The organism is Mucilaginibacter psychrotolerans (genome assembly GCF_004519315.1).
Taxonomy (GTDB): Bacteria; Bacteroidota; Bacteroidia; order Sphingobacteriales; family Sphingobacteriaceae; genus Mucilaginibacter; species Mucilaginibacter psychrotolerans.
In genome coordinates this window covers 1-57,671 of record NZ_SOZE01000008.1, presented here as the reverse complement: position 1 = coordinate 57,671, position 57,671 = coordinate 1, and the positions used below count along the sequence as shown (strand labels likewise).

General features: G+C 45.2%; 52 protein-coding genes (1 of these 52 running past the window's edge). 30 read left to right on the top strand and 22 right to left on the bottom strand.

Features of this window, described 5'->3' with window-relative positions:
• Positions 1-957 carry the 5' portion of a type IV secretory system conjugative DNA transfer family protein gene (locus tag E2R66_RS10065; RefSeq protein WP_133229250.1) on the bottom strand. The gene continues 840 nt to the left of window position 1, outside the view, so the window shows 957 of its 1,797 coding nt (coding positions 1-957); it begins with the start codon at positions 955-957; its stop codon lies off the left edge, out of view.
• 254 nt (positions 958-1,211) lie between these two features.
• Here E2R66_RS10065 and E2R66_RS10060 point away from each other — a divergent pair, with 254 nt between their 5' ends.
• Genes E2R66_RS10060 through E2R66_RS10050 form a run of 3 tightly spaced genes read left to right on the top strand, consistent with a single transcriptional unit; the run spans position 1,212 to position 3,123 of the window.
• Positions 1,212-1,601 (top strand): plasmid mobilization protein, encoded by a 390-nt coding sequence (locus tag E2R66_RS10060; RefSeq protein WP_134737920.1) that lies wholly within the window; start codon positions 1,212-1,214, stop codon positions 1,599-1,601.
• Positions 1,573-2,679 carry a relaxase/mobilization nuclease domain-containing protein gene (locus tag E2R66_RS10055; protein WP_133229254.1) on the top strand — a complete coding sequence of 369 codons (1,107 nt, stop codon included), beginning with the start codon at positions 1,573-1,575 and terminating at the stop codon, positions 2,677-2,679. Before E2R66_RS10060 ends, E2R66_RS10055 begins: the two co-directional genes overlap by 29 nt.
• A gap of 27 nt (positions 2,680-2,706) precedes the next feature.
• Complete coding sequence (locus E2R66_RS10050; RefSeq protein ID WP_133229256.1) at positions 2,707-3,123, top strand: hypothetical protein; 417 nt, start codon at positions 2,707-2,709, stop codon at positions 3,121-3,123.
• On the opposite strand, the gene E2R66_RS10045 is transcribed toward E2R66_RS10050, so the two are convergent.
• Positions 3,120-3,551 carry a hypothetical protein gene (locus tag E2R66_RS10045; protein ID WP_133229258.1) on the bottom strand — a complete coding sequence of 144 codons (432 nt, stop codon included), beginning with the start codon at positions 3,549-3,551 and terminating at the stop codon, positions 3,120-3,122. The genes E2R66_RS10050 and E2R66_RS10045 overlap by 4 nt on opposite strands.
• A 60-nt stretch (positions 3,552-3,611) precedes the next feature.
• On the opposite strand from E2R66_RS10045, the gene E2R66_RS28305 reads away from it, so the two are divergent.
• On the top strand, positions 3,612-4,235 hold the full coding sequence (locus tag E2R66_RS28305) for a hypothetical protein (RefSeq protein WP_158288369.1): 624 nt from the start codon (positions 3,612-3,614) through the stop codon (positions 4,233-4,235).
• 195 nt (positions 4,236-4,430) lie between these two features.
• On the opposite strand, the gene E2R66_RS10035 is transcribed toward E2R66_RS28305, so the two are convergent.
• Positions 4,431-4,919 (bottom strand): hypothetical protein, encoded by a 489-nt coding sequence (locus E2R66_RS10035; protein WP_133229262.1) that lies wholly within the window; start codon positions 4,917-4,919, stop codon positions 4,431-4,433.
• 84 nt (positions 4,920-5,003) lie between these two features.
• Here E2R66_RS10035 and E2R66_RS28680 point away from each other — a divergent pair, with 84 nt between their 5' ends.
• From E2R66_RS28680 to E2R66_RS09995, 9 genes are all read left to right on the top strand, one after another.
• Entirely contained in the window at positions 5,004-5,237 is a 234-nt protein-coding gene (locus tag E2R66_RS28680; RefSeq protein WP_192901965.1) for a hypothetical protein, read from the top strand.
• Positions 5,134-5,778, top strand: a complete 645-nt coding sequence (locus E2R66_RS10030) for a recombinase family protein (RefSeq protein WP_317130765.1) — start codon at positions 5,134-5,136, stop codon at positions 5,776-5,778. Before E2R66_RS28680 ends, E2R66_RS10030 begins: the two co-directional genes overlap by 104 nt.
• A 22-nt stretch (positions 5,779-5,800) precedes the next feature.
• Positions 5,801-5,992 (top strand): hypothetical protein, encoded by a 192-nt coding sequence (locus tag E2R66_RS10025; protein ID WP_133229264.1) that lies wholly within the window; start codon positions 5,801-5,803, stop codon positions 5,990-5,992.
• Positions 5,958-7,298, top strand: coding sequence for a radical SAM/SPASM domain-containing protein (locus tag E2R66_RS10020; RefSeq protein ID WP_133229266.1), 1,341 nt, complete (start codon positions 5,958-5,960; stop codon positions 7,296-7,298). The genes E2R66_RS10025 and E2R66_RS10020 overlap by 35 nt, the downstream gene beginning before the upstream one ends.
• A 27-nt stretch (positions 7,299-7,325) precedes the next feature.
• Positions 7,326-7,517, top strand: coding sequence for a hypothetical protein (locus E2R66_RS10015; protein WP_133229268.1), 192 nt, complete (start codon positions 7,326-7,328; stop codon positions 7,515-7,517).
• A 195-nt stretch (positions 7,518-7,712) separates the two neighbouring features.
• Complete coding sequence (locus E2R66_RS10010) at positions 7,713-9,236, top strand: TlpA family protein disulfide reductase (protein WP_133229270.1); 1,524 nt, start codon at positions 7,713-7,715, stop codon at positions 9,234-9,236.
• A 147-nt stretch (positions 9,237-9,383) separates the two neighbouring features.
• Positions 9,384-9,731 carry a hypothetical protein gene (locus E2R66_RS10005; protein ID WP_133229272.1) on the top strand — a complete coding sequence of 116 codons (348 nt, stop codon included), beginning with the start codon at positions 9,384-9,386 and terminating at the stop codon, positions 9,729-9,731.
• Between the two features lie 5 nt (positions 9,732-9,736).
• Positions 9,737-10,873, top strand: a complete 1,137-nt coding sequence (locus E2R66_RS10000) for a DUF4221 family protein (RefSeq protein ID WP_133229274.1) — start codon at positions 9,737-9,739, stop codon at positions 10,871-10,873.
• A complete protein-coding gene (locus E2R66_RS09995) occupies positions 10,863-11,306 on the top strand; it encodes a hypothetical protein (RefSeq protein ID WP_133229276.1) in 444 nt (147 codons plus the stop codon). The genes E2R66_RS10000 and E2R66_RS09995 overlap by 11 nt, the downstream gene beginning before the upstream one ends.
• A 67-nt stretch (positions 11,307-11,373) precedes the next feature.
• Here E2R66_RS09995 and E2R66_RS09990 read toward each other — a convergent pair whose 3' ends face one another.
• Together E2R66_RS09990 and E2R66_RS09985 are read right to left on the bottom strand one after the other, a co-directional pair.
• Positions 11,374-12,432: a Fic family protein gene (locus tag E2R66_RS09990; RefSeq protein ID WP_240049278.1), complete on the bottom strand. Its 1,059-nt coding sequence runs from the start codon at positions 12,430-12,432 to the stop codon at positions 11,374-11,376.
• Positions 12,433-12,583: 151 nt separating this feature from the next.
• Positions 12,584-13,855, bottom strand: coding sequence for a site-specific integrase (locus E2R66_RS09985; protein ID WP_133229280.1), 1,272 nt, complete (start codon positions 13,853-13,855; stop codon positions 12,584-12,586).
• Positions 13,856-14,238: 383 nt separating this feature from the next.
• On the opposite strand from E2R66_RS09985, the gene E2R66_RS09980 reads away from it, so the two are divergent.
• From E2R66_RS09980 to E2R66_RS09970, 3 genes are all read left to right on the top strand, one after another.
• Positions 14,239-14,619 carry an START-like domain-containing protein gene (locus E2R66_RS09980; protein ID WP_133229282.1) on the top strand — a complete coding sequence of 127 codons (381 nt, stop codon included), beginning with the start codon at positions 14,239-14,241 and terminating at the stop codon, positions 14,617-14,619.
• A 98-nt stretch (positions 14,620-14,717) separates the two neighbouring features.
• Positions 14,718-16,142, top strand: coding sequence for an LptF/LptG family permease (locus E2R66_RS09975; protein ID WP_133229284.1), 1,425 nt, complete (start codon positions 14,718-14,720; stop codon positions 16,140-16,142).
• A gap of 92 nt (positions 16,143-16,234) precedes the next feature.
• Entirely contained in the window at positions 16,235-17,449 is a 1,215-nt protein-coding gene (locus E2R66_RS09970; protein WP_133229286.1) for a bifunctional 3,4-dihydroxy-2-butanone-4-phosphate synthase/GTP cyclohydrolase II, read from the top strand.
• Here E2R66_RS09970 and E2R66_RS09965 read toward each other — a convergent pair.
• Positions 17,446-21,927 carry a translocation/assembly module TamB domain-containing protein gene (locus tag E2R66_RS09965; protein ID WP_133229288.1) on the bottom strand — a complete coding sequence of 1,494 codons (4,482 nt, stop codon included), beginning with the start codon at positions 21,925-21,927 and terminating at the stop codon, positions 17,446-17,448. The genes E2R66_RS09970 and E2R66_RS09965 overlap by 4 nt on opposite strands.
• Before the next feature lie 165 nt (positions 21,928-22,092).
• On the opposite strand from E2R66_RS09965, the gene tsaD reads away from it, so the two are divergent.
• Positions 22,093-23,127, top strand: a complete 1,035-nt coding sequence (gene tsaD, locus E2R66_RS09960; protein ID WP_133229290.1) for a tRNA (adenosine(37)-N6)-threonylcarbamoyltransferase complex transferase subunit TsaD — start codon at positions 22,093-22,095, stop codon at positions 23,125-23,127.
• Between the two features lie 70 nt (positions 23,128-23,197).
• Positions 23,198-23,401, top strand: a complete 204-nt coding sequence (locus tag E2R66_RS09955; RefSeq protein ID WP_133229292.1) for a hypothetical protein — start codon at positions 23,198-23,200, stop codon at positions 23,399-23,401.
• Positions 23,402-23,473: 72 nt separating this feature from the next.
• Here E2R66_RS09955 and E2R66_RS29270 read toward each other — a convergent pair whose 3' ends face one another.
• The 3 genes from E2R66_RS29270 to E2R66_RS09940 are packed head-to-tail and all read right to left on the bottom strand — an operon-like array spanning position 23,474 to position 24,900.
• Positions 23,474-23,782: a type II toxin-antitoxin system RelE/ParE family toxin gene (locus E2R66_RS29270; RefSeq protein ID WP_133229294.1), complete on the bottom strand. Its 309-nt coding sequence runs from the start codon at positions 23,780-23,782 to the stop codon at positions 23,474-23,476.
• Positions 23,767-24,000, bottom strand: coding sequence for a hypothetical protein (locus tag E2R66_RS09945; RefSeq protein WP_133229296.1), 234 nt, complete (start codon positions 23,998-24,000; stop codon positions 23,767-23,769). Before E2R66_RS09945 ends, E2R66_RS29270 begins: the two co-directional genes overlap by 16 nt.
• A gap of 24 nt (positions 24,001-24,024) precedes the next feature.
• Entirely contained in the window at positions 24,025-24,900 is an 876-nt protein-coding gene (locus tag E2R66_RS09940) for an alpha/beta fold hydrolase (RefSeq protein WP_133229297.1), read from the bottom strand.
• 296 nt (positions 24,901-25,196) lie between these two features.
• On the opposite strand from E2R66_RS09940, the gene E2R66_RS09935 reads away from it, so the two are divergent.
• The 3 genes from E2R66_RS09935 to E2R66_RS29265 all read left to right on the top strand — a co-directional run bounded on the left by E2R66_RS09935 (position 25,197) and on the right by E2R66_RS29265 (position 27,865).
• Entirely contained in the window at positions 25,197-27,047 is a 1,851-nt protein-coding gene (locus E2R66_RS09935) for a DEAD/DEAH box helicase (protein ID WP_133229298.1), read from the top strand.
• A 223-nt stretch (positions 27,048-27,270) separates the two neighbouring features.
• Positions 27,271-27,426, top strand: coding sequence for a hypothetical protein (locus E2R66_RS28300; RefSeq protein ID WP_158288368.1), 156 nt, complete (start codon positions 27,271-27,273; stop codon positions 27,424-27,426).
• Positions 27,410-27,865, top strand: a complete 456-nt coding sequence (locus E2R66_RS29265) for a DUF6169 family protein (protein ID WP_394347181.1) — start codon at positions 27,410-27,412, stop codon at positions 27,863-27,865. Before E2R66_RS28300 ends, E2R66_RS29265 begins: the two co-directional genes overlap by 17 nt.
• Before the next feature lie 44 nt (positions 27,866-27,909).
• On the opposite strand, the gene E2R66_RS09930 is transcribed toward E2R66_RS29265, so the two are convergent.
• The 5 genes from E2R66_RS09930 to E2R66_RS09910 all read right to left on the bottom strand — a co-directional run bounded on the left by E2R66_RS09930 (position 27,910) and on the right by E2R66_RS09910 (position 32,610).
• Positions 27,910-28,230 (bottom strand): hypothetical protein, encoded by a 321-nt coding sequence (locus E2R66_RS09930; protein ID WP_133229299.1) that lies wholly within the window; start codon positions 28,228-28,230, stop codon positions 27,910-27,912.
• A 65-nt stretch (positions 28,231-28,295) separates the two neighbouring features.
• Positions 28,296-28,634: a hypothetical protein gene (locus E2R66_RS09925; protein ID WP_133229300.1), complete on the bottom strand. Its 339-nt coding sequence runs from the start codon at positions 28,632-28,634 to the stop codon at positions 28,296-28,298.
• A gap of 32 nt (positions 28,635-28,666) precedes the next feature.
• Complete coding sequence (locus E2R66_RS09920) at positions 28,667-29,674, bottom strand: NAD(P)H-dependent glycerol-3-phosphate dehydrogenase (RefSeq protein WP_133229301.1); 1,008 nt, start codon at positions 29,672-29,674, stop codon at positions 28,667-28,669.
• Positions 29,675-29,866: 192 nt separating this feature from the next.
• Entirely contained in the window at positions 29,867-31,210 is a 1,344-nt protein-coding gene (locus tag E2R66_RS09915; protein ID WP_133229302.1) for an efflux RND transporter periplasmic adaptor subunit, read from the bottom strand.
• 38 nt (positions 31,211-31,248) lie between these two features.
• Entirely contained in the window at positions 31,249-32,610 is a 1,362-nt protein-coding gene (locus tag E2R66_RS09910; protein WP_133229303.1) for a TolC family protein, read from the bottom strand.
• Positions 32,611-32,701: 91 nt separating this feature from the next.
• Here E2R66_RS09910 and E2R66_RS09905 point away from each other — a divergent pair, with 91 nt between their 5' ends.
• The 8 genes from E2R66_RS09905 (at position 32,702) to E2R66_RS28675 (ending at position 40,879) form a co-directional block, all read left to right on the top strand.
• Positions 32,702-33,376: a polysaccharide deacetylase family protein gene (locus E2R66_RS09905; protein ID WP_133229304.1), complete on the top strand. Its 675-nt coding sequence runs from the start codon at positions 32,702-32,704 to the stop codon at positions 33,374-33,376.
• 168 nt (positions 33,377-33,544) lie between these two features.
• Positions 33,545-34,351, top strand: a complete 807-nt coding sequence (locus E2R66_RS09900; RefSeq protein ID WP_133229305.1) for an alpha/beta hydrolase — start codon at positions 33,545-33,547, stop codon at positions 34,349-34,351.
• 72 nt (positions 34,352-34,423) lie between these two features.
• Complete coding sequence (locus E2R66_RS09895) at positions 34,424-35,536, top strand: PQQ-dependent sugar dehydrogenase (protein WP_133229306.1); 1,113 nt, start codon at positions 34,424-34,426, stop codon at positions 35,534-35,536.
• Between the two features lie 73 nt (positions 35,537-35,609).
• Positions 35,610-35,804 carry a hypothetical protein gene (locus E2R66_RS09890; RefSeq protein ID WP_133229307.1) on the top strand — a complete coding sequence of 65 codons (195 nt, stop codon included), beginning with the start codon at positions 35,610-35,612 and terminating at the stop codon, positions 35,802-35,804.
• 229 nt (positions 35,805-36,033) lie between these two features.
• Complete coding sequence (locus tag E2R66_RS09885; protein WP_133229308.1) at positions 36,034-38,301, top strand: aconitate hydratase; 2,268 nt, start codon at positions 36,034-36,036, stop codon at positions 38,299-38,301.
• A gap of 189 nt (positions 38,302-38,490) precedes the next feature.
• Positions 38,491-38,814, top strand: a complete 324-nt coding sequence (locus E2R66_RS09880) for a hypothetical protein (RefSeq protein WP_133229309.1) — start codon at positions 38,491-38,493, stop codon at positions 38,812-38,814.
• A gap of 235 nt (positions 38,815-39,049) precedes the next feature.
• The gene (locus E2R66_RS09875; RefSeq protein ID WP_133229310.1) at positions 39,050-39,424 is read left to right on the top strand and encodes a response regulator; all 375 of its coding nucleotides are present in this window, start codon (positions 39,050-39,052) and stop codon (positions 39,422-39,424) included.
• Between the two features lie 621 nt (positions 39,425-40,045).
• Positions 40,046-40,879 carry a glycine-rich domain-containing protein gene (locus E2R66_RS28675; protein WP_192901958.1) on the top strand — a complete coding sequence of 278 codons (834 nt, stop codon included), beginning with the start codon at positions 40,046-40,048 and terminating at the stop codon, positions 40,877-40,879.
• A 273-nt stretch (positions 40,880-41,152) separates the two neighbouring features.
• On the opposite strand, the gene E2R66_RS09865 is transcribed toward E2R66_RS28675, so the two are convergent.
• The 8 genes from E2R66_RS09865 to E2R66_RS09830 all read right to left on the bottom strand — a co-directional run bounded on the left by E2R66_RS09865 (position 41,153) and on the right by E2R66_RS09830 (position 53,322).
• Positions 41,153-41,689 (bottom strand): hypothetical protein, encoded by a 537-nt coding sequence (locus E2R66_RS09865; protein ID WP_133229311.1) that lies wholly within the window; start codon positions 41,687-41,689, stop codon positions 41,153-41,155.
• 20 nt (positions 41,690-41,709) lie between these two features.
• Positions 41,710-42,369 (bottom strand): hypothetical protein, encoded by a 660-nt coding sequence (locus E2R66_RS09860; RefSeq protein WP_133229312.1) that lies wholly within the window; start codon positions 42,367-42,369, stop codon positions 41,710-41,712.
• 100 nt (positions 42,370-42,469) lie between these two features.
• Positions 42,470-43,234, bottom strand: coding sequence for a hypothetical protein (locus E2R66_RS09855; RefSeq protein WP_133229314.1), 765 nt, complete (start codon positions 43,232-43,234; stop codon positions 42,470-42,472).
• 212 nt (positions 43,235-43,446) lie between these two features.
• Positions 43,447-45,510 carry a beta-L-arabinofuranosidase domain-containing protein gene (locus tag E2R66_RS09850; RefSeq protein WP_204985901.1) on the bottom strand — a complete coding sequence of 688 codons (2,064 nt, stop codon included), beginning with the start codon at positions 45,508-45,510 and terminating at the stop codon, positions 43,447-43,449.
• Positions 45,511-45,521: 11 nt separating this feature from the next.
• The gene (locus E2R66_RS09845) at positions 45,522-47,357 is read right to left on the bottom strand and encodes a glycoside hydrolase family 2 protein (protein WP_133229316.1); all 1,836 of its coding nucleotides are present in this window, start codon (positions 47,355-47,357) and stop codon (positions 45,522-45,524) included.
• A gap of 105 nt (positions 47,358-47,462) precedes the next feature.
• Complete coding sequence (locus E2R66_RS09840) at positions 47,463-48,167, bottom strand: DUF3823 domain-containing protein (RefSeq protein WP_133229318.1); 705 nt, start codon at positions 48,165-48,167, stop codon at positions 47,463-47,465.
• A gap of 20 nt (positions 48,168-48,187) precedes the next feature.
• On the bottom strand, positions 48,188-50,077 hold the full coding sequence (locus E2R66_RS09835; protein WP_133229320.1) for a RagB/SusD family nutrient uptake outer membrane protein: 1,890 nt from the start codon (positions 50,075-50,077) through the stop codon (positions 48,188-48,190).
• 23 nt (positions 50,078-50,100) lie between these two features.
• Positions 50,101-53,322, bottom strand: a complete 3,222-nt coding sequence (locus tag E2R66_RS09830; protein ID WP_133229322.1) for a SusC/RagA family TonB-linked outer membrane protein — start codon at positions 53,320-53,322, stop codon at positions 50,101-50,103.
• Between the two features lie 194 nt (positions 53,323-53,516).
• Here E2R66_RS09830 and E2R66_RS09825 point away from each other — a divergent pair, with 194 nt between their 5' ends.
• On the top strand, positions 53,517-57,506 hold the full coding sequence (locus E2R66_RS09825) for a hybrid sensor histidine kinase/response regulator transcription factor (RefSeq protein ID WP_240049277.1): 3,990 nt from the start codon (positions 53,517-53,519) through the stop codon (positions 57,504-57,506).
• The last annotated feature ends 165 nt before the right edge of the window (positions 57,507-57,671 follow it).

The following is a 57,671-nucleotide window of genomic DNA, read 5'->3' as shown; positions in this document are numbered from 1 at the left end:
TAATGTCCGTTCGCGTTTGTCATGGGTGGTTGCCAGATGCAATACCAAGCCGGACAATATGCCACGGGCATTATCCGTAAAGAATTTGTTCTTATCGTCCTTTTCAACCGGGACAATCATCTCTGCGATAATGTCCGCATCATCGATCAGATGCGGGCTGGACTTATCCGATAAAATATCGAGCGGATTGTAACTACTGGATTGCCCGACATGTTCGGACAATAAATCCCAGGGATTCAAGATCACGACATTTTTGCCGCTTTCGCGCTGGTAGCGCCCGGTGATCGCCGCCAACTCCGCTTTGGGGTCGATTACCACATACGACCCCTCATAACCGCCCACGCCCAGCAGATTCGGTACAATAAGGTTTGTGCCTTTGCCGCCGCGCGTTCCGGCTACGGTCAGTAAATGCCCCTTATCGGCAAACGTATAACCGCCGCCAATATAAAAGCCTTTTGGTCCATCGTATTCCTGCAATTCATCTGCATGAGCGAAACGCGCGGTACCGAATTTTTCCATTTCAGCGGCAAGTGCATCCTTGTTTCGCCGCCAGTTCGCGAAGATCCCGTAGACAACGCAAGTAAACAACAGATTGACCAGCAGGTAAGCCACCACAGCAGCGCTGTTCCGTGAATTGACGATGCCGGAGGCCGTAATAAAGAAAAAAAACAATATAAGGATCACCACCCATATCGCAACAGCACCGATAAGCATTGCCACTCGGACAATTGGCGGCAAATTGTATAGCCGCGGGTAAATATCGCGCGGTTTAAAAAAGCGGTTATAAGCCCTGCCATAACCGAGCAATGCACCGCCGAGCGTAATCGGTGTGAGCAATGTGCCGAGCAGGAATAACCCGAGTTTCGGCAAAGCTTCGGGGCTGGGTTCGCTACGAAATAGTTCCTCTAATTGTTCGCTGGTTACATCCAGCTTTTGTTTGATGGAATTGTTTGGCATTGTGATGATTAAGGTTATCGCAAGGTAATAATCAGATAAATTATTTCCAAATTTTTTTGAAACGCGAAGAATGAATTGAGAGATTTTCCAACAAATCGTTCAGATTGAAACATAACGGCACGTTTCGACACAGTGCGGATTATTGATAGGACCGGACGGTCATGATACCTTGGTATCATAACGCAAGACATGGTTTTGTTACCACAAAACCGTCTTGCAAGGGGAACACATTCCCCCTTGACCCTCTTGAAAAAATGGAAAGACAAATGAAACGCACGCCAAAAAATGGCGGCGAAAAACGCGATGCGGTTTTCCGCTTTCGCGTCTCGCTTGCTGAAAAAAAGATCATCGAACAAAACGCCGCCCGTGAGGGAATGAGCGTCAGTGATTACATCCGCAAAAAAGCGGATGAAGCCTCTGGCGGTTTTGACAGGAATACACTGATCCGTCTGCTTGCCGAAACGGGCAAGCAGGGCAGCAATCTAAACCAAATCGCCAAGGCGATGAATATCTGGGTCAACACAGGCAACGACCCGAGAATACCGCCGGGGATGCTCCGGCACTGTATCGACGAAATCACCCGCCTAAGCCGGGAAATAATGGAAGTTATCAAATATGGTTATCGCAGGAAAAATCAGGGGTAATGCCCCGCAATTAGGGGATTACCTTTTTACGCTGGGGAATAACCAACATATTACCGTCCTGCATTTAGATGGACGGGAAGATGCCACCCCCGAAGAATTTAAAGAGTTCCTGTATAGCGTGGAATTAAACAGCAAGTTAACCCGCAGCAAGAATAGTGCTTACCACGCCTATATGAACCCCAATCCCGAAGACACAATGGATCGGGTAATGACCAAGGAAGAATGGCTGGAATCAGTTGATATATTGACCAAGCAATTAAACTATGGAGACCAGCGCCATGGCGCGGTATTACACGACCTTGGCAATGGGCGCATACATGCGCATATCGTCTATGAGCGTTACAACCATGAGCGCGGTACATTGGCGACTTATGAGGATAATTACAAAGCACACGACCGGGCGCGGGCGGAAATCGAAAAGAAATTAAAACACAAACCAACGCCGCAGAAAAACAAGAACCGGGACCAGCATAAACAGACATTAACCGCGATATGGCGGCGCACTGCTACAGCCGAAGAATTTATCAGCGAAGCAAAAGCTAACGGTTACAAAATTGCCAAAGGCACAGACCGCCCTTTCCGGGTGGTTGATTCGGAAGGCATATCATTCGACCTGGTGCGCAAGTTGGATGGCGTAAAGACCGCCGAACTAAAGCAACGCTTCATTGATACAGAATTACCACCGGACAAACAAGCCATCCTGGAAATGCAAGTGCAGAAGCAACAAGGGCAGCAGGAGTACGATAAGCCATCGCAGCCCACCGAAGCAACTGCGGACAATTCTGCAAAAACACCTGCCCCTATGGCCAGCGCACAGGACGAAGCGCGGCAGAAGTTTTTGCAGAACGTCAAGGATGTTAGAGAACGTAACCGTTCACTAACGCCCGAAATTACCATGTCGGTATTGATTGCCCTGCGCGTATGTTTCTCATTCAAAGAAAACGCCACGGAGCAACGCGCAGCCTTAAAGCAGCAATTTGATGCAGACAGCTACGCCATTACCGCAACGCCAAGGCATAAGCCGCCGGACAAAATGCTCGGTTTTATCGAAGCCGCACAATATTACAAACCCACATAAAATCATTCACCTTTAATTTTTTCAATCATGAAAGAGGAAACCAATGGAACAGCAACCACAACATTCCCATCCGAAGCAGAAATGAACGGCATGCATCAGAACGCATGGCTTGACTTCCAGGCCGATGCGCAGGAAGCCAAACAAGGCGTAGACGCCCGTTACGCCCGAATGGTCGACAGGTTCGGCAGCTATGGCAAGATGCCCAAAGGCATCAAAGAAATGTTAAAAGACGACTATGCCGCCCATAAAGAAAAATGGGGCGAGAACGGCGAAGAACAGCAAAAACGCTTCGGCGCTAACGAGCCTGACTCAACGAAACCGCAGCAGGATAAATCGCAGCCTGAGCAGGAACATAAATCGCTGGCTGATGAAAAGGAAGCGTTCTTAAGCAAACTGCAACAGACACGGGAGCAACAAACCCGTGGAATGGAAATGGAAGTTTAAGCCTGCGGCGTTGCCACATCCATATCATGCAATATGCCCCTGTACGGCGGCACGATGCCTTTATCGATACGGCTTTGGTCGTATGCTAAAGGAACGCCGTACAGGTCGCCAATAAGTTTCTTTAAAAAATTATCAATGTAATCTTTATCATACGCTTTGGTTTTATGCTGTATCCGGTAGGCAATAAACCCCATAATTATGAGCCGGATGACCGGCTCATGAAGCATGGCACCTTTGTGTGGGTTGTAATAGTCGCCCAGATAATGCATCAACGCTTTGCGGGTAAGATGACCAAAACGCGGCAGGCTATAAGGATCATGGAACAAATACTGGTCTGAATATTCATCGCCATAGAAATACTTTGCAGATAGTGGCACGCCGTTTTTATCTTTTAATGTGTCCCAAAGCGATAACTCATATTTATACATTAAAAATCTCCCTATATTTATGAAAGATTATACCATTAGTCGACCCTAAACTCAACCACAATGAAAAACGACGAAGAAAAAATCCCGCCTTTTGTTCAAGACTATTTGCACAAAATGGATCATGAAGGCTATGCCGATTTTGTGAAACTTTCCCGCGAGTATCATAAAGAGCGGGAGGAATACCCAGGCAAATATGCTTTGCAATCGAAGCACCTGAATGACTTTAACCGAGCCACCGGACAAAACCGCCAGTTAAATTTTGAAGATGGCTTAAACAGGATAGACAACCAATATAAGCGGCAAGCCTATGAGGTTGCCAAGCAACACGGCTATAACGGTCCCGATCCGAACCAGCCGAATGATAAGGATTTTACCAAACAGGGTGAAAAGTTTCAAGGGATGATTGATAATGCTCGCGTGCGCCAGCAGCAAAAAACAAAACAGTCAGGCCAAAAGCAAAAAGAAGCGGAGGCACATGAAAAGAAAAATATTGAAGCATTGAAGGAGCAGCAGCCTTATAAGCAGAAGCAGCCGAAAGTAGCATTTAAAGGCGCAGAGCAGGAACAAGCATCCGGCACGGAACAACCAAACCGCGAACAGCAACGCGCCGCTTTTCTCGAAAAAATCAAACAAACGAAAGAGCAGCAAACGCAGCCTTCGCAAGGCAAGCAACATGAAATGTAATCTCTTACTTAGGGCGTGCCCCTTGGGGTCGGGCTTTACATTGCAAGTACGCGCCTTATCAGGCTTGCGGGCTTTTCATTGCAATCCCTCACGCAAAAAATACAAAGCCCCGTTACACTCGCTGTTTCGGGGCTTTAACCTAAACCTTATCACAATGTGGCAAGAGCCACAGTAATAGAACTGCAAAGATAGGGTTTATTCAGATAAGTCGTTTTTATGATGGCGGGTGAACCATGTTAAATCCCGTTCCACGGTAATCTTATGACCGTAAATATCTCGCCCCTCCACTATCAATTTAATTGCCGCCAGTTGGCTTCGAAGATTATCTATTTCCGTATCTGCTGCCTTAATATCGAACTGTTTTGAGAAAACCACCAGATAGGCATCCGGTGCAATTACTTTCTTTACAGATTCGCCAATTTCGACACGCTGGTAATCCCGTGCGTTTAGCGAAAGGCAATCCCTTATGTTGTAATAAATCTGCCCGTCTTTTACAAAAATCAGTTTTTCGGCAATAAAAGGGCCCACGCCGTTATTCCGTACACGGATATAAATTAGCCTTTCAGTGTTGTCAGTCAAATCAATCTGTACAAGCGGTTTGACCGATTTTTCATTATGAATACGTTGCATGTACAACTGATAAATCAAAGCCAGCAATGTAAGAATGGAAAGTATATCAGTCATTAGGCACCTAATTTCGAAAGGAGTTGAAAACGTTAAAACAAATTTTTCGATAAAACTTGTTCGTAAATAAACCATCCTCAACTCATGGACAAAAAAGCACTTTCAACTAAAATTGAAACGCTGTATTACAAGCTCTTAGAACTCAAAAGTGGTTGCTTTTTCCTGCAATATTGTTCAAATATAAGTGATGGTTTATTTATGAACACAAGAGGTAATGATGAAACGGGCAATTGCGTATTACCGCGTATCTACAAGCAGGCAGGGAAAAAGTGGCTTGGGGCTGGAAGCACAGCAAAGCGCCGTGCAGCAATATTGTAAAATGAATGATTACGTGGTGGTTACGGACGTAATCGAGGTGCAATCAACACGAAAGTATCGCGCCGGACTATTTGACGCACTTAACTTATGTAAGCAGAATAAAGCGACCTTGGTTGTCGCTCGACTGGATCGTTTAGGGCGAGACGTTGAGCAAATAGCCGGTATCGTCAAATCAAAGACAGAGGTTAAAGTAGTTGATAATCCACATGCCAACCGCTTTACCATCCATATTTTGGCAGCGGTTGCCGAAGAACAACGGGAGCGGATAAGCGAAACGACAAAAAAAGCATTAAGCGCAGCGAAAAATCGTGGCGTTGAATTGGGAAAAAATGGCAAACTGTTATCAATTGCCAACAGGCAGGCGGCTGACGAATTTGCTCATAAAATGTTCCCTACACTTCGGCAGCTAAGAAAAAGAGGCATTGTTACCGTCCGCGCGGTTTCGGAAGAACTGAATAAAAAAGGTGTGCCAACATTCCGCATTGGAGGCAAATGGCATCCAACCACTGTTTACGCGCTGATGAACAGATTGAAATCATAAATAAATTAATAACACAAAAGATATGGAACAAGTATTCAAATCGGAAATTCTTTTTGATGATTTGGCGATGATTAAAGCGGTAAATGGCGCTGGTTATTTGAGCAACGAAAAGGCCGTGTATAACAACGATTGTACAGATAACTATCACGACTGCACGGATAACATTCACACGCCTGAAGATGATGAAGAATTTAGTACCGCGCAAATCGGCTGATTTATTGCTTCGCCCTGCTGGCGATGGCTTTGCTTATGCGGTGAATTGCAGTTATCCCAACTCGTTCCGCTTGCTGAACCAACGCCAGCAGGAACTCTTGCAGGCGGTGAACGGCATTGATGATGTACAGGCAATTGCCGAAAAACTGGAAATGCCAGCGGAAACGTTGGAACAGTTTTTTGCCATGCTTAGCAAAACTGAACTTGTAAGCTTTGACGGGTTTTCTCTGCCTGTAAAACCCGCCGCGCCGAAATCCTTAAACTTTTGGATTCACACCACCAACGCCTGTAACCTGGGGTGTAGTTATTGCTATATCTCAACGCTCAACACCGGCAAAGGCATGACGGGAGCAGTCAGGCAGCAATTGCTACATAAGATGCTGGAAGCCGTGCGCAAGGACGGCATCCGGCATATCCGTTTGCGGCTTGCTGGTGGTGAACCGTTAGGGCAGTTCAGCAGTTGGAAGGTATTTATTCCCGAAGCAAGGCAAGTGTTAGCCGATGCGGGATGCAAATTCGATGCGGGTTTTGTGACCAACTTAACCATGCTGAATGACGAGATTATCGCTTTCGCTAAAGAGTACGGCATCGGGTTTGGCGTATCGCTTGACGGCGTGGAAAAAACGCATGATGCCACGCGCAGTTTCCGCTCGGGATGCGGTTCATTCGGCATCGTTGATACCAATTTGCGCAAACTAATTGCCGAGGGCATTCCGGTGTCAGTCAATACAGTGGTAACCAATTTGAACCTCACGGGCTTGCCGGAATTAACCCGGTACCTGATTACCTTGGATATTCCGTTTCGTTATTCAATCGTTAAAGGCGAAAAAATCCATGCCGAACTTCTGGATGAATATTTATCGGCCTCCTATGCCATCATGCAGGAAGCCATAGAAACTGGCTGGCAGTTTTCCAAACGCTTCCAGTTCTGTGACTTGAAACCAAATGAATTAGGTTTCCAGACCTGTGCATCCGGTTTTTCGGGCGGCGCGATTTACGTGGATGGCACGTTTAAATACTGCCATGTACAATTCGGGGATGATAACTCCCCCGGCGTTTCTATCTTCGATGATGAATTAAGCTTGGTGGAAATGATTGCCAGCGGCGAACATCACGAAGACGAAAAATCAGACGATTGCAAAAAATGCCACTACCGCGCCATCTGCACCAGCGGATGCCCTGTTTACCGGGTTGATAAGAAAGACCCGCAGTGTAGCCTTTACCATCGGTATATTCCTAAATACTATGAGTTGCAGGCAATAGAGCGATTGAAATTAATTGATGCCCATGCAATAATACATTCATAGTATAACTCTGAATGCAGGAAAAACCGGATGGCAAAACTTAGTTCACTGGATTTTTTAGCTATTTGTATTGCGGCTTACCTCAACGGCGAAACACAAGCGGATAAAAATAAATTCTTGGATTTTGCTTACACCAAATTGCACAACGAATTTCGAGAAATTGAATTATTGGAAGTTGAAAAAGTGGAAATCGCGTTATCCCATATCAAGGAGACAGTATAATATCGACAGTTGCCGCTGGTATGATTTGCCTTTAGCGAACATAGCAAAGATATCAGGGAGCTAACGAAATGACACATGTTTCTAATCGACACGACCCGGCTGGATGATGTTACGAAACGATATAATGTATCTTTGAGTTCTTTTAAGGCGAAAGATTGCCGGCGTTGCCTATCTTGCGGCTAAAATACCGGAATAATGAAAAAAACTCTTCTACTCTTAATATTGAATTTTGGTTTTCTATTTTTTGCTTTTTCACAGAATGCTACGGTTTCTTTCAATATTAAAAATACTGCTTCAAACAAAGCGGAGATCGTTTACCTGAATGACCGTTTGATAACTAATCACCTAAAAAAGGCAAAGGTTGAAATCGCTCTTATAAAGGAACAACCTACGCTCTATTCTTTGAGTATATCAGAGCCTCAATTTATACAATTCTCTTGCGACAGTGCGCAATCCAACAATAGCAAATCAATAAGCTATACCTTTTTTATTTCGCCAAACGACCATCTATTTTTCGAGGCAGATTTTAAGCAAGCGGATTTTGGGTTTTCCATTACCGGAAAAGGTGAAGAAAATAACCAGCCGATGATTGGCTTATCATCAGGGCTTGATCTTCAAAAATATTACCATGATACGTTGCCGGATAGAGTGTTGCCAATAATACTCGCTAATGAACACGAAAAAAATATCCGCTTACAAAAATATATTAAAACATATAAGCCAACGCAGTCGTTCATAGCAGCCAGTCAAAATAACCTAAAATACCTTGCCTGCCATGATTATTATTTATTCGCCGAGGGTAACAAATTTAAAATCAAAGGGGCTTACAAAAGAAACTATTCAAGGTGGCAGCATATTACCGATAGTTTATTTGCCAATCTTAAACTGAATAGCGATAAAGCCCTTAATTCTTACATCTATCGGGAGTTAGTAGGTACTTTCCTGTTTAGGGAAAAGGAACGGCTTTGGGCAAATAGCCAAGATCATCCAGAACAATTCTATCGTACCTGGTATAATACAGACCAAGTAAGGGGGGCGAACCTATTCAACGATGATCCAAACAATTTGCTACAAGAAAAAATTATCAATAAAAATTTCACCGGTAAAGTAGCAGAGTATGCTTTTGGCGTTCTTTTCGATATGGCTTTCGATGATAGCGATTTCAAAAATTTACCTTTCATATTCGAGCGTTTTAAAGCGAAGTACCCTCGCAGTAAATATGTTACATGGTTTAGTGCGCCTATATCCGAAGTAATCCAAAATAAAGGAAAGAAATTAAGCCTGTTTGTAGTATTTGCCATTCAAAACGGAACTAATTTGCAAACCTTTAAAGATTTATTGAGTATAGTAAAGGGAAAGACGGTACTTTTAGATATGTGGGGTACATGGTGCGGTCCTTGCAGATCAGAGACTGAAAAAAACGGTGAAGCGATTAAAGAGTATTTCAAGGACAAAGGACTGGAATTTCTTTATGTCGCTAATTACGATCTTAAAAATGAAAAGCAATGGAAGGAATTAATTGCCTATTACGGCATGACCGGCACCCATGTTTTGGCGAATGAACGTTTAACACAGGATATCATGGCAAATTTGAAATCAAAAGGATATCCAACCTACGCTATCATCCATAAAAACGGGGATATAGAAATTTCAAAGGCTGGTTATCCGATGGACAGACAGATTTTAATCAATCAATTGGAACAAGCATTAAAAGAGTAATTTAACTGATTGTCTCCATGTCGCGCATTTTCGATAAGCCAAGGGAGGTATCCGGTAAAAGTATCGATTGACCTGAATTTTTTTCTTTATTTGCGTTCAAGTAAAAAAGAAGTAAGTTTGCGAACATAAATTAAAATCTAAACCAAAATGAAAAAGTCACTACTACTCTTAGCTGTTGCAGCATTAAGCCTTTCTGCTTGTCAAAAAAACAACAATGTTTCAGAAACAACGCCACTGACTAAAATTAAACTACAGTCCATTAACTTTGCGCCACCAACAACAAATGTTTTGGAATCTAAAAAAGACGAGAAAGCATGTATTGTAGATAAAAAAGCAGGCACAAAATGCTTTGAATCTGTAGGCAACTCTTGCTCTGAAATTCATGACTGCGAAGCCGTTACTTCTATGATTGCGTCTGGTAGATTCACGCAAAAAGAAATTGATAATTCTATTAAGTTGGTTAAAGAAGCATATAATATCGAATACGAGTATTAGTCGGAATGCAACGATTTGAAAAATTCAGGATCAATATTCTGATTAGTTTATTTATTGCCATCGTTTTTTGGGGTTGCAATTCAAATATAAATTCACTCAAAATACAAGAAAAGGAAGTTGCCTTTAAAGTTGTCGACAATCCCTTTAAATATGCATCATTTTCAACATCAAACGACGATTACGTTGCTTTTTTAACCGATTCTAAAGTTAACGTTTACGGACTGAACAACGCAGTCGATCATTATTCTGTTAACCTCGATTTTCTAACATCACCATACCTGAAAGAAAGGTATGGTGATGTTAATTCCTTTTGTTTCAACGGCAGGGACTCCTTGTTTGTATTAACCACCAATGCTTTATTATTCTTAGTAAACGGAAAAGCTGAAAAAATCGTTCTGATTAATTCATTAAGTAAGAATGAAAATTATAAGACCGTAAGGTTTGCTAATCTGGATCGTTCCCCTATTTATTATGATTCGAAAAGTGGTCGTATCATTGGAAGAATTTATTGCCACGTTTGTGGGCAAACAAACAAATCATTTTACGAACAGCCACAATTAGCTGGAATAAGCATCCAAGATGGCAGCTTGAAAATTTATGACGTGCCATTTTCCGAGATATACCAGGAAAATTATTACGGCTTTTCAAACGAAGTTAACATCACAAACTCCGGTCAAAAGTCAATTATCTCGTATAGCGCTGATCCGAATTTCTATATCTATAATCGTGCAACCAATGCATTGAAATCAATTTCAGCTAAAGGTAATTCCGACAACGCTATTCCTTTGGAAATCTCTAAGTCAGGAAGTGCCGAAGCTAAGATCAAAGCCATGATAACAAATCCGATGTATACAGAGGTACGATACGATAAATATCGAAAATTATATTATCGGTTTCTTCTCAGTCCTATTCCTTTGAAAAGTGATAGCGGCAAGTACAATACACTGGAAAATAAGCCTCTCGTTTTAACAGTTTATAATGAACATTTTAAAATTGCTGGCGAGTTTCCTTTAGATACACATTACAGAGAGTTTATTTCATTTGTAACAAAAAACGGGCTTTATATTTTTTATCGGACAGAAAACAATGCTAATTACAAGTTCGGATATTTTAAAATTTTAACATTTGAAAATGAAGTTTAGGTATTTCCTTCTGCTATTTGTTTTTGCAAGCTGCAAGGCACCGGAGAAGTCACCGATAGAGGAAAAAGAGGCTAATCTTGAGCGTTATTTTGCAAGCGTATTTAAAAATTCTATATCAACCAAAGACGAGAATATTATATTGCTGAATAATCAGAGCTGTAGTGCGTGTCGTAAAGATGTTATCAATTCGTTGGTGGAAAAATTGAGCCATGCACCGACCCATAGAACATACATCTTGATGAAACAGGACACTATCTTAATGTCAGCCATAACAAAAGACAAGAATGCGAAAATCATTTTCGACAATACTGGCACCGCTGGCGATTTCGGGTTGAATTACGCTTCAGATTTTGTTTACCGTTTTAAGGATAATGAACTAAAAAACATGCTTGAAGTTTCCGCCGCTTCAATAGATAGCCTGAACCTTAATTGACATTTACCCCGCCGCGCTTTTGTGGCTTACGTCCTGCGGCACGTTTTTGTTGTTTTTAGGGAGAATATTATACTGAAAGAACGTACCATGTTCCCTTTCCTATACCCTGCTGTTGCAAATAGCCGGAGGCCGAAAGATTTTCGATATGCTTTTTAACCGTATTCCGATTGGCTGATGTTAATGTAACGACATCCTTAACGGTGATACGGCCACGGGATTTTGCGATTGAAAGAATGCGTTGCGACAATTCCGGCAATTGCGTCAATAACAGTTTTTCCTGTGCTATTTTGCCTTCAAGGCGCTCTTTCTGTTTTTTAAGCGAGCGCAGGAAAAATAACAGCCACGGTCCCCAATTCGGCTTTTCAGATTTCAATGTGCCCTGTGTTTGGCGCAGGGATAAATAATAGGCTTCCTTGCTTTGTTCGATGACAGCTTCAAGCGAACTGTAAGGAATATAGGCGTAGCCTTGTTTAAGCAACAAGAGGGTTGTCAGTATTCGCGACAAACGACCATTGCCATCCTGGAATGGGTGTATTTCAAGAAACTTCACAATAAATATCCCGGCGATAATCAAAGGGTGCAGCGTCTTTTCCTTGAACTCCTTATTTGCCCAAGCGACAAGCTGCTCCATCTGCAAAGGGGTTTCAAACGGGCTTATCGTTTCAAACACGATGCCGATACTTTTTCCATCCGCCCCGAAAGCTTCCACATGGTTAGGAGACTTTTTATAATTGCCCCGGTGCCAGTCGTCTTTATCGCTATACCGCATTAATTCCTGATGCAATTGCAGGATATAGTTTTCAGTGAAAGGGATTTGCTCATAATTTTGAAACACGATGTTCATGGCTTCAGCATATCCGGCGATTTCCTGCTCATCCCTTGTTGCAAAAGACTTTATCTGCAAATTGCCAAGCAGAACTTCAACCTCTTGATCCGTTAGGCGGCTTCCTTCGATACGTGTTGATGAACCGATGCTTTCAATCGTCGCAATGTGTTTTAGTGAAGTAAGCTGTTCCGGTGCCAACTGACTTAGAGAGCGCCATGCGCCTTTGAATTCATCGATTTCAGCAATCAAGGCTAAAATTTCATTCGTGATATGTAGAGAATTTGTTTTGATCATAGCCATATATTTACCCGTAAATATCCATAAACGCAAGAAATATCCATATTGTTATCCATAAATATCCATAAATAACAGCATGAAGTCAATGTTATTTCATTATTTATTAAAAAACTGAAATAAGACATCTGTTTTGCATGCCTTATTTCAGTTTTTTTCAGAAATCAATTACCGCCTCCAACGCTTCATCCATCTTTTTATGCGAGAAGTTGGACTGGTAGCCCATTGTCGTCAGGATGGACTCATGGCGATACATGCCTTGCAGCACTTTGGGGTGTATCTCTTTTTCTTCGGCGCGTTGTGCAAAGGCGTGGCGGGCTTTGTGCGGCGAGGCGTTTTTATTGATATCCAGTAATTCCATGATAACGGCCATATGTTCGCCAATCAAACGGGTGACGGAATTTATCCGCCTGCGCAAGGCATAACGGTCGTCAAGATTTTCCAGGCATTTCAGGTAAGAAAACACAAGGTCGTGCGTTTTGGGTTCGTTTTTATATTCCTCCAAAATGGCGGCAATTGCCGGAGGGATAGGCAACGACCCCGGTTCGCCGTTTTTAGACATGGTGTAATAAAAACGCCCATTCTGAAAATCGGACCATTTCAGCAGCAGCGCATCGGTAATACGCATCCCCGCAAAGTAAAAGCATACCAGCCAGATATTGCGGCTGTGGTGTAAGTGGGCTTGCTTTTTAGAAAACTTATACTGTTTAAGCAAGTTGATTTCATCGCCTACCAGTCCAATCTTTTCGGTCTTACCGAATTTAATCATGATCCTTTCCCTGCCGCCGAAAGGGTAATTATCCTTACTTGCCAAGCCCGCAGTGATGGCGCGGTTATATAGGGTACGGATTGCCAACAGGTGGTTTGTTACTGAACGGTCGCTTAATGACTTTTGTTCTTTCTTATTGCGGTTGCGTTCCGTTTTCAGGAATACCGTGTAGCGGCGCAGGAATTCAACTGTGATTTCAGGAAACGTTACGTTTTCCCCGGCAAACTCGTAAAAGCGTTTGAGGCGGCTTTTATCGGTTTTGTGAACATCGTAATTGCCAAGGGCTTTTTGTTCCCTCAAATGGTTGTCGGCTACATCTTTGAACAACGGCAGTTTCGGCGGTGGCGGCGGTGCCTGTACTGGCTTTGGTTTGATGGCATTGACAATATCTTCTGCCGAATAGGTTTTTTTGTCGGTTTCAAATTCGAGGATTTTCTCGTTTACTTCGGACAGTTTTTTCGTCAGGAAATTTGTCAGGCGCATTGCGTGCGGATGGGTTTTCTTTACTTGCTGTTTGCCCGAATCCCAATGATCGCGGGAGGCAATTGCGTTTCCCTCGAACAAATAAGCAGGAATACCATTTTGTGAAACTTTAATCCCGATGGGGAAATTGCCGTTTTTGTCTTTACGGCTCCATGTAACAATTTTTGCGGTTGCCATGTGAAAACATTTTTAAGTGAAAAAATTTGTTTTCACGCCCCGTTCAAAGGTCGCGTTTTGTTAACGGTTTTGTTAACGGTTTGACTGGCTTAACCTGTGATGTGGTGGCTTTTTATGGTGGCTAAACGTTGTGGGAAACGTCATTTTAAGCCATTTTAGAGCATTTTGCTTCATAACCTGCAAGATTATGAATCCTACGCTCTAACCATCTGAGCTACCCCGCCGGGTGGTTATTTCTTGTACTCCGGTTAACGAGTACTACTTTTCGGAATATATATTTCCATGCTTCCCGAAAAAGGTTTGCAAATATAGCAGAAATTAGTTTTCTTTAGAAAAAATGTTAACATTTACATTTACACTGGTTGCTAACGATTAACCCGCCCATGTCCGAGAAGAAGAAATTCAACATAGAATACGAGATAAAATCCTCTCCCAGAATACTGTACACCTTCCTGAACGAGGCTAACGGTTTATCGCAATGGTTTGCCGACGATGTTACCGTGCGCGACCAAATTTACACTTTCACCTGGGATGGTGAGAAGCAAAATGCCAAACTCGTGGCCATTAAAGAGAACAAACTGGTGCGTTTTAAATGGGTAGACGACGAACCGCAAACCTATTTCGAGATGGAAATTATCCAGGATGAGCTTACTAATGATGTGGCCCTTGCGGTTACTGATTTTGCCACGCCCGATACCCTTACCGAGCGCAAACAGATATGGGATAACCAAATCGATTACCTCATTAGCGTGCTGGGCGCTTAACCCCTCCGTAATTTTCTGTATTTTTGCGGTGTTAACAACAATATGCAACAGTAATTGCAGTTATGCATATGCAGTTGCCGTGCTGCCGAATTTGCCCGATGAAGAAAATACACCTCCTGCTGCTCAAATCATTTATAAGGCCGTTTATCGTCACCTTATTCATTGTGATGTTTGTGCTGCTGATGTTGTTTTTGTTTAAATACATCGATGACCTTATCGGCAAGGGCTTCCAGTGGTATATCATCCTCGAGCTGATGATGTACAACTCGGCTACCAATGTGGCTATGGCACTGCCCCTATCGGTATTATTATCTTCTATCATGACCTACGGCAGCCTGGGCGAGAATTACGAACTGGTGGCCATTAAATCGGCCGGTATATCTCTGCGCCGCGCCATGTATCCCATGATGGTGGTGGTGGTTATCTTAAGCATCGCTGCTTTCGCCTTTTCCGACTGGATGCTGCCGCGGGCCAACCTCAAATACTACTCGCTGCTGTACGATGCCCGCAAACAAAAATCGGCAGATCTGCTGCCCGAGAACATCTTCAGCAATCGTTTTCCCGGCTACTCTATCCGCGTAAAACGGAAAGATAAAGACGGGCAAACCCTACACGACATCATGATATACCAGCGTGGTGCTTTGCAGATAAACCATATCGTAACCTTTGCTAAATCTGGGCTGATGTACCGTACCAAAGACGACCTTTTCCTGGTACTGAGATTAAAAGACGGCGTACGTTATGAAGAAACGCCAAGCGACAACAACTATTTCCAACGCCAGAAACTTACGCGCTTTCGCTTTAAAGAAACCGAGCAGAAGTTCCCGCTTTCTGATCTTACGATAAAGCGCACCAACGAAAACGAGTTCAGGAGCGCTTCCATGATGATGAACCTGAAACAGTTAGATCATTACGTAGATTCGGCAAGCCGTTCCGTAGATAGCTCCGTAAACACCAACTATACGCTCATCAGACCGTATATCAAGTATTTCGCGGTGCCCGATAAGTGGGCGGCTATTAAACATGTTGCCCCTGCCGATAGCAATATATTAAAAAGCGTAAACGAAAAGCTTAATTCATACAACAACGCTGCTATTGAGGTAAAACAGCTGCAGGATGTGCTGCGTAACCGTACCGATAGTTATAAGGATTCGTCTAAAAGTATCCGCCGCTATATCATGGAATATCAGCGGAAGTTCACGCTGGGCGCGGCGTGTATCGTATTATTTTTGATTGGTGCGCCGCTTGGGGCAATCATACGCAAAGGGGGGCTTGGCTTGCCGGTGGTGGTATCGGTTATCTTCTTTTTAATTTATTATATCATCGGTACCATAGGCGAAAAATCGGCCAAGGAGGGCGACCTCTCCCCTATTGTTGGCGCCTGGATAGCCATTGTCGTCTTATTCCCTATCGGGCTTTTCCTCAGTTACAAAGCCGCTACCGATTCGGCTGTTTTCGATATGGACTTGTACAAACGCTTCTTCAAGCGCTTCCGTTTGCGCAAGGCAAAGCAGCCCGTATAGTTTTACAAATTACCGACGGTATTCATTCAATTATCATCGTAACTTTGTTACGCCCCCCGTTCTTGTTTTAAGCACCCCGGGCATCCATTAATATGCATACTTTGCTGAACACCATACCCGAAGCGATTGAGGCCATCAAAGCCGGCAAAACCATCATTGTAGTAGATGATGAAGATCGCGAAAACGAGGGCGATTTTTTAACCGCTGCCCGCAACGCAACGCCCGAAACCATCAATTTTATGGTACGCCACGGCCGCGGGCTGGTTTGCGCGCCCATCACCACACACCGCGCCCTCGAGCTTGAGTTGGAGCCGATGGTTACACACAACACCACCTCGCACGAAACCGCCTTCACCGTTTCGGTAGATTTGCTGGGCGATGGTTGCACTACCGGCATATCTGCAACCGACCGCTCAAAAACAACCCTTGCATTAATAGACCCAGCTACCAAGCCCGAAGATCTGGGCCGCCCGGGGCACATATTCCCTTTGATTGCTAAAGACGGCGGCGTGCTACGCCGTTCGGGCCATACCGAGGCCGCAATAGACCTTTCTGTTTTGGCTGGTTTTGAGCCAGCAGGCGTTATCTGCGAAATAATGAAGGAAGATGGCGATATGGCACGCCTGCCCGAGTTACTGGAGATTGCCAAAGAATTTAACCTGGTTATCGTATCCATAAAAGATTTGATTGCTTACCGCCTGGATACCGAATCGTTGGTGCGTAAAGAGGTATCGGTAAAAATGCCTACGCAATGGGGCGATTTTGATATGATTGCTTACACCCAACTGGATACCGGCGAAAACCACCTTGCCCTGGTAAAAGGCGAATGGCAAATTGGCGAACCTGTATTAGTGCGTGTGCACAGCAGCTGCGTTACCGGTGACATCTTCGGTTCCTGCCGTTGCGATTGCGGTCCGCAGTTGCACAAAGCCATGGAAATCATCAGCAAAGAGGGTAAAGGAGCTATTATCTACATGAACCAGGAGGGCCGCGGCATTGGCCTGGTAAACAAGCTTAAAGCCTACCACCTGCAAGAAAACGGGCTGGATACCGTTGAAGCCAACATTAAGCTGGGCTTTGGTATGGATCAGCGCGATTATGGCATCGGCGCACAGATATTGCGCAGCCTGGGTATATCTAAAATGCGCCTGCTTACCAACAACCCTAAGAAACGCGCAGGGCTAATTGGCTATGGTTTAGAAGTTGTAGAGAACCTGCCGATTGAAATCCCTTCTAACCCGCATAACGAGGCCTACCTGCGCACCAAACGCGATAAGATGGACCATGCCATCATGCGCGAGCATTAATCATCTGCGCCGTTGTCTGCGTCTTTATCGTCGGGCGAGGTGTTGTTAACTGCCGGCGTGGCTGTTGCCGCAGGTACGGGTAGCGGCGCAACCGGTGCTTTGCTCCTGCGACTCTGTCTGAAAATATTGCGGAAGAACTCGCCGATAGTATCGAAATCGCGCTGGTAAACCAAGCCTATACCGTTTACGTATTGTACCCCCAATTGGTCGTTTATGGAGTTAAGCGTAGTACTGTTGAGCGCGCGGTACGAGTACCTTGCGCGCAGGTTGCCATCTTTACGTATGAGGTATTGTATCTCAAAATCTTTATTCAACGTGCGGAAATCTGAATTAAACAAGCTGGTGCTGCTGTTAAAGATATCGCTGGTGCCGGTATTAGAGTAAAAGCTACCGTTCAGCAGCAACCGTTCGTTCAAAAACCTGAAGCCTAAGCTGGCATCATTGAGTGATCGTATATTCAAATCGAAGTTTTTGATGTTTGATTGCGATATGAAGTTGTTAAGCTTATTAAACGCAAACTCACTTACCGCTTGGGTTGCTGTGCCCACTACCTGGTTGGTTAAGTTATTACCGGTGCCCGATGCAAAATTACGCCGCACAATAATGCTTAGCGCCTGTTGGCTTCGGTTATTATTATCGGCCAGGTAAGTACTCAGGTCATCTTTTATAGAGGGGTCTACCGGGAAGGTGAAGTTGAAATCAATAGTAGGCTGTATCAGCGATTTGCTTATCAGCAATTCGGCCTGCACCAATACCTGTTTTGCGCCATAAGGCGAGGTTAAGCCCGCCGCGTTATACAGGGGAGCTATATCGGTACGTACCTCATATAAGGCCTTCAAATTGATCTCGGCGTTGGAGGGGTTACCCGTCCACCTGATGGTACCGCCCTGGCTTACCACAAAGTTCTTGCTGATGAAATCCTTGGCTGTAAATTCGAATTTACCCGAAGTGATGAGGAAGTCGCCGAACATCTCAAAATCGCCCAGACTGTTGATCTTCAACTGCAGGTTTTTTGCTTGTCCGGTACCTTCCAGCACGCCGTAATCGGTACTGATGCGCACTATCGTGCTCTCATTAACCGTAAGATCGAAGTTGAGGGTAACGCCATTAAAGGCGTTTACTTTTGTAACTACTTTACGGGTGGTATCGTTATGATCTACAAATTTAATAAAGTCGTAATCGGCTGCGGTAGTTGACGTGTTCAGCGGGATGTTGAAAATAGTACCCGCCTCGGTACTGGCCGTTATATCTATCTTCATGTTATCCACCGGTCCTTTAAAACTGAAAGTACCCGAGCCATACGCAGTACCGTAATACAGGTGGTTATCTTTAAATGTGGTATTTAGGGCCAACAGGTTGCGCGCCTCCAGTGTGATATCAATAGTTGGGTTACTGATGTTATTGAGGTCCACATTGCCATTAGCTGTGCCAATTCCGCCTTTAAAATCTTTCAGCACCATGTTATCTACATTAATGACGCTATTGGCCACGCTGAGCTTATGGGTTACGGTGTAGGCTGTTTTGAGGTAATCAACCGTAACGCCGGTGTTGTTGAGGGTAATATCGCCATTTAACTCCGGACTGGATGGCGGGCCGGAGAGCTTGAGGTTTGCCGATACCGTTCCTTTGAGATCAGATATGAGCCCTTTTACAAATGGCTCGAAAATAACCGCCTCGGTATGATCCATTTTCACGTCGAAATCGAGGTTGTCGCCCGCATCGTGCCCAAGATTATAAATACCCGAAAGGTTAAGTGTTTCTAAACCACGGTGGGTAATGTTTACCTTAACATCCGCCTGTTCGCGCTGGTTGTCCAGCTTCGATTTTATCTTTACATCGCCCACCAGCGTTTTGTTCATAATGAGCGAATCGATGGTTAAGTTGGCATCCACGCCCGGCTTTTTAATAACCGATGACAGCACTACATCGCCATTCAATGCGCCCTGCAGCAACACGCCCGATGGCTTGGTAAGCTGGTTAAGGGTAGCCATGCTAAATTTCTGGAAGGTTACCTTTAGTTCATCCGCCGGGTTATCAGATATAAACCCGTTTATCTTTACCTTTTGTACGCCATTGGAAAGTTCGAAACCCGATATCTGTGTTTTGCCATCGAGTAGGCGGATGCGTACCTGATCTTGTATTTTCCAGTTCTGGCGCTCCAGCACCACATCTGATGGAAGCAATTTTAGTTTAGCAGTAGTATCGCGCCCAAATTCAACCAGGCCGTAAAGGTCCAACTGGTTGGTTGCGTCTTTATCAGATAGCTTAACGTTGAAGTTGAGGCTATCGTTCTTCAAAAAGTTGGCAATGTTTATGTTTTTGATGTAGAGGCTATCGGTAAGGTCTATCCTGTCCAGCGATACGTTGAGGCTCAACATATCGTCGTTTGTGCTTTCATCAATGATGAAATTGTGGAAAACGATTTTGCCCAGCTTTATCGTCTTTATCAAACCGCTCAATGTGGCTGTTTTGTCGTTTGAATTGAACTTACCCACAAATGTACCCTGATCGGGTATCTTCAGATCGGGCCTGAAAATGGCCAGCACCGGATCGAGGTTTTTCAAAGTGAGGTTAAAATCGAAATTCTGCGGCTTGGGCCGTGTAATATCTGTTTTTAACGATGGTATATACTTTTTGGCGATGGTTTTGAAATACGATGGCAGGGTAGCCAGGTTAAAGCTACCTTTAATGCTGCCATCTGCCACATCGGAGTGCAGGGAAATAGTGCGGGCATCGCCCTTGCCGCTTGTATTTACGGCAACAGTATCTACCACATAGCTCTGCCTTGGGTCGGTTATCCTGATGCAGGTAAGCAATATGTGGCCGTCTAAATTCTCGAGGTTGTTGCCCGAGAAATTGGTGTTTAGCTGACTGGTAACTGTAACCGTGTCTTTTATAAGCTTTAGTTCGCGCAGGCGGGCATTATCTACATTGCCTGTAAAATCAAAAATGGGTAGCGTAGGGTTAAGGTTAACGCTGCCGGCAATATCCAGCTTAACGTTCCTGTCTTTAATAGATAGCTTACCGGCGGCTATCTTTTTGATAAAGGTGCCGCTGGTAACCAAATTGCTATAATTATAGCCTTTATAACCAATGTATTTAATTTTGGCGCTGCCCTTTACGTTTAGGGTTTTCACGTCGTCGCCACCTCCGCTTACGTTGCCGGAGAGCGTAGTACGGCCAAGATCTTTTTCATCCAGTAGGCTGCCGAGGTTGAAATCAGTAGCTGTTATTTTGCCGCTGTAGCTCGGGTCGCCTCTTTTGTTTATTTTAAGGTTGATGTCCGGGTCGAACCGGCCCAGCGCGGTCTTGAACGTGCCGAAGGCTACGAAATCGTTTTGCAAACCGGTGAACCTTCCGGTAAAGTTTACGTTGCCGAATTTGCCTACAATAGCCGGTATTTTTGCCGTAGGCTTGCCGGTGAAGTGGCTGTACAGATAATCAAGGTCTTTCTTGTTGGTAGCCACCTGGTCGAACTTAAGCTGTAGGAACGTGTTCTCCCAATCGGGCAGGCCTGTGAGGTTAAAATCGCCTTTAACAAAGGTGGCCTGGCCGGCCGTTACGGTAAGATTTTTGGCTCGAAGGCTATTCACCATGCCCTTCACGCGCCCATCAACACCCAGTTCAAAGTTTATCTTACCCAACGAAGTGGTGAAATAAGTAATATCTTTTGATGACAGGTGCGAACTTTTGATATCGGCATCCATGGTAACCCGATTCTCGAAATCATCAAAATCATCGAATGATTTGAACTTCATCTTAAAAAAGTTGCTCACCCTGGAGTTAGGGGTTACAATAGACAGGTTTTGCAGTAATATCTGCGTAGTGTCTATAGTGGCGTTGGCGCTAAAGTTGTTCACCTTGAATCCGCTTTTATCCTGCAGGGTAAGCCCTACAACACCTGCTTTAAAGAGGTGGTTCTTCAAATCCATGTTGTGCACTACCACGCTGAAGTGCTTAACGTCCAGGTCGTCGAAGTTAACGCCGTTTATCACCTTGCTCCGCAAGTTGTTCTTATATCTGAAATGGAAGTTGTTGAGAGTAATCTTCCGGAAGTTTAACGACCATGGTTTGCTCACGGTTTTTTTGGTGGTGTCGCCGCCCGAGTTAAAATAATCTAATACGAATTTCAGGTTGGTGGTGCTGTCCTTTTGTTTTTTGAGGTTAAAGCTGCCATTATCCAGTTGAATGGATTTAAAATCGATCACCCGTTTTTTGATGCTGCTGAACAGCGAGAAGCCACTTAATTCTACGGATAACTTTGGCGTGCTAAGCAGGGTATCCTGTTGCTTATCCAATACATATAAACCCTCCAGCACTACCGATTTAAACGGCACCACGTACAGGCTTTGTATATCTACCTTGGTATTGAGCTCTTTGGACAGATAAGCGGTCGCTTTTTTTGCGGCCCAGGTTTGCACCGGCTTATATTGGAACAGTATTAACACTATGCTGACAAACAGCAATAGGATCAGCACGATGCTTAACGCTATTTTGAGTAGTTTTTTAATAACTTTGTGCTTTAGTTATTGAGTTACTGAATTATTGACTTACTGAGAAACTATATCGCTATACATAAGTACCGCCAAAAGGTTTGTTCAATTCAATAATTCAATAATTCTCTCATTCAATAATTCTTCAAAGTGCCTGTAATATTAGCAATCGAATCTTCTTGTGACGAAACCTCCGCATCCATTTGCGTAGATGGCCGGATACTGAGCAATGTTATTGCCAACCAAACCATACACGAAGCCTACGGAGGCGTTGTGCCCGAGCTTGCGTCCCGGGTTCATCAGCAAAACATTGTACCCGCTGTGCAACAAGCCCTATTAAACGCAAAAGTAAACAAAAATGATATTGATGCAGTAGCTTTTACGCGCGGGCCGGGCCTTTTAGGTTCTTTATTGGTCGGCGTATCTTTTGCCAAGGCTTTTGCACTGGCCAAAAACCTGCCGCTGATAGATATTAACCACATGCAGGCGCATATACTGGCGCATTTTATAGCCGATGAAAAGCCTAAATTCCCTTTCTTATGTCTCACCGTATCGGGTGGGCATACGCAGATTGTGCTGGTAAAAGATTACTTCGATATGGAGATCATAGGCCAAACGCTTGATGATGCAGCCGGTGAGGCCATGGATAAAACCAGCAAGATATTGGGTCTGCCTTATCCCGGCGGCCCGTTGATTGACAAGAACGCCCGCAGCGGCAACCCCGATGCTTATAAATTCCCCGAGCCGCAGATACCCGGATATGATTTCAGCTTTAGCGGACTTAAAACAGCCATCCTGTATTTCATTAGAGATAACGTGGCCAAAAACCCCAACTTTATACAGGAGAATATGGCAGATATCTGTGCATCGGTAGAGAAACGCATAGCCACCATCCTGCTCATTAAACTAAAACGCGCCGCACAGGGATACGGCATCAAAGATATTGCCTTAGCGGGCGGGGTTTCTGCCAATACCGGCCTGCGCGAGGGACTTAAAAACCTCTGTACAGAACAGGGCTGGAACTGCTTTATCCCCAAGTTTGAGTATTGTACCGATAACGCAGCTATGATAGCCATTGCTGGTTACTACAAATACCTGCAGGGCGAATTTATAGGGCAGGAAGTAGCACCGATGGCGAGGATGCCGTTTGCCCCCAGCCCCCTGAAGGGGGAGCAGGAGCTATAAGGGCTTAAGATTTATTTAATACTTTTACAAACACAATTTTATTTCCCCTTTAGGGGATTAGGGAGCCAACATGACCGCAGCATCTTATATTTTCTGGGCAATTTTCGTATTGCCGCTAATCGCATTTTTAGTATGGGTTTTACGCCAGGACAAGCGCAACGGTAAAATCGGCTTATACGTTTTGGCCGCCATAGTTATCGGCGTAATTATTTATATGTACTGGCGCCATATGTTCCAGCCAGGTATGAATGCCGGGGATGCGAGTAGCCAATAATGAGCTTTCCATCTAGAGACTAAACGATTGATTCCATAAAATAACGAGGAAACCGAACCTCAATCATAAAAATCACAAAGGTGGGTAACGTTTCAATGGTTTTTGCCTGGCACTTCTGAAACTGATAATTTCTATTTGTTTGGTTACCCGCTTAAGCCTATAAGTTATAACAGTAAGTTTGTTGATAGGACCCCGGCGTACATTCTCTTTTGTTGCTGTCCTTTGAAGTATTTCTGGGAATTGAGCCAGGATTTCAAAAAATCTGTCTGTTTCGCTAATGAATTCTCTCAGCTCTTTTTCTGTCCAATTTTCTATCAGATAGCTAACGACCTTATCAAACCCGTTAATAGCCTGTTTGGTCCAAACTATTTTGTACGCCATTTATCGTACTTTCGCATAACCTCTTCATGCGGAACAGTTTCTCCTCTGTCTGCCTGTGCCAAACCCTCTTCTATTTCCGCTTTTTCTTCGTCGGTTATTTGGTCCCACCAATCTTCCTGTTGTTTGCTTTTGAGCTCAAGGAAGCTCTCAATTACAGCAGGTTCATCAACTTCGGCAAGCCATTTTATTAAGTTTAATTTCTCCGCCTGGATGTCCATATTCAAATATACAAATATTCGCTTTTATTTCAGCACATCCCAATTCTCTATCTTTCTGTAGGGTTTGCTAAAAAAGTCGCCTATTACCTGGTTGAACGTATCGCGGTAGTAAATTGGGGTAGAGTGGCCAGAGTTGGGTAATATCCATAAATAGGATTTCGGAATATTTTTGGCTATCAGCATCGTGTGCTCTGCCTGGATAACATCATGATCGCCGCCTATTACCAGAGTTGGGCAGGCTATTTTGTGCAGGTCGCCTGTTTTGATATGCGGTTCGTAACTAAGCAGATGCAATAAAAGCAATTGGTCTTTTATTTTCCGGGTTGGGTTCTTCATCCGTTTTACCGAGTCGGCCCCAAACACGTTCTGCTTCAGTATGTAATCTTGTATGTAGGGGTACACGGCTGTGCTATCCGGCCACAGGTTTGCACCGGTTACGGCCAGCATTTTTACTTTATCTGGGTTACGCATAGCCAACAGCAGGCCTTCTATGCCTCCATCGCTCCAGCCAATTACATTGGCATTTTTAATATTTAGTTTATCCAGCAAGGCGTTAAGGTCGTCGCTCAACATTTCGTAGCTTAGGGTGTCTTTGTCGTTATTAGATTTCCCTTGGGCGCGGCTATCGGCCAATATAACCTGATATTTTTTGGCGAAGTAAGGTATCTGGTACCTGAAATCTTTAATAGAGCCGCCATTACCATGGATGATGAGCAAAGGCTCTCCCTTGCCATATACCTCGTAATACATCTTCATACCGCGTATCTCGGCATATTTACCTACCGCAGCATTTTTGCCGTAAGTAACCGTATCTAGTTTAATGGTTTCTTTTTGCTGCGCAGATGCAGAGATGGCGCATAGCACCAACAGAACAACGGAGAGGAGTTTAAGAGCTTTCATGTGCGTGATTGTGTTGGTATAAAGTTATAAATTTATGCTGATTACACATTATTTTTTGATGGTTCATTTATGATATCGTCATCTTTCTGCGGAGGAAAGACATGGCTATTTTTACAGGCAATTGCAAAAATGGAATTTACTTTGTAAAAAAAGCCTTGATTTTTAAGCTTTTACAGATAAACATGCACTAAAAATTGCCATAATGCTAAATTAACAAAACGGCATTGCCAAAATAAAATATTAAACGTACTTTTGCGCTCGATTTGGCGATGTAGCCAAATACGTTATTTTAATTCATGAACCCATTTATTAATCTGGGAATCCGTCATGATATTGTTAATGCCATCTCTGAGTTAGGATTTGAAAATCCAACACCAATCCAGGAACAGTCAATTCCGGTATTGTTAACAGGCAGCAACGATTTTGTCGGATTAGCCCAAACAGGGACCGGTAAAACAGCTGCTTTTGGACTGCCGCTATTAGAACTGCTCGATTTCGAAGTAAATCATCCGCAGGCGCTTGTTTTATGCCCAACACGTGAACTTTGTTTACAGATCACGAACGACATTAAGAACTACGCCAAAAAAATGAACAACGTTAATGTTGTTGCCGTTTATGGCGGTGCAAGTATTCAAGATCAACTACGCGTTATCAAACGCGGTGTACAGATCGTGGTGGCCACGCCTGGCCGTATGCTCGACATTATTAACCGTAAAGCGATAGATTTTTCGCAGGTTAGGTTTGTAGTATTGGATGAGGCTGATGAGATGCTCAACATGGGCTTCCAGGAAGACATTGACAGTATTTTATCAACCACCCCCGACGAGAAAAAAACCTGGCTGTTCTCGGCCACAATGCCTGCTGAGGTTAGAAGGATTGCTAAGAAATACATGACCGACCCTTTCGAGCTTACTATGGGCGAGAAAAACACCGGTAATGTTAATATCGACCACGAGTACTACGTAGTACGTGCCCGTGATAAATATGCAGCATTCAAACGCATCGTAGACAATAACCCCGAAATCTTCGGTATCGTATTTTGCCGTACCAAGATAGAAACACAGGAAATTGCCGAATCGCTTATCAAAGATGGCTACAACGCCGATGCTTTGCATGGTGACTTATCACAGCAACAACGCGATAAGGTGATGAAACGCTACCGCGAACGCAGCCTGCAGTTGTTAATTGCTACTGATGTTGCAGCCCGTGGTATTGATGTTAACGATGTTACGCACGTTATTAACTACAGCTTGCCAGATGAGATAGAGAATTACACCCACCGTAGCGGCCGTACAGCCCGTGCAGGTAAAACAGGTGTATCTATTGCTATCATCAACAGTAAAGAACTTGGCAAAATACGCCAGATAGAACGCACCATCGGTAAAAAGTTTGTTAAAGGCGAAATACCTACAGGCTTTGATGTTTGCGAAAAACAACTTTTTGCATTGGTACATAAAGTACACAATGTTGAAGTTAACGAAAGCCAGATAGAGCAATACATCCCACGTATTATGGATGAGTTTGCCGAGCTGACTAAAGAAGAAGTGATCAAACGTTTTGCGTCTTTAGAGTTTAACCGCTTTTTAGATTATTATAAAAACGCACCAGACCTTAACGCTCCTGCGGATGATTTCCGCACCAGGGATGGCGAAAGAGGCGAACGTGCACCACGCGATAACGGTGGCAAAAGTGAATACACACGCTTGTTTATCAACCTAGGTAGTGTTGACGAGTTTAACCGCGGCGATTTGCTGGGTTACATTTGCAACAACGCCAAAATAAGCGGCCGCACCGTTGGCAAGATAGATGTTAAAGGTGTTTTCTCTTTCTTTGAAGTGAATAACGCTGATGTTGAGATGGTAACTAACAACTTTAAAGGCGTTGAATTTAAAGGCCGCGAAGTGAGGATAGAAGTATCCGGTGAAGGTACCAGCACTACCCGTACAGGTGGTGGCGACAGGCGCGAAGGTGGTTACCAAAGGCGCGAAGGCGGCGGCGGTTACAACCGCGAAAGAAGTTTTGGTGGTGGTGAAAGACGTGAAGGCGGATTTAACAGGGACAAGAACAAAGGTGCCGCTGGCGGTGGTTTCCGTGATTTCTCTGGCAAACCCCGCGAAGAACGCCCGGAACGCCGCAGAAGATTCTAATTTAGTTTTTAGTTTTCATAAGAGCTTTTGGGGGGTAGTTTACCCGAAAGCATAGTTTTAGTTTAGTTTTGTTTACAAAGCCTCTCGTTTGCACCAGCATCCGGGAGGTTTTTGTTTAGACCGTTATAGCAACAATATATCTACAAGATATTGCACTTGTGAAACATAGTAGGTAAATTTATCGTTGATAGGTATGAAGTAATTAAAATAAATCACCAAGAACATGGAAACAAATAAAAAGCATACGCCAAAGGGCGGCTCTGCATTTTTAACTAAGGTGATGCAGGACAAGAAGGATATAAAGGCTGCCTTGAAAAACAATAAGCCGTTGAGCGATCTGGCTAAAGAAAAGGGTATTAATTTTGCAAAACCTTTATAATGTAGTTCCGTCCGAAGACGGCCTAACCTACACCTTTACTACACGATATAACATTATATATCAATTAGCGTTGATCAGCTATCAATTAGGTGAGATCAACGCTTTTTCTTTGTCGCTATACCCGGATACAGAACCAACCCACGTAGATTATTGGATCAAGAACACCGTAATTAAACTTATCGGAGATATACTTGAAAAGGAGTCGAACGTGATATTTTATATTTGCGATTCGGAAGACAACCGTCACGAAAAACGCCATATAATATTTGAATATTGGTATCAAAGATCAGCTGACGATTTTTACTACATAAGCAAATTCAATTATATTGCTATCTCGGAACACGGATATCCAATTAACGCTTCTGTATTGTATAACAATCTAAACCCATTAGGGGACCTAATTATAGAAAGTTTTAAGTCGGCACTGGAAGATTTTTGATTTAATCATTTCCTCACCCTCTTGTGTTGCAAATTAGCTCTGTTTTAACGGCTAAATTCTACTGCAACCGAATCAGGGAACATCAGGCTAAGCTGCTTCTCGTCCAGCTTTTGTATCAGGAATTTAGTATAAGGCAGGTTACCCTCAAACGAGGTAAAGATGGTATCGCCTTTGGTAAAATAATCTTCCGGTTCGTTATCCAGCGTAAACTGTTTATCGGTTATCTTCAGGTTGGTTAGTCCATCTTTCGATTTCCAGGTACCCTGCAGTTTCTTATCGGGTTGGTCTTTTTTTTGGTTACATGCAGCGGTAGTTAATACCAACGCACAAACAGTAGTTGCGAATATAAAAGCGTAGCGTTTCATGATGCAGATAATATAGCAAAAAAGCGCCTGTTTTGCAACAAGCGCTCCTGATTATATTTCCAGTATTATGGTTTGGCCACCAGGGCTGACTCTTTCACGTAAATGTGGCGGCCCTTTTTGTTTACATAATAATAGTAGGAGTTTTTATCTATGTAGATGGTTTGGCCTTGCGGTCCAACCTTGCTGTCGTATTTTTTATCTACAACAGCAGCTGCACCGCTAGAGGCAATTTGGGCGGTTTTATTGCCCACTTTACTGGCTGTTTTTTTGGTGGCTTTCCAACCTTTTTTAGCGGTTGTGCCCGCTTTTTGCACAAGGGTAGTGTCTTTATGGGTTTGCGCAAAGCTTTGCGAGGCTGCAAATAAAGCAACTACAACCAATGCTGTACTGAATAACTTTTTCATGGTAAAACGTAAATTAAGTTTAACTATGCAGCTTAACTCAATTTCTCTGCCAGTTTGCGCATTTCGGCAGCGGGCGATGCTTTTTTGTATAAAATAGCGTAAACGGCCTCGCAAATAGGCATATCTACCTTGTACTGCAGGTTTACCTGGTGTAGGCAATTTACTGCATAATATCCCTCAGCAATCATATTCATCTCTAACTGGGCCGAGGTTACGGTATAACCCTTCCCTATCATATTGCCAAAGGTGCGGTTACGACTAAACTGCGAATAGGCTGTAACCAGTAAATCGCCCAGGTAGGCCGACTCCTTAATATCACGGTCTATGGGGTGTACCTGGCCTACAAAGCGTTCCAGCTCGCGTATGGCATTAGATATCAGTACCGCCTGGAAGTTATCGCCGTAGCCCACGCCATGGCATATACCGCTGGCTATGGCATACACATTCTTGAGCACGGCGCCGTACTCCGTTCCGTAAATATCATCAGATACGATGGTCTTGATGTAGCGGGTGTTTAGCATGGCAGCAAACTCGGTAGCCAGCGCCACATCCTGCGAAGCAATGGTGAGGTATGATAACTTCTCCAGCGCCACCTCTTCGGCATGGCAGGGTCCGCTTATCACCATAAAATTATCGAAACTAACGCCATACTTTTCGTTCAGAAACTCGCCGATGATCTGATTTTCATCGGGCACGATGCCTTTGATGGCCGATACTATTTTTTTGCCGGCCAGGTCTTCGGGTGTTATGCCATCCAGCGCCTCTTTCAAAAAAGCGGCAGGTACGTTAAGCAAGATACAATCGGCAGCTTGTATAAGCGGCTTAAGGTCCGCAGAGATATTTGCGGCCGGTACTTTTATTTCAACCGAACTTAAATAATTGGGGTTATGCCTGAATTTAGCAATATGCTCTACTGCCTGCCCGTTCCGCATCCACCAGAAAATTTCTTTTTCAATGGGGTTATCGGTAAGCATCTTAATATTGGCTGTTGCCCAGCTGCCGCCGCCAACAACGGTAATTTTATGTATTTGCTTAAGCATTCAGCGTATAATGTACTGCAGGGCTAATTGGTTTCCCCTTGCGCTACAAAGAAATGAAAAATAAAGGAGAGTCTAAAGTCTGAAGTCTTTGGTAAAAAGTCCAAAGGTTTATAAAGCAGAAACGCCGCTTCTGGATGATATCCTGAATGCGGCGTTTGGCTTATATTTCGACTTAAAACTTCGGACTTAAAACTAATTCTTCTTATCGCCGGTAAATAGTTTGGCTTTATCAACCTTTTCTACCTGCATGCCATCGTTAAGTTCTTTAGAGATAGCTGCAAACGGTGCCGATACTACTTCTTCGCCGCCTTTCAGGCCACTTAATATCTGTATGTAAGCATCGTCCTGTATGCCGGTGGTTACCTGCACCTGTTTTACTTTATTGGCTTTAGCATCAAATACATATACATATTCTTTAGCTATTGGAGTGCTGGCGGTTTTCTTTTTATCTTCTGTGCCATTAGTACCGGTGGCGCTTGCTTTCTTATCCTCGCGGGTAGTAACCGATTGTATAGGTACCGATAGGGCTTTTACATGGTTGGTTTGGATATCTACCGTTGCGGTCAAGCCCGGGCGGAATGGCGAGTGGTTTGCTGCGTTCTTCTTCAGTAAGTCCACATACGATTGTGCCGTAATTCTCACCTTTACGGTAAAGTTGGTCACCTGATCTGCATTGGTACCTACCACATTGGCCGAACTACCTATCTCGATAACTTCACCTTCGAATTTTTTGCCCAAAAAGGCATCGATTTCTATTTGTGCCGGGTTGCCAATGCCTATGCGGTTGATATCGTTCTCGTTCACATCAACGTTTACGTCCATTTTGGTCAGGTCAGATATGGTCATGATCTCAGTACCGGCAAACTGCTGGGTACCCAAAACACGCTCACCAATTTCGATGGATAGTTTTGATACTACGCCATCAACCGGCGCGTAGATGGTTGTTTTGGCAAGGTTATCCTGTGCTTCTTTAACCGAAGCTGATGACTGGGCAAGACCATATTGCGAGCCGATAACGTTTTGTTTAGCCGCTTCAAGCGATGCTTTCGCGCCTTCGTAGTTGGCTTTTGCCTGCTCGAATTCTGCTGTGGTAAGCACTTTATTTTTGTAAAGCTCCTGGCTGCGTTTGTATATCGAAAGCTGGTTGGCAAAGGTGGCTTCAGACTGTTTCAGCATTTGCGCAGAATTACCAACGCTTGCTTTTTGTGAGTTGTAAGATGCCACGGCGCGTTCGTAGCCCGATTTTAAGATGTCGGGGCGAATCTTGCAAAGCAGCTGACCTTTCTTAACCACGTCTCCTTCTTTAATAGGCAGTTCAACCACCTCGCCGCTCACCTCGGGGCTTATTTTTACCTCGATGTGGGGTTTTATCTTGCCGCTGGCAGATACGGTTTCGTTTATATCGCGCGTATCGGCTTTCTCAACGGCAACCTGCGTTAGCTTCGGCTTGCCTATAACGCCGGCAACTTTAAGTATTATCAGCAAAGCAATCAGCGAGCCTAAACCGATGAGGATATATTTAGTAGTCTTTCCCATGATGTTTTATATTCAGGATTTTTTTTGTGTGTTAACGTTTATAATGTGATAGGGTTGCCCAGGTAATAATCGATTACTTTGCTGCGGAACACCAGTTCGTAGCGTGCCTGTATCAAATCGAACTGCGATTTGTTGAGGTTGGTTAGCGAGGTGTTATAATCCAGCGCGTTTACCAGCCCCACGTTGTAGCGCTGCTGTGTAATGTTGAAGGCCTCCTTGTTGGCCTGGTAAGTTTGCGTACTGTTTGCCAACTTTTTATCTGCGGCCCGCAAATCAAACACGGCCTGGATAATGATCTTGCTCAGGTTGTTTTTGGCCGACTGGGTGTTCACTCCGGCGCTTTGGTAATTAATTTGCGCTTTACGTACCGATGTGCGGGTTGCAAACCGACTAAAAATAGGTATTTGCAATGATAGCCCTACCGATTGGTTAAAGTTATCTTTAAACTGATCGAAAAACGGGTAGCTGGCACTAGGGTTATCAAACCTGACGCTGGCATCGGAGTAACGGGAGTTTCCCGAGCCGAATAAAACCAGGCTTGGATAATATGCGCCCATGGCTACTTTTATCCCCTGTTGCGCTGCGGCTTGCCTCGTTTCGGCCAGTTTTACATCAGGGTTTATTTCTAAGGCGGTCTTTAATACTGCTGCCTCATCATACATCGTGCGGATATCGGTCAGCTTGCTGATGTCGGGCTTTTCTACCGTAATAGGATCCAGTGGGTTCATCTCCATATATTGCTTCAATATCAGTATAGATAGGTCCAATTGGTTCTGGGCAGTTGTAAGATTAAGTTCGGCAGTAGATTGCTGCGCTTTGGCTTGCGAAAGATCGGCCAGGGTTTGATTACCCACATCGAAGTTTTTCTGTGCGCGGTCTAAAGCAATCTTGGCAATATCTATCTGTTGCTGTGCGGCAGTTACCAAATCCTGATTGGTTAATATAGCCAGGTATTGCGTAACTACACTTAGGATAAGGTCGTTTTTTACTTTGGCGGTATTACTTTTATCCACATCTACCAAAATACGATTCTGTATGATCTGATTGCGCAGCTGCCCGCCCTGGAAAAGCGTTACTTGTGCGTTTATCCCTGCATTAACGGTAAAGGTACGCTGGTTGATGAACTGGTTGGTGGTTGGGTCGATATTACGGCCAAAGTTGTAACCAGCCTGTGGGTTTGCGCTTACGTCGGGTAGTTTGTTGTAACGGCTTTGGTTATAATCCTCGGTACTCAGTGCTTCGCTAAGCAGTGCCTGCTTTATGGTCAGGTTGCGCTCCAGCGCGCGGTCTACCGCTTTTTGCAGGGTAATTAATTCCTGCGCTTTAGCGGATATATGGGTTACCGAAAGTAATATGAAGCAAGCAATAGTTACTTTTGTTAATGGTAATTTTAGTTTCATAATAAGTATTGTACAATCGTAATAAGCTAAAAGCTATGCAAGCCTCAATTTCTTTGTTTGAAAAATATGGAACAACTAACCTCTTTGTAGCATGTACCTGATAAAAACTCCCCGCCTGCTCAAATGGCTGTATCCCGGTTTAATATGGGACGCTGCGCCTGGTACCCGCTGTATTTATTTGACTTTTGACGACGGCCCTATACCCATTGTTACACCGTTCGTATTAAATATTTTAAAGCAGTACCAGGCTAAGGCAACTTTCTTCTGCATCGGCGATAATATCAGCAAACACCCCGACGTATTTGCGCAGGTAAAAGAGCATGGCCATGCCGTAGGCAGCCATACCTACAACCACCTTAAAGGATGGGCCACGGGCAACCAGCAATACCTGCAAAATTTTTTAAAAGCTGACGAACTGACGGGCACCAACCTTTTCCGCCCGCCCTACGGGCGCATAAAACGGCAGCAAATAAAGCTTTTGAAACATGCCCGGCCGGATTTAAAGATTGTGATGTGGGATGTGCTGAGCGGCGATTTCGATACCAAGCTGTCGCCTGTCAATTGTCTGAAGAATGTATTGAAACATACCGAGGCGGGTTCGATAGTGGTTTTTCATGATAGCCAGAAAGCATTCGAACGGCTGGAATACGTGCTGCCGCGCGCGTTGGAGCATTGGAGCAGGGAGGGGTATAGTTTCGAAAGTTTGCAGTTTACTTATTTGCCCCCCAAGGAGGATTTGCACGCGGAAAGCGGCACCTTAATATAATCATTTACGATGAAAACGGTGGTGACACGATATTGACACCACTCTAAAATTTTTAAGCATTTGATTGTCAATAATTTGAAAGTGTTCACGATGTTCACGCGGCGCGCGTGAACACTATATTGGGTTATTTTGGTTTGCTGGTTGCCAGGTTAATTGCTACATTTCGGCATGGTTCGTCAATTATTAATTATTGCACTTTTTACTGTATGTGCGCAAAGCCTGCGTGCACAGAATGCCGATACGGCCCGCGTAGTTATCAGCCAAGTATCCATGCCGCAATTGGGCCGGGGGCGCACCATACGTGTTTTTTTGCCTGCGGGATATGTTTCCTCTAAAAAGAAATACCCCGTAATTTACATGCACGATGGGCAGAACCTGTTTACCGGCAACACCAGTTTTGCTGGCAGCTGGCTGGTAGATTCTACCCTGAAGACCTTCCCGGCAGATAAGCAGGCGATAGTAGTAGGGATAGATAACAGCGGCCAATACCGCATGGCCGAATATAATGCCTATACAAGCAAATACGCCCCTAAACCCGATGGCGATGCCTACCTCGCCTTTATTGTAAACACGCTTAAGCCGCATATCGATAGCTTGTACCACACCAAAAAAGACGCGAAGCATACGGCCATAGCAGGCAGCTCGATGGGTGGGCTGATATCCATGTATGCTGCGGTTAAATACCCGGAAGTGTTTGGGGTGGCGGGGGTGTTCTCTCCATCCTTTTGGATAGCGCCGCAAATGTATCCGTTGACTACTGATGCGAAACTAAACCGCAAACAGCGCTACTTTTTAGCCTGCGGCGACCAGGAAGGCGACGAAACCGTTTATGTGAACAAGATGGACTCAATTTTGATCGCCAAAGGCTTCAACCGTAAAAAAGTGCCAGCACCGTTAATTTTGAAAGGTGCCAAACACAACGAAGCACAGTGGAAGCTTGCCTTTAAAGTATTTTACAGATGGTTTACTGATTAGGATTTGCCCCCCGCAACAAATTGCACAAACGCTTGTTAACCAATTACCAGTCCCCGGTAAACTTTAAGGATTATGAGAAAATGGATAGCCGCCGCAATTATTGCATCAGGCATTTTTTGCTTTATCAATTGTAAAAAGAATACAAATGCTGTGCCGCCTGTAACGCTGGGCGACGCTACGCTCACCGACGTGGTGATCACCCAAAACCTCTCTTTCCCATGGGAGATACTTTGGGGCCCCGATGATAAGCTATGGATAACCGAGCGCGGCGGCAGGATAAGCCGCATTAACCCCACCGATGGCGTAATAATACCGCTACTCAGCATAAGCGACGTAGTATCGCGCGGAGAGGGCGGATTATTGGGCATGGTGCTGCATCCCGATTTTGCCACGACTCCGGAAGTATTCGTAGCTTATAATTACGATAAGGCAGGCGTTTACACCAAAAAGATAGTCAAGTATACCTACAATGGCACTACGCTCATCAATCCCATTGTGTTGATGGATAATATCCCCGCATCCAACATCCACAATGGTACGCGGCTGGCTATATCGCCCGATAAAAAACTATTCATCACCAGTGGCGACGCTTCGGTATCGTCCCGGGCACAGGATATGACCAGCCTGGCTGGCAAGATACAGCGCATTAACTTAGATGGTAGTATCCCTGCTGATAATCCCACTGCAGGCAGCGCGCTATGGACATTCGGCCACCGTAACCCGCAAGGGCTGGTTTTTGTGGGTGACAGGCTTTACAGCTCTGAACATGGCCAAAATACCGATGACGAGATCAACATCATCCAAAAAGGCCGGAACTTTGGCTGGCCGAATGTGGAGGGCTTTTGCGATACGGGTTCCGAACCTTCTTTTTGCACCATAAATAATGTGGCAGAGCCTATCAAGGCCTGGTCGCCCACCATCGCACCATCCGGCATCGATTATTATAAAAACGACGCTATTCCGCAGTGGAAGAATTCGTTGCTGTTGGCCGTATTGAAAGATTCGGAACTTTTACAGATTAAACTGAACGCCGCAGGCGATAAGGTAGAAGCTGTTAACACCTTTTACAAGGGCACCTATGGGCGCTTGCGCGATGTTGCCGTATCTCCGCAGGGCGATGTTTATATGATTACCAGCAACGGGGGCAATGCCGATAAAATTATCAAGGTGAGTAAAGCCCCCTAGCCCCCTGAAGGGGGAACTTTTGATTGTGAATGTTAGTCAAAACATTGTAGATTTATGTCTGTAAAAGAAGTAAATGACGACTATAACTATTGATGTACTTAACGATAAAGCCTTCGGTATTTTAAGAGATTTAGAAGTGTTGAATTTAATCCGCATACATTACAATCAGGAATATCTGGACTTCATAAAAGGTATTGATTTAAAGGAGCATGAAACCCCGTCATCCATTGAAGCGCTAAAAAAGCGCATTAAAGAACTCGCTGATTGACGAGCGCTTTTAATTTATAACTCAAGACAGCTCTCCTCATAAAATATCGGCTAATCAACAATTTTGCTCCCCCCTTCAGGGGCTGGGGGGCCACACCTTATTTATACAGCGTCTAAATAGCATTTGTACAAAGGGCTGACTGTGAATAAAGTTTATAATTTGTAAATTCGCCGCTACCTGCCCGAAATGGGCTGGCAAACCCTTTTTCCCACTAAAAAAATCAAACATTATGGCTTTTGATTTAGATATGATCAAAAAAGTTTACGATCGCTACAGCACCCGCATTGCGGCTGCACGCGTTGCGACCGGCAAACACCTTACGCTTACAGAAAAAATATTATACGCTCACCTTTCAGAAGGCGATGCTAAAAAAGCCTTTGAACGCGGTACCGACTACGTTGACTTTGCACCAGACCGCGTAGCCATGCAGGATGCTACCGCGCAGATGGCCCTTTTGCAGTTTATGCAGGCAGGCCGCCCGCAGGTTGCAGTGCCATCAACCGTGCATTGCGATCACTTGATACAAGCCAAAATCGGCGCTGTAGAAGATTTAAGCACAGCTGTTGATATCAATAAAGAAGTTTACGATTTCCTTTCATCCGTATCAGATAAATACGGTATCGGTTTCTGGAAAGCCGGTGCAGGTATCATACACCAGGTAGTGTTAGAAAACTACGCGTTCCCGGGTGGTATGATGATCGGTACCGACTCCCACACCCCTAACGCAGGTGGTTTGGGTATGGTTGCCATAGGTGTTGGCGGTGCCGATGCCTGCGATGTAATGGCAGGTTTGCCTTGGGAGCTTAAATTCCCTAAGCTTATCGGCGTTAAATTAACCGGTAAATTATCGGGCTGGGCTTCGGCTAAAGACGTTATCTTGAAAGTTGCAGGTATCCTTACCGTAAAAGGTGGTACCGGCGCTATCGTAGAATATTTTGGCGAAGGCGCTCGTTCGCTTTCGGCAACAGGTAAAGGCACCATCTGTAATATGGGTGCAGAGATTGGTGCTACCACCTCTATCTTTGGATACGACGAAAAAATCGCTACTTATTTAAGCGGTACATCACGTGCGGAAGTTGCCGAACTGGCCAACGCCGTTGCAGAACACCTAACCGGTGATGATGAAGTTTACGCAAACCCGGCTGCTTACTTCGACCAGGTTATCGAAATCAACCTATCAGAGCTTGAGCCACATATCAACGGCCCTTTCACACCGGATCTGGCATGGCCTATTTCTAAATTTGCTACCGCTGTTCGCGAGAACAACTGGCCGGTTACTTTAGAAGTTGGTTTGATAGGTTCTTGTACCAATTCATCATACGAGGATATTACCCGTTCGGCATCAATTGCCAAACAGGCTATCGATAAAAACCTGCAAACTAAAGCAGAATTCACCATCACCCCAGGTAGTGAACTGGTGCGTTACACCGTAGAGCGCGATGGTTACTTAGGCACCTTCGAGAGCATGGGTGGCGTGGTTTTGGCCAATGCCTGCGGTCCGTGTATCGGCCAGTGGGCCCGTCATACCGACGACCCAACCCGCAAAAACTCTATCATTACCTCGTTCAACCGTAACTTTGCAAAACGCCAGGACGGTAACCCCAATACGCACGCTTTCGTAGCTTCTCCGGAAATTGTAACCGCTATGGTTATTGCCGGCGATTTAACCTTTAACCCGCTTACCGATACTTTAACTAACAAGGATGGTGAGCAAGTGATGCTGGATGAGCCACTGGGTATAGAAATGCCGGTACGTGGCTACGCTGTTGAGGATGCCGGTTACCAGGCCCCTGCCGAAGATGGCAGCGCGGTTGAAGTAAAGGTTAGCCCAACTTCTGCACGTTTGCAATTGCTCGATCCGTTTGCTGCATGGGAAGGTACAGACCTTACCGGCTTAAAGCTGTTGATCAAAGCAAAAGGTAAATGTACTACCGACCATATTTCGATGGCCGGCCCATGGTTGAAATTCCGTGGTCACCTGGATAACATATCTAACAATATGCTGATCGGCGCCATTAACTACTTTAACCTGAACGCCGATAGCGTTAAGAACCAGCTAACCGGCGAATACGGTCCGGTACCTGCTACCCAGCGCGATTACAAAGCGCATGGCATTGGCAGTATTGTAGTTGGCGACGAAAACTACGGGGAAGGCTCATCGCGCGAGCACGCTGCGATGGAACCACGCCACTTAGGCGTACGTGTGATATTGGTGAAATCGTTCGCCCGTATCCACGAAACCAACCTGAAGAAACAAGGTATGCTGGGCATTACCTTTGCCGATAGCAACGACTACGACAAAATACTGGAAGACGATATTTTCGATATCGTTGGCCTAACCACCTTTGCACCGGGCAAGCAACTAACCGTTGTATTGCACCATGCAGATGGTACCAGCGAAAGCTTCCAGGTGAACCACACCTACAATGCTCAACAAATTGAGTGGTTTAAAGCCGGCGGCGCGTTGAACATCATACGCGCGCAAATGGCGTCTTAATTTTAGTTTTACGATTTTAGATTGAGCCTTCCCGAATGGGGAGGCTTTTTTTATTTCTCACTGCACGATAAGTGTAACTTAAAGGAAAGTTAAACTGTATTTATTAACAGATGTTGAAATGTAAACTTTTCTTCACGATAATATTAACTCTAAATTCATTCCATAAATTACACTTTTAAATTTTAAGTCATGAAAAACAAGTTATTTATGCTCGCAACTTTAATGGTATTCGCCTTGCCGTTATCGTCATTCAAAAGCGACTCCAAAATTCTCACTTCTTCAAAAGCTCAATGTACCGATGTAGAGTTTGGTGACTTTGAAGAGAATGGAGTGGTTTACGCTGTTTATGGGAGTGGTGGTGTTGTTCACCATGTGTACGAAATGTTTAACGGCAACCTGGAGGTGACGTTTTCCGATGCTTCATACAACTCATCGGCTAACACATTAACCATTACACTGTACGTTTCGGCACCGCCAACAACGGTAACTAACAGGCACCTTGAATTTTATTGAATTGGTAAAATGGGCTGTGATCTCCAAATTAGTAATGGTTTCCCCCGCCATTGCTATAACAATTATAAACACCGAATTTACCTAAGCTGTCTTCTTGCTGTTTAGCTTTAGCTAATTTATGCCTACAACCAGGACGAAAGAGGGAACCATGGGCGAACTTCCCCGCCGCTTCCCCGCCGCTTCGCCTCCTGTGATAACCAAATTTATTCCCTACCTTTAATCAAATTTAAACGATTTGAAAAAGAGCGTACTGATTATTGAGAACGACCAGGATATCCGTTTTATAGTGGAGCTTATTTTGCAGGAACATGGTTACGATACGATGAGCATACCCGAACCTGATGAACTTTCTGCCATCATCGCGTTTAGTCCCGACCTGATTTTGCTGGACGAATTCATCAACAGCAAACCAGGTCATCGTTTATGCAGGAAGATTAAACAAATCCCCGATCTGGCTACTGTACCGGTTATCATCCTCTCTACCGCCAATGATATTGAACTGATTGCCAAAGAATGCGAAGCCAATGATTTTGTGCGTAAACCTTTTGAGGTGGAAGACATGGTTGGCAAGGTGCTCCGTTTTATCGACCATCAACCGCTTGAGTGCTAAGCAACCTATATACCAGCCATACGCTCTTCGGGTTAAATTAGTTAATACCTCTGCATAAGCACTTGTAAATCTCGTCTAACTTACATCCGTAACAAATCCTGAGCTTAGCAGTAAGGTACTATCAGTCGCTCTGCTCCATGCTTACCGGGGTCTACCAGGTGCAAAATCCTAATTTAACGGTCAGCAACCTCGTAAAGGTGAAAGCTTTGTAGAAACATCGTAAAAATAACACAACGCCGTTCGGTGTTAAACGCCATTTTGTTGAGTACCTACGGCACTGTCGGTTTCGGGTGTTGGTTTGCTACCAAGCTTTCACCCTTTTAGGGTGAAAAGATTGCTTAAATAATGACATTAGCCGCAAGTGGTCCTAATGGCACCCCCGATCACGCGTGTGTAAAGCGCGCTATCATATTGAGGCTTTAGCTACAATTAAATTACTTACAGACCGAGCCGCAGGCGAGAAACCCTTCCGGCACTGGGAGGGAGATCTGCGGGCAAAACGCGCATTTGTCAACAAACAACTGTTAACATTAATCATTTGAAATATAACGATTATTTAACACTAAAATAATCTTACCTATCTTCCTTCTCGTTAGCTTTAGCCAATTTACACCTACAACCATGACGAAAGAAGAAATCACATTATGGCAGAAAATTGAGGCGTTCCAACTTGACGAACCGGGTGCTGACTTTAAGTTTTCTGCCCGGCTGGCCAGGGAGAACGGCTGGAGCCTGAGCTACACCTACCGCGTAATAGCCGAATACAGGAAATTCATTTTTATGTGCTGCATTAGCGAAAGTGGCGTCACCCCATCAGACCCGGTAGATCAGGCCTGGCACCTGCATCTTACCTTTACCCGTTCGTACTGGATAGACCTTTGCAAAAACACCATCGAAAAGGATATTCACCACAACCCCACAAAAGGCGGCGCACAGGAAGCCGATAAATTCGACAAGTTTTATACCTCATCGCAAACACTTTATACCGATAAATTCGGGACCAAACCGCCGGAAGACATCTGGCATAATAACCAGCAGCGTTTTACGGATATCGATTTCCGGCGGGTAAACACCGGGCGATACTGGATCATCAAAAAGCCGAGACTCTCGGTAGCGGCACTTACGCTACTGATGCTGTTGATTGCCTGCGCCACCTTTATACAAGCGGCAGAGGATTACAGTATGCCGTTGATCATGCTTGGCATTGTGGTAGCCGTTACCATTGGCGTTTACAAATGGGAATCTGACCCCAACAAGAGCAAAGGTAATCAAAACGGGGGCGACAGCGGCTGCAGTACCGCCGGATGCGGTGGCGACTTTGGTTCGTCTCATCACGGAGGGCATCACGGTGGACACGATGGCGGGCACAGTGGCGACGGCGGCCATAGCGGTTGTGGCAGCGGATGCTCATCATCGGGCTGCAGCGGTTGTGGCAGTGGATGCGGTAGCAGTTAAGTCTTCGTTGGCCAAAGTTCCGCATAGCGCAACTTCTACCAATGGAATGGACAGATATAGAACACCATAAAACTATCTCTACGGATTACCCCAACTGGTGGAAGTTTTCAACTTCGACATATAAACGCCTTAAGCTTTCAGCTTAAGATGCCAGAGCTTTGGTGACCCAACACAACAATCATAATGCAATACGCAAGTTGAAAGGTTTCTTATTATAGGTCGAAGTTGCGCTATGCTAAACTTCGACCAGTGGGGGAGTATGGGGAATTAAGGTTAAAGAAGGGGATTGGTTACTCTTTTTAAAAGTCCCTTATCTATCACCTCAATTTTTAAATCGTGCCTTATTAAATTTAGAAGCTCGGCATAGTATCCCCACATCCGATCAGTGTTATCTACAATTAGCCCTGTGTCAAAATGAGCAGACATCGTTACGAAACCAAGACAAAAATTAGAAAAGTCGTAATACTTTTCAATGACAGCGGTTGGTAGCAAATAAGCATAACCGTATATAGATTCTTGTAGTCCAAAACCCACTTTATATAGTCCCATAAACTCTTTTTCAAAATATTTATCCCATTCTTCTTTTGTCTCAATGTTGTAAATTTCATTAAAAGGTTCGGAATTGATATTTAATGTTAAATAGGCATCGTAACATTTGGCATTAAGGTCTCTATAAGCATCCAATTTAATTTGAAATAGTTTATCCTGAAAATCCTTCTTTCTTAAATGGTGATAATTAAAATAGGTAACCGTAAGGGTAACTGTGGTCAGAATAGTATTACATAAAGTGAATATCTCAATTGTGCTCATCGTCAGGTTGCTAAAATTGGTCATACCTTTCGCAGGCTTTCTAAGACCTGCGCCAAATCATTGTTAATCGCTTCTTGCATACCTGATCCGTGACAATCTTTATAGAAAAACGGTTTTCCGCAAAAGCAAAGCGTGTCAGGGCCGCCCCCTGCCGTAACGTAAGGCTCGTAATTTTTAACGAAGTTTTCAAGCCAATTAAGGAAAGGTGCAATCGGTGGAGGCACGTCAACATATTGATCATCGACGCGTTTAGTATGCGTGTATAACTCATCTATTGCTTCGCACACAAATATCCAGTCGTCAACTACTATATTTTGGGTAGTGTTTATCCTAACATTACCAACTAATTGTCCCTTATATTCAAATTCATCATCTATAACGAATTGCAGCATAGGTATGGGAAATGGTCTTGGAGTAATATCAACGTATTCTCCATCAGGCATTTTCCATATTGCATGTTTTTCGGCTTCTAGTATGTGTCGCTGGGGCAAAAGAGCCCATCCATAAACAATACTTCCACCCTCCTTTGCTACTTTCCGAGCTACGTTATTAAAACAATTACTAGGCTTCGCACCAATTTCCGGCTGAACCGTAACATTGATTGGCGAGTATTTAGCATCAATTCTTTTAAGTAGCTCATTAAAAAGGATTTGAATTTGGATTTGGCTAAGTTGAATCATTCGGCACAATATAGAAAGTCAAATTGAAAATATCAGGTAATATTGACAAACACAGAATTCATATGCTAAGATCTGTTGCGTGCCATCATATAGCAAAGGATTATAAGAATCGTGGCTCCGTACATGGCTCACAATAATACCCTGCCTCAATTTTCTCGAAATCGACATCTCCATACCCCGTGGTGCTTATATATTCAGTAAATAAATAGTAATCTCCGACAAAAGCGTTACAATGAGGACAGCTATTTGCTAGATAACTCCTTCTCTGTGTGTTGCTGTAATGAGTTGCTATAACAACTCCCTTATTTCGCGCTATTTCGATTTCATTTAATGTAAATCGTTCCGGCCCTACATAACTCCCACCTCGGGACATCCCTGCTTCAACCGCCGCAACTTTCATATCTCCTTCGCATTTCCAACAGCAGCCATCGACTATCCAAAGGATTACTTTTTGCATTGGGTGACTGCAAGTTTCACATTTAGGATTAACGCAAATTGCGACAAAATCTGGCTTCTGTAACTTTTGAGACAGACTATTAAAGTCGTCCCCAGTCTCAAGTTTAATCTGGATGTACATGCACTTACCTCGATAAGCTTCTTGCATCGTGGTATCTATACTCTTCCTTTTCAAGAAATGAATCGCCGCAAATAAGTCTCCGTTCAAATCAAAGAGGGACAAATCGGGCTTATTTTCGCCCACTAAGTATTCATTTTTGACACTTCGGACTTTTTCCAATAAGTTGCAAGAGTGCGTTTCACCACAATTTAAACACCTCCATGATATCGAAGTTTCAACTTTATCATCTGCAAGTTTTTGCAAGTATAAAGCAAGATCCTCTGTTGTTCTCGTTAGTGTTTTTTTCATTTAAATAAACTTACAACAATTAGCTGTAATTGCTAATTTAATAGCGTTTAGCAATCCCCCCTCACTGCCGCATTATCCCCACTTGTGACCCGCATGGACGGTTGCCAATTGCCAAGTTACAGATATTCCCATACAAGAGGTCATCATCACCAAAAACAAAACCCCACACCATCATCCAATGGCACAGGGCTCTGCTTATTTCCTCAAAAAATCTATTTCACCACCGGGAACGCCGATATCCTTAGCCTTGCGCCGCCCATAGGTACCAGGGTTAGCTGGGTTGCGGGCTGGTTGTTGCTTACCGGGCTTTGCGGCAGTACGCTACAGAGGCCGTTTTGGTCTATCGTCCAGCCGGGGATTTGCTTGCCGGTGGCAAGCAGCTGTATGGGCGAACCATTGTTGGTGAAGGGGTTGTTATCCTTCGGCCATGCGCGGGTGATGACCTTGAAGGATTTCGCAGGGTCCTGCTCATTCAGCAGCAGACCGTAGTTCCAGGCTGATGCAGGGTGTATCTCGTACGATGGCCATTTGTTTGGGTCGGCACCGGCTTGCCAGCGCGAATCGCCTATGGCAGTCTTCTTGCTGTCTTCCTGTATATACTTCTCGTCTATCTTCAGCGAATAGGTCAATGGGCCATAGTTCACGCTCACGCTATTTTTGTTCTTAGCCCAGTCGCGCACCTTTATCTGCATGGGCAGTTGCAGGGTGATTACATCGCCATCCTTCCAGGTTTTAGCCAACCGGATGTAGTCGCCGCTTGCATTGGCAACCTTTAAAGGGATGCCGTTCACTTTTACCGTAGCGCCTTTGCTCCAGGCGGGTACGCGCAAATACAGCGGAAAAGCCACTGCTTTGGCTGTGTTTAGCTTAAAGCTTATCAAATCCTTAAAAGGATATTTGGTGGTTTCGGTAATCGTAACCTGTGCGCCGTTGCCAACTCTGGCGCTAACCTGGCCTTCGGTATAAAGCTGGGCTGCCAGGCCGTTATCCGGCGTAGCCATCCAGCTGTTTTCTGCGTAGTAAACCCAGCCGGCGGCGTGGTTATGCTGGCAGCAGCGGCTGCTGAAAGGGTTCATCATTAAAAACGGCCCGCTATTATCCAGCCCGGGGTTGTGGTTCTTGCCATCACTCAACACCATATTGGGTGCCGTTAAATATCTAAGCGATTTATAATCGGGCATAAACGCTGCCGAAAACGTATTAAAGGCTACATCCTCGCAGTTCTCGGCCCAAAAGCTATCGCCGGTGATGCCCAGCAGCATTTGGTCTGATGTCATCTGCTCTACCATGCCGCAGGTTTCTACCGCCTGGCGTGGGTCGTCGTAGCCTTTGCGGGCATTCTCATCGGCACCGAACATGCCACCGGGCACCTGCCCATATATGGAGCGGATGAGTTTGAAATCGTTATAGGTTGCTGCCAAATCCTGCGGGTTGTTGCTCAGCAAATAGTATTGAGCAGGTTCGCGGAAGCATTGCGCTATGTTTACGTTGTGCCAGTTGGGCAGGTTGCCGGCCTGGCGCCAGTTGGCGGTATTCTTATCCAGTTTGGTCACCAAATCCAGCAGAAACTTATCGCCGGTGCGGTTATACAGCCAGTACACGCTGGAGATATTATCGGCACCGCGGCTGTTTTCCCAGTAATCTTCCAGCAGTTTATTATCGGGCAGTTCCAGCTGGAACTGGAAATATTTCGTCATGAAAGGGATAACGCGCGGGTCTTTGCTGTACTCGTAGTACGATTGCAGGCACCACAGCATCGGCATATTGGTCCACAGGTCGCGGTTGCCGTTGTGCTCTACCGCCGGCCCGAAATCGCCGTTATCGCGCTGATTATTCAAAACCGCATCTATCCAGAATTTGGCCTCGGCCATCATCTTTTTATCGCCCAGCATATAGCCGATGTTGGCGTAACCCTTCAACCAATAAGGCAATTCCTCCCAGCCATATTCGCCTTTGCCCTCTTTATTGAGCCAGGCGTTATTGGTTTTGGATAGCCATATGCTGATCTCGCCCAGGTTGCCGGTAAGGCCATCGCGCTGCAGTTCCAGCGCTTTCTTTAGCCAGCCGCCTGCCTTGATGCTGCCCACCGGCAGCTTTACAAAGTAGGCCTTTTGCAATGGCGCGCGGTTGCTTACGTAGTTGGCGTTTATAGCGCCGTTGTCAAGTCTTTTTAGCACCGTGGCTTTAACCGACTGGGCCGGGGCTGTTTCCATCCCGGCCCAGCTTAGCAATAGCGATAAACCAATAAGTTTACCCGTATAATTTAAATACTTCATCCAATCAGATTTTATTTGGCCAAATCGGGGTTATACAGTTTGCTGTTTTCGGCGTGCAGTTTCTCTACCGGCATCTTGATGAACTTCCTGTCGTAAGTAATAAAACCGTTCACCTCGCCTTCCACGTCAGTAGTTTGGGTGTACACAGCTGCCGATAGGCCAAGCTTTATCAGCTCCTGCAAACGGTTGGTAAACGTTACGTACCGCTTAAACACATCCTCGCCGTTCTTAAAGTTTTGGTAACCCCAGTTTTTGTTCGATTGCCAGTTGTGGCCATCCACAGGCCAGCCCAAACCGCCAAACTCTCCCAGCACTACCGCCCTTGTTTTGCCAAACAAAGCAGGGTCGGGCATGGCCGGGTTAGGGTAATTATGCAAATCGACAATATGCCCGGTAGTATAAAAGTTGCCACCGCTTGCGCTGTTTACCAAACGCGATGGGTCGTTCTTCATCGTCCAATCACTTATCTCCACGGTTTTGAACTGGCCCCATGCTTCGTTGAATGGTGTCCATACTACGATGCTCGGGTAGTTATGCAAAGCCTTCATAATAGCGGTCCATTCCTTGCGGTAGTAACCTTCAGATTCGGCCGTGCGGGCCTGATCTGTTGCCCTGTCTAATACGCCGGGGCGGTTTTCCCAGCCGTTGCCCAGGTCGCCGCTTGGCATATCCTGCCAAAGCAGCATACCCGTTTTATCGCAATAGGTATAGTAACGAGCAGGCTCTACCTTAATGTGCTTGCGTATCATGTTAAAGCCCATAGCCTTCAACTGGTCGATATCGTATATCATAGCCTCTTCGGTAGGCGCGGTGTACAAACCATCCGGCCACCAACCCTGATCTAGCGGACCGTATTGGAACACGAATTTATCGTTCAGCATCATGCGCTGTATGCCGTTAGCATCGGGGGCCAGCGATATCTTGCGCATAGCGAAGTAGCTTTTCACCTCATCCACTGGTTTATTGTTACGGATAACAGCAACCTTTAAATCGTACAGGAAGGGCGTAGTGGTCGACCATAGCTTCGGCTGCTTGATGTTCAACACCGCAGTGGCGTTCGCATCTACGGTTTGCTCGTCAACCACGGTGCTGCCGTCTAATGCGGTTATTTTGATTTTGTCGCCGGGCTGCGCGTTGGCTACCTCTGCAGCTATAGTGAATGTCTTATCGTCGATGTTAGGGGTCTGTTTGGTGGCAGCTATATGCGTGCGTGCTACGCCTTCCAGCCAAACGGTTTGCCATATGCCGGTTACCGGCGTGTACCATATGCCTTCAGGTTTTTTAACCTGTTTGCCGCGCGGTTGGGGGCCATCATCTGTGGGGTCCCAAACGCTGATGGTGATATCTTGCTTGCCTCCTTTTAAATATGGGGTAATATTGAAAGAGAACGGATCGAAGCCGCCCTCGTGCGTGCCTACGCTTTTGCCGTTCACAAAAACTTCTGTGCGCCAGTCTACCGCGCCAAAATGTAGCAATACATCTTTGCCTTTAAGCGCTTTGTTTAAGGTGACGCTGGTTTTGTACCACAGCATACTATCCTTGCCAACGGTTTTGCCTACGCCCGATAAGGCCGACTCTACCGCGAAGGGTACTAAAATTTTACCGGAGTAAGCCGCAGGCGTTTGTGCCTTGGGTACTATGGTATAGTTCCATAAGCCGTTAAGGTTTTGCCAGTTGCCCCTTACCATTTGCGGCCTTGGATACTCCGGCAGGGTTGCCTTAGGGTCTACTTTATCGGCCCATGGTGTAGTAATGTGGTCTTTTATTAAATGCCAGTCGCTAGTTTGGGCGTTGGCCTGCAGATACGCCGATAATAAAAGAGATAAACAAAGTGTGATTTTCTTCATAGCAGTGGATAGCGGTATATAAAAATAGATTTTTTTTGAAGAATAAAGGGGTAGGAAAAAAAGGGAGGCCGCTCCCGCAGAAAGCGGCCTCCCTGGTGGTTTTTGTTAGAACGTTACTTTAGCAACGGGCGAGAACACCATATCCTCAACACCGGCTATTTTAATGCCTACCCTTGCAAACACATAGTTTTGCGTGGGCACGATAGTTGGCACGGCAACACTCATGCTGATGCCGGTTAAACTGCCAAGCGCAGCACCATCTAAACTTGTTTGGGCGATGTTATAATCGCCACTGCCCGATACGAACTGGGTTTTGTTAACGTACAGTGTTACCCGTTCGATATTCTTGGCGTTTGCATCGGTTACAATTTTGGCAATGTTGAAGGTAGCGTTCACATTAGTACCCGCTTTGGTAAACACCGGCTGACGCACTAAGTAAAACGGCATTACTTCAATATCCACAGTTTGATTACCCGTGAGGTTTATGGCAAGGGTATCGCGTTTACCTGCCGAAACCTCTTTCCATAAAAATGGGCCCTGGTTAGCAGAAATAGTGAACTTGTAATTGCCTGCAAATGTTAATACGGAGTAACCCCCATCCTGATCGAAAGTGCCATTGATAGGGCCCGATAAGCCAAACCCCGGCTGGTACAATTGAAAAGGCACCTGGTTAAACTCTACGTTCACTTGCTCTCCCTGATACACCAGATGGCCACTCAGCTTTACCGAGGGTGCATCGTAGTTGTCCTTTTTGCAACCGGTAGCTGCAAAAAGAAGCGCAATGATGATATAGTGAAATTTTATTTTCATGATTCTTAAATTGAGTTTGGCTATTGATTTGGTTGTCTTACGATTTTAGGGTTGGCCGATATAATACCGTCGCCTATCTGTGAATAATAATTACCCAACTGGAACCTGTTAGCGCCGGTAACCGATGCTGGCTTGGTTTCTTTGAATATCCATTTGCCGCTGTTAGGGTTACCGGGGTTAAAGTATTTGTAAGGCCACAAGCCAAATGGCTGTGTGTTGCGTTTGCGTGCATCGCCTATGTTGCTCACCAAATCGGCAACGGTCATTTGGTTACCATCCCATACTACGTTGGCAAGCCTCCAGCGTTTCATATCGAACAAGGTATGGCCTTCGAATACCAGCTCTACGCGGCGTTCGTGCACTATCCTGTCGAACGTGATCTGGCCGACAGTGAGCGGTGTAGTGAAGCCTGCACGGGCACGCACCTGATTGATATAACCTGCTGCGGTGGCCGCATCGCCTAGTTCGAAAGATGCTTCGGCTGCGTTCAATAATACTTCGGCATAACGGTAACGGATAAAGTTCACATCGCTACCACGACCACGACGACCGGAGCCTACGGTTGGATCGAGGTACTTACGTACGTAGAAACCCGTTTGCGTACGGTACTCACCGCCGTTTACAATACCATCTTTACCTACAACCTGTATTGCGGTACCTAGGCCCGGTACGTCCCTGGTTTGGGTAGCGTCGCCGCTGGCAATTACGGAACCATCGGCCAACTGGTAGCCTGCAAAAACTTCTGTACGTTTACCTTTAAACAAACCATTTGGTAAAAGCACAGTACCCGCAAGCCTGGCATCGCGGCCTGCAAAAGCATCGAGCTGATCGGTATAATAAATAGGGTCGCCGCCGGCAGTTTTGGTAGCTATTGGCGCGTAAGTATTATTCAGCATTTCGTAAGCCTCTACCAGGTTGAGCGATGGGTTTAAGCGGCCTGCATCCAAACCTTCGTCAGATATCGAAAAAGGTTGGTTGTTGGTGGTAAAGCCATGCGTTTTACCGCCGTTTGCCTTAAAGTCTTCCACAAAGATGCTTTCCGAACTGTTTTTATCCAGGAAAAGGTTAGCATAGTTATCGCTAAGATCGGGCAATTGCTTGTACAAAGAGTAACCGCCGCCGGTAATGATCTCCTGCGCAGCAGCAAGTGCTTTGGTATAATAACCAGTCGCCATTGACGATGGGATACCCACTTCGCCGCCCGTTAAAGTTACCTGCGGGGTTGTCACACCATACTTAGCAATAGATGCTGCATATAATGCTGCCCTGGCTTCCATGGCTAAAGCGGCACCTTTCGAAGCCCTGGATTTATCATTGATACCCGAATTGAACAAGACTTTGATAGCTTCCGCTTCGCTGATAACAAAATCATAAATTTCTGATTCTTTGTTACGTGGCTTTTGCAGCACCGCAACATTGCCAGAGAAATCGTAATCCAACGGTTCGGTAATCAGCGGCACGCCGCCCATTCTCTTCACCATCTCAAAATAATAGCTGGCACGCAAAAACCTGCCTTCGGCTACAAACTGGTTCTTCTCAGCATCGGTAAGTGCGGTTGAAGCGGTAGCACGCTGTATAAACAGGTTTAGCTCGCGTATATAGGTATAATCCCAGGTACCCCACTCGCCGTAGCCCCAGCCTGTGCGCTGCACAAAGTAAGAGCTTCCGTTTTCGGAAGGGAACGCTTCGCTGAAATCTACGAATGATGCCCAACCATTATCAAGGCCCGAAAAATCTAAGTAACGGTTATAAAGGTCGCCCAGTATGGATAACACCAGGTTAGGATCGGAGAACGCTACATTGGCATCAACAACGGCTTTGGGCGGTACTTCCAAAAAGTCGCTGTCTTTTCGGCACGAGCCCGTAATTAACAGGCCGGCGCACATTAATATGATAGATATTTTTTTCATGTGTTTGAAACTTAAGGGATTAATTAAAAAGTTAAATTAACACCGAAGTTGACAACTTTACTTTGAGGGAACTGAAGGCCGTTATCGTCCGTAGTCTCCGGATCAACACCGTACGATTTCAGGTTATCGAACGATAACAGGTTGTAACCATTCAAATACACCCTCGCTTTTTTCATTTTTACTTTGGCAAGCAATGCGGTAGGTAAAGAATAACCTAGCTCTATGGTCCTTGCCCTCAGGTATTTTACGTTGTGCAACCAGAACGATGAGTTACGCTGACCGTTCAACTCGTAGCTGGAGTAGCTTGGGCCGGGGTTCACCCTGTTTGCCGGATATTTACCCGGTATCCAGGCGCTGTTTACATCGTACATATCTGCACGGTGCCACCTGTCGGCAAAAATGTTATTGAAGTTACCGTTGTTTTGGAACGCCCAGCGTGTTTCCCAGTTTTGAGACCAGGTATAACCTGCACCTCCCGAGAAATCGGCATGGAAATCAAAACCTTTGTAAGCGGCGCCAATAGAGAAGCCAAAGTTGATGTTAGGCTGTTTACCATAACCGAAACCGATAGGCCTTTCATCGTACTGGTCAATCCGGCCATCGCCGTTTTGATCTTTGTACTTCAGATCGCCCGGCAATAACGATTTGTTACCCCGGTTATCATTGTTGATAGGGTAGTTGTTGATCTCTTCAATGGACTGAAATTGGCCAATAACTTCATACCCCCAGTCGATATTTGCATACCTGTTGGTAACCGAGTTACGGTACTGATCTAATGAGTTATTGAATAAGGGGTTATAAACATCCAGCGTTTTAGAGCGACTGTAAGAGAAAGTACCACCGATGTTGTAGTTAACTGCACCGGCCCTGCCGTTGTAGTTAAGCGCCAGATCGAAACCCGACTGGGCATCGCTGTTCAGGTTTTCGAGCGGTAAGGAGTAACCTACTTCCTGAGGCAATACCACGTCGTTCCTGCGGTCAAGTAAGCCGGTACGTTTCCTGTAGAAGTAATCTACCGAACCTGACAACTTGTTGTTCAGCAAAACAAAGTCTAAACCGATATCAGTGATCTTACTTTTCAGCCAGGATATATTGGTGGTAACCAAACCTTTATCGGCCGATGTTACCAGCGGGTTACCGCCAATAATGGCCGTACCTGTGTTATAGTTATAACCGGGCAGGTAAGCATATGCCGGCACGATGGAGTTACCCGCGTTGTTAGGGTCGCGGTCATCGCCCAATACAGCGTAAGATGCACGTAGTTTTAAATCGTTGAGGATACTATGATCGCCTAACAGGTTTTTTATGAAACCTTCCTGGGTAATCCTCCATCCTACTGAAGCACCAGGGAAGTAACCTACGCGTTTATCAGGTGCAAACAGGTAAGATGCATCGCGCCTTGCCGAAGCTTCCAGATAGTATTTATTATCGTAGTTGTAGTTGATACGGCCAATGTAACCTATACGGGTTTCTTTGTTGTCGCTATCCTGGTATTGATCTGCCGTAGGGAAATAGATCAACGGCAGGTTGTTAGATACCGGCGAAGCGTGTATCCAGTTGCGCAGGTGCTGCAGCTCTATACGCTCAGATACCAATGTGGCAGCCAACGAGTTTTTGCCGAAGGTGTTGATGTAGTTTAACTGCAACTGTTGGGTTTTGGCAAACTCCTTGCGCTGCTCGCGCTCGCGCCATGGGTTGGTACTACCACCGGTAACATCATAAGTGTCGGTAGCAGGCCTGTAAGTGTAAGCATTATAGGTGTACTCCTGGTTGTTAAGCAAGTAATCTGCAACGTAGTAAGAGTACAAGCCTTTGGCGGTTAAACCTTTAATGCCCGGTATTTGATACTCTGCACCAAAGTTGGTTTGCAGTACGCGCCAGTCGCTATGGTAAACGCCCGATAGTTTCTTGTTCAGGAACGCATAGTTACTCTCGGTGTGGCCTATGTCGTTCAGGTAATCGGGGTTATCGTTGGCGTAAGGGCGCTCAAGCGGAGTATTCCTCAAAACAGCAAACCTGGCCAGGAAGTAGTCATCGCCACCCGGTACGCCCGGGTTTTCGCGGGTTTCTACACGGCCGTTAATGTTTAAGTTAACCTTTAAGCCGTTAGCCACTTTCAATGATACGTTCGATTGGATGTTAGAGCGGTTGAACATATACTCCTTACCCAATTGCGACGACTGGTGTAAGTTTGTTGCCGATACATAGTAGTTAACCCTATCTGTAGAACCGGTAAAGTTGGCGTTTACAGAGCTTATAGGCGCATTGTTGTTTTGGCCCAATACATAATCGCGCCAGTTAAAGCTACGGTAAGCAGGCTCGGTACCGGCTTTGTACTTATCCAGTTCGGCCTGGGTAATGTTGGTCGATCCATTCATGTTCACTTCCGCATCGGCGCGGTAGCGCATGTAATCGTAAGAGTTGGTTGCAACATCGGGGAAGCGGTAGAAGTTTTGGAAGCCCTGGTAAGCATCAATGTTGACGCGGCCTTCGCCACTGCCTTTTTTGGTAGTTACCACCACAACGCCGTTCGCAGCACGCACACCATAGATAGCTGCCGAACCGTCCTTAAGTACCGAGATGCTCTCGATATCGTTTTGGGCAAGGTTGTTAAACTGGCCTTCGTCCTGCTGTATCCCGTCGATAACGTACAGCGGTGTACCCATGTTACGGATCTGGATGCTGGCGCTTGCACCCGGGCGGCCTTCAGACTGCCTGAACGTAACGCCCGGGATTTTACCCGCCAGCGAGGTGCTCACTGTAGAACCGCCGTGCACGCGATCTATATCCTTGGCAGTTATGCTGGAGATAGCGCCCGTAATCGATTCTTTCTTCTGGCTGCCGTAACCAGTTACCACAACTTCCTGCAAAGCGGTGTTGGTTGACTTAAGCCTCACGTTGAAATTGGTTTGGCCGTTTAGCGGCACTTCCTGGTTGGCAAAGCCCACGTAGGTAAATACCAATACGCTGGCTGCCGAGGGGGCATTGAGGCTGAACTTACCGTTAACATCGGTAGTGGTGCCAATTGTAGTGCCGCGGAATTTAACGGCAACACCAGGCAGCGTTGTGCCGGTGCTGTCTGTTACCGTACCGGTAACTTTTACCTGCTGTGCAAACGCACTGCCCGATAAAAGCACGCCGATGATAACAGCACACAATACAATTAATGATTTAGGGTACCGCAGACCGTACAACCAATGCGTACGCACGTACCCCTCCTGTGTGGGGAGTAAAGTTTTTCTCATAAGGGTGAAATTATTGTTGGTTAAATTGTTTGTTTAAAGGGGCGAGAGTACCCGCTTTAAATTAAGTTCAAAGAAAAAGCTTTTATTACGCGGCAATTAATCAAATCATATCAATAGTTGGTCGAAAAGTATCAAAGTAATTTCGCCCTAAAACCGCTGCACCAATTGCCTATATTTGTTTTAACCCAACTGATTTGAAACCTGTTTATATACTTTGTTTATTGCTTTGGCTGCCTGCTTTTTGCGGCGCGCAAACCTATTATTTTAAGCACTACCAGGTAGAGCAAGGCTTATCTAACAACACCGTTTATGCCACTATACAGGATAAAAACGGCTTTTTATGGCTCGGCACCAAAGATGGGCTCAACCGTTTTGATGGCTACGTTTTCAAAACCTTCAGGCACGATGCCAGCAACCCAAAAACCATATCCAATAATATGGTGCATTGCCTTAGCCCCGATAAGGATGGCAGTTTATGGGTAGGTACCGACCAGGGCGTTGATCACTACGATGCCCGATCAGAAACCTTTTCGCACCTCAACATCGGCGGGTTTGATGGCGTGCGCTGCATTGTGCAGGATGCTTACGATAACTGCTGGTTCATTGCGGGGCCGGCGCTGATGAAGTACGATAAGAAAACCAAAAAGATAACCAACTACCGCCCCTATCAAACCTTCGAGGCAACCTCCATCGTTTTCAACAATGGCGACCTCTGGCTATCAACCACCAGCGGCGAACTGAAAAAACTCAATCACTCCAGCCGCACGTTTACCAGCTTTGATATGTTTGGGCATTCGGACAGGGCAACATCTCATTATATCGAGAAGATATTTGGCGCGGGCAACAACAAAATTTTTGTGGGCACCACCAACCAGGGCTTTAAAGAGTTTGATTGCATAAGCGGCCAATACCGCGATATGCTGATATACAACCCCGATAAAACCGAGGTATACGTGCGCGATTTTGTGAAGTATAACGAAAACGAATATTGGCTGGCTACAGAATCGGGCGTATTTATCTATAATGTAAGTGCCGGCACCTTTACCAATATCAAAAAACAATATAACGATCCCTACTCCCTATCAGATAACGCCATCTACACCCTGCATAAAGATATCGAGGGCGGGGTGTGGGCGGGCACTTACTTTGGCGGCGTAAATTATTACCCAAAACAGCATTCCCTGTTCCATAAATATTATCCGGGCGAAAAGAATACCCTGCAGGGCAACGTAGTGCGCGAGATATGCAAAGATATGTATGGCAACCTGTGGATGGGTACCGAAGATAACGGCCTCAACAAGTTATCGCCCGATAAAACCACCTGGACACACTACTACCCCGGCGTAACCAACGGTATCAGCAACACCAACATACACGGCTTGCTGGCCGATGGTAAATACCTGTACATAGGCACCTTTGAACGCGGCCTGAATGTGTTCAACATACAAACAGGCAAGGTAGAGAAGCTATTTGTAGCCGGAGCGGCCAAAAATGCGCTAAAAAGTAACTTTATCGTGGGTTTCCTCAAAACGCGATCGGGCATCATATTGGTAGGTACCACGCATGGCTTGTACCGTTTCAACACCGCCCAAAACGATTTTACGCTGATAGACAAGATACCGCCCGGAGATTTTATTTATTCGATACTGGAAGACCATAACGGCAAAATTTGGGTGGGTACTGTAAGGGATGGCATTTATTGTTACGATATCAAAAACAACACCAGCCAAAAACTCGCGGACACCTATAAAGTTAAAAACGCGCTAAAAGTGTCTATCATCAACGGCATTTTTGAGGATAGCGACAACAACCTTTGGTTTGCCACTGATGGACTAGGCCTATGGAAGTACGATACCGGCAAACAATCGTTTAAATACTACGACTCCAACAACGGCCTGCCCAGCAACTACATTTTTAAAATGCTGGAAGACGAGGACAAGAACCTTTGGGTGAGCACCACCGGCGGGCTGGTTTCTTTGAACCTGGGTAACGGCAGCACCAAAGTTTACACCAAGGCCAATGGGTTGCTTACGGATCAGTTCAATTACAATTCGGCATTTAAGGATACCGATGGCACTATGTATTTTGGTTGCGTGCGCGGCATGATCAGTTTCAACCCGGCGCATTTTACCCGCAACGATTTCGTGGCCCCGGTTTACATTACCGGTTTCCAGGTACATAATAAGGAGATATCGGTAAACGGACCCGATGATTTGCTTAAGCAATCGGTTATTTCCTCCAAAGGCATTCAGCTCAACCACGATCAGTCTTCCTTCAGTATCGATTTCGCCTCGCTTAGCTACCCCGCGCCCGAAATGACCCAATACATGTATATGATGAAGGGGCTGGATAAGGGGTGGATACGTTTGAAAACCAACCGTAAGGTTTACTTTACCCAGTTAGCGCCCGGGCATTACACCTTTGTGGTAAAGGCAGCCAACAACAACGGCATCTGGACGAACAAGGAAACTACTTTCGAAATAGATATAGCGCCGCCCTTCTGGAAAAGCATTTGGGCCTACATATTTTATACGCTGGTGTGCGTCTTCAGCATATACTACCTTTTCAGGGCTTATCATCGCAACGTGAGGCAAACCAACGAACGCCTGATAGAACTGCTGGAAAACGATAAAGAAAAAGAGCTTTACAACGCTAAGATCGAGTTTTTCACCAACGTGGCCCATGAGATACGCACCCCGCTTACCTTAATCAAAGGCCCCATGGAAAAGGTGATGAAAAAAGCCGACCAGGTGCCTGAGATACTGGGCAACCTGAAGATAATGGAGCGCAATACCAATCGCCTGCTCGACCTGACCAACCAGCTGCTCGATTTCAGGAAAACGGAAACCAACGGCTTCAGTCTCAACTTCGTCAAAACAGATGTTACCGAATTGCTGGCCGATACCTGCCAGCAGTTTAAGCCTATGGCCGAGCAAAAAAACCTGCAGTACGAGCTGAAGCAACCCGGCAAGCCACTGTATGCCTATGTAGATTTGGAGGCCTTTACTAAAATCATCAGCAACCTCATCAATAATGCCATCAAATACGCCGAATCGGCGGTGGAGATAGAACTGCCCGAGCACGATGAGCGCGACCCATCGTTCATGCTCATCATTAAAAACGACGGTTACCTGGTACCGTTTGAATTGCGCGAAAGGATATTCGAACCCTTCTTTAGGATGAAGGAATCGGAGAAGCAAACGGGCACCGGCATAGGCCTTTCTTTATCCCGCTCGCTCACCGAGTTGCATAAAGGTTCGCTTTTCTTGAAAGAACCTACCGATAATTTTAATACTTTCACATTAATATTACCAATTCACCAGGATAAAGAATTCGATTTCCAGAACACACCTGATAACTATGAGCACCATGGCGTGGTAAACCACGACGATAATTTTGACTTTATGAAGCCGATTATACTTTTGGTAGACGACAACCCCGAGATATTGGAATTTGTTGCCAACGAACTAAGCGAGAAATACGCCGTAATCAAAGCCCTGAACGGGCAGGAGGCGCTCGATATGATCGATATCGAGAACATACAGCTCATCATTTCTGATGTGATGATGCCTGTGATAGACGGCTTTGAGCTGTGCAAACGGGTAAAAACCAATTTTGATCACAGCCATATCCCCATCATTTTGCTTACGGCCAAAAATACGCTGCAAAGCAAGATAGAAGGCCTGGAGGTAGGTGCAGATGCGTATATAGAAAAACCCTTCTCGCCAGAGCACCTACAGGTGCAGATAGCCAACCTGCTCATCAACCGCAATAAGATAAAAGATTACTTTGCCAGTTCGCCTTTGGCCCATATCAAAACCATGGCCTACTCCAAGCCCGATGAAAGCTTTTTGGATAAGCTGAACGCGGTAATCTACAAGAACATCCAAAACGCTGACCTGGATGTAGAGCATATTGCTAACTTCATGAATATGAGTAAGCCCACCCTTTACCGCAAGGTAAAGGCGATATCGAACCTAACCATCAATGAACTCATCAATATCACCCGCTTAAAAGCAGCCGCCAAGCTGCTGGAAGAAGGCGATTACAAGATATACGAGGTGGCCAATATGGTGGGCTACAGTTCGCAATCGCACCTGGGGCGTAACTTTTTAAAACAATTCGGCACCACCCCTACGGAGTACCAGCACAATAAAAAGGCAGCGAAGGTGAAGAGTTTTTAAGGTTGAAATTAAGCGGGGACGAATGATTCTTTTACTCCCCTCTCGAGAGGCATAGCCGTCAACTTAAGGGTAATGGGTTAAAAATCTTTTTAATTTTTGTAAATTAAACAGGGCGTAGTTTGCCATAAAGGCAAACTATGTATTTTTGCGCTCATATTTTTTTCT

Coding starts and splice junctions, on each gene's coding strand:
- E2R66_RS28300 (WP_158288368.1), top strand. CDS start 27,271: ATGGAAACAAATAAAAAGCATACGCCAAAGGGCGGCTCTGCATTTTTA.
- E2R66_RS09865 (WP_133229311.1), bottom strand. CDS start 41,689: ATGAGCACAATTGAGATATTCACTTTATGTAATACTATTCTGACCACA.
- E2R66_RS09855 (WP_133229314.1), bottom strand. CDS start 43,234: ATGAAAAAAACACTAACGAGAACAACAGAGGATCTTGCTTTATACTTG.
- E2R66_RS09840 (WP_133229318.1), bottom strand. CDS start 48,167: ATGAAAATAAAATTTCACTATATCATCATTGCGCTTCTTTTTGCAGCT.
- E2R66_RS09880 (WP_133229309.1), top strand. CDS start 38,491: ATGAAAAACAAGTTATTTATGCTCGCAACTTTAATGGTATTCGCCTTG.
- E2R66_RS10055 (WP_133229254.1), top strand. CDS start 1,573: ATGGTTATCGCAGGAAAAATCAGGGGTAATGCCCCGCAATTAGGGGAT.
- E2R66_RS09930 (WP_133229299.1), bottom strand. CDS start 28,230: ATGAAACGCTACGCTTTTATATTCGCAACTACTGTTTGTGCGTTGGTA.
- E2R66_RS10060 (WP_134737920.1), top strand. CDS start 1,212: ATGGAAAGACAAATGAAACGCACGCCAAAAAATGGCGGCGAAAAACGC.
- E2R66_RS09980 (WP_133229282.1), top strand. CDS start 14,239: ATGTCCGAGAAGAAGAAATTCAACATAGAATACGAGATAAAATCCTCT.
- E2R66_RS09830 (WP_133229322.1), bottom strand. CDS start 53,322: ATGAGAAAAACTTTACTCCCCACACAGGAGGGGTACGTGCGTACGCAT.
- E2R66_RS09885 (WP_133229308.1), top strand. CDS start 36,034: ATGGCTTTTGATTTAGATATGATCAAAAAAGTTTACGATCGCTACAGC.
- E2R66_RS10015 (WP_133229268.1), top strand. CDS start 7,326: ATGGCAAAACTTAGTTCACTGGATTTTTTAGCTATTTGTATTGCGGCT.
- E2R66_RS09895 (WP_133229306.1), top strand. CDS start 34,424: ATGAGAAAATGGATAGCCGCCGCAATTATTGCATCAGGCATTTTTTGC.
- E2R66_RS09935 (WP_133229298.1), top strand. CDS start 25,197: ATGAACCCATTTATTAATCTGGGAATCCGTCATGATATTGTTAATGCC.
- E2R66_RS10035 (WP_133229262.1), bottom strand. CDS start 4,919: ATGACTGATATACTTTCCATTCTTACATTGCTGGCTTTGATTTATCAG.
- E2R66_RS09890 (WP_133229307.1), top strand. CDS start 35,610: ATGACGACTATAACTATTGATGTACTTAACGATAAAGCCTTCGGTATT.
- E2R66_RS09905 (WP_133229304.1), top strand. CDS start 32,702: ATGTACCTGATAAAAACTCCCCGCCTGCTCAAATGGCTGTATCCCGGT.
- E2R66_RS10010 (WP_133229270.1), top strand. CDS start 7,713: ATGAAAAAAACTCTTCTACTCTTAATATTGAATTTTGGTTTTCTATTT.
- E2R66_RS09955 (WP_133229292.1), top strand. CDS start 23,198: ATGACCGCAGCATCTTATATTTTCTGGGCAATTTTCGTATTGCCGCTA.
- E2R66_RS09940 (WP_133229297.1), bottom strand. CDS start 24,900: ATGAAAGCTCTTAAACTCCTCTCCGTTGTTCTGTTGGTGCTATGCGCC.
- E2R66_RS10000 (WP_133229274.1), top strand. CDS start 9,737: ATGCAACGATTTGAAAAATTCAGGATCAATATTCTGATTAGTTTATTT.
- E2R66_RS09985 (WP_133229280.1), bottom strand. CDS start 13,855: ATGGCAACCGCAAAAATTGTTACATGGAGCCGTAAAGACAAAAACGGC.
- E2R66_RS09835 (WP_133229320.1), bottom strand. CDS start 50,077: ATGAAAAAAATATCTATCATATTAATGTGCGCCGGCCTGTTAATTACG.
- E2R66_RS09915 (WP_133229302.1), bottom strand. CDS start 31,210: ATGGGAAAGACTACTAAATATATCCTCATCGGTTTAGGCTCGCTGATT.
- E2R66_RS10030 (WP_317130765.1), top strand. CDS start 5,134: ATGATGAAACGGGCAATTGCGTATTACCGCGTATCTACAAGCAGGCAG.
- E2R66_RS09970 (WP_133229286.1), top strand. CDS start 16,235: ATGCATACTTTGCTGAACACCATACCCGAAGCGATTGAGGCCATCAAA.
- E2R66_RS09850 (WP_204985901.1), bottom strand. CDS start 45,510: ATGAAGTATTTAAATTATACGGGTAAACTTATTGGTTTATCGCTATTG.
- E2R66_RS09995 (WP_133229276.1), top strand. CDS start 10,863: ATGAAGTTTAGGTATTTCCTTCTGCTATTTGTTTTTGCAAGCTGCAAG.
- E2R66_RS10050 (WP_133229256.1), top strand. CDS start 2,707: ATGAAAGAGGAAACCAATGGAACAGCAACCACAACATTCCCATCCGAA.
- E2R66_RS10025 (WP_133229264.1), top strand. CDS start 5,801: ATGGAACAAGTATTCAAATCGGAAATTCTTTTTGATGATTTGGCGATG.
- E2R66_RS09845 (WP_133229316.1), bottom strand. CDS start 47,357: ATGAAGAAAATCACACTTTGTTTATCTCTTTTATTATCGGCGTATCTG.
- E2R66_RS09990 (WP_240049278.1), bottom strand. CDS start 12,432: ATGGCTATGATCAAAACAAATTCTCTACATATCACGAATGAAATTTTA.
- E2R66_RS09945 (WP_133229296.1), bottom strand. CDS start 24,000: ATGGACATCCAGGCGGAGAAATTAAACTTAATAAAATGGCTTGCCGAA.
- E2R66_RS29270 (WP_133229294.1), bottom strand. CDS start 23,782: ATGGCGTACAAAATAGTTTGGACCAAACAGGCTATTAACGGGTTTGAT.
- E2R66_RS09900 (WP_133229305.1), top strand. CDS start 33,545: ATGGTTCGTCAATTATTAATTATTGCACTTTTTACTGTATGTGCGCAA.
- E2R66_RS28675 (WP_192901958.1), top strand. CDS start 40,046: ATGACGAAAGAAGAAATCACATTATGGCAGAAAATTGAGGCGTTCCAA.
- E2R66_RS10045 (WP_133229258.1), bottom strand. CDS start 3,551: ATGTATAAATATGAGTTATCGCTTTGGGACACATTAAAAGATAAAAAC.
- E2R66_RS09925 (WP_133229300.1), bottom strand. CDS start 28,634: ATGAAAAAGTTATTCAGTACAGCATTGGTTGTAGTTGCTTTATTTGCA.
- E2R66_RS09920 (WP_133229301.1), bottom strand. CDS start 29,674: ATGCTTAAGCAAATACATAAAATTACCGTTGTTGGCGGCGGCAGCTGG.
- E2R66_RS10005 (WP_133229272.1), top strand. CDS start 9,384: ATGAAAAAGTCACTACTACTCTTAGCTGTTGCAGCATTAAGCCTTTCT.
- E2R66_RS28305 (WP_158288369.1), top strand. CDS start 3,612: ATGAAAAACGACGAAGAAAAAATCCCGCCTTTTGTTCAAGACTATTTG.
- E2R66_RS09860 (WP_133229312.1), bottom strand. CDS start 42,369: ATGATTCAACTTAGCCAAATCCAAATTCAAATCCTTTTTAATGAGCTA.
- E2R66_RS09975 (WP_133229284.1), top strand. CDS start 14,718: ATGAAGAAAATACACCTCCTGCTGCTCAAATCATTTATAAGGCCGTTT.
- E2R66_RS28680 (WP_192901965.1), top strand. CDS start 5,004: ATGGACAAAAAAGCACTTTCAACTAAAATTGAAACGCTGTATTACAAG.
- E2R66_RS10020 (WP_133229266.1), top strand. CDS start 5,958: ATGATGAAGAATTTAGTACCGCGCAAATCGGCTGATTTATTGCTTCGC.
- E2R66_RS09910 (WP_133229303.1), bottom strand. CDS start 32,610: ATGAAACTAAAATTACCATTAACAAAAGTAACTATTGCTTGCTTCATA.